Genomic DNA, 55080 nt, shown 5'->3' with positions numbered 1-55080 from the left:
TGGGCCAAAGTTTATTCATGAACAGTGACTTTCGTCACAGAAATTTGAGATTGTTTATTGGAGATTTACTAAGGTGAAAACGAGGCGGCATGGAAGCGATGAAAAGAATTCAGCTTTTAGCAGTAGGCTTGTGCATAAGCCTTCCGGCTCTTGCAGATACGAACAGCGAGATCACCGTCGCAGACTATCAAAAGTTGATACGTGGCCGTGGTGATGTTGTCTCACTAGGACCGGATCTATTTGGAGATCGCACAAGTCTATATATGGGCGATCTGGAATTCGTCCAAACAGATATCTCCCTTCCTGGGAACAATGATCTCCCAGTATCGATTGCCCGTCGCTTTGTCGTGAACTCAAGCAACTTGGTCGTCCGTCTATTCAATGACTGGGAGCTTGATATACCAAAGATCCACGGGGTTTTTGCGTACAAATCCGCTCCTAATACACTGGGCTGGGCGCCTGATCGATGCTCTAATCCGTGGGCGCCCGAGGGAGTCTCTGGTTCCGAGGGATCTTTTTTCCCTGCCGATTCCCTTTGGCATGGGACATATGTCTACGTGCCCGGTTTGGGCGACATGGAACTGCTTCGCAGAGGCGGCGACGTAAAGCCTCAGGATGGTCGAAGCTATCCATTGGTCACGAAAGACAACACCCTGTTTCGTTGCGTCGCGTCGCTCGACGCATCAAGTGTCACCACAGGTGAAGGGTTTGAGATGGTTAGGCCGGATGGAACTGTCTACCGGCTGGATCACATGATTCAGCACGCCGAGACGAGCTTCATGGATCCCATGGACAAGCCCATCAAGCGCAATGATCTGATCATTTTGCCGACTAAGGTAACAGATCGATTCGGGAATACAGTGACTTATACCTGGTCTGGTGAGCGACTGGTAAGCATCGTGGCCAGCGATGGACGGGCCCTTTATCTGACTGGCTTCCCTGTCACAAGTATTACGGATGGAACGCGAACTTGGACTTATCAGTACGCGAATATGGGAGGGTATGGAAATAACCTCTCGGTAGTGGGCCTGCCGGACGGTTCGAGTTGGAGCTTTTCTATGAGGGGCTTGTACGGGGAAGCCCCGGTGACGGTGGACACAACATGTGACAGCGTTAACGCACCTGACCCCTCGGCCAGCAGTGTGCTCACTGATCGCCGTGTCGGCGCAATGACCCATCCCAGCGGCGCTGTGGGTGAGTTCACGGTTGCCGGTGGCTTTGCGGGACGATCCTGGGTTCCTGGCGAATGTCGATCGCCGTTCAACGACGATGCCGGCAAGACTGCAGTTGACCCGCGGGTTATTCCTATATGGAGAGTATTTAAGAAGAAAATCTCCGGTCCTGGTATAGGCTCGAGCGGTCTTGTCTGGAGCTACAATTTTGGGCCAGCAAATTATTGCTGGAGTGGCGCGGATACGGCCAGTTTCTACCCGCTCCAGCCGAGCAAGTTCTGTACTTCAAGTTCGCCTACGACCCGAGAGGTTCAGGTGTCAGCCCCTGACGGCGCTGTGACTCGATATGTGTATGGAAATCGGTTTAGAGTGAATGAGGGCAAATTGTTGCGTGTAGATGATGGATGGAATGGGGGCGCTGCAATCCGTACAACCTACTACTCCTACAGGTCTTCTGACGCAGGCCCATACTTGAAGTCGAATGGAGACAGCTTGCAGAAGAGGGGTGATTATCTCGTGACAAATAGCAACATGCCGCAAGAATCGGTACTAATTGATGAGGGAGGGGTTAGGTACTCATCACAGGTGAATGAGTTCGATTCGTTCGCAAGGCCAATAAGGGTCACGAAGAGCTCAAGCCCCTAGCTGCGATAATAATGGTGGGTTGCAGGGATGATGACCAGTCAGGGAACAGTGATGAAGAGTTCGCGTAGGTGGTTGATCGCATTGCCGATAGTGACTGTCATGGCGTCACTGTCTTGTGGCGTTCATGCCGATACTAGAGTTGAGGTAATCAGCTATGCGGACAACTTGCAGAAATGGATATTGGGACCTGTTTCGCAGTTCACGGTTAACGGTTCCGTCGTGACACAGCGGAGCTTTAATGCCGCTTCGCAGCCCGTCGAGGTGAAAAGTTTTGGTTTGGTAGTTGGCAGTTATACCTATAACGCCGATGGGACAATGTCTTCCTCCAAGGACGGCAACGGGCATGCAACGACATATACCAGTTGGAAGCGAGGAATTCCGCAGGCGATCACCTATGCGGATGGGAAGAGCCAGGCTGCAACAGTGAACGATCAAGGCTGGGCCACCGCAGAGGTGGATCAGAACGGCTACCGGACCGAATATGCGTACGATTCTCTGGGTCGGATCACGTTGATCAAGCCACCGGCGGAGGACTCCGGGACTTGGAATAACACTTCGCATATATTCGAGCGGATCGCCACGGATGAGTTTGGTGTCGCCAGTGGGCACTGGCGCAAATCCACGAATATAGGCAACTTGCGGAAGATCGTCGTCTATGACGCCTTTTGGCGTCCAGTCGTCACGCAGGAGTACGACGCCGCAAATCAGGCCGCAACCCAGCGTTTCCAGCGCTTCGCTTATGACGCGGAGGGTAGGCAGGTTTTCATATCGTACCCAAGCAGCTCGAGTAGCGTTACAAGCGGAATCTGGAAAAGCTATGACGCGCTTGGCAGGCTCAAGTCCTCTTCGCAGGACGGCGAGGGCGGAACGCTGACGACGCTGACGGAGTATCTGACTGGCAACATGACGCGGACAACTGATCCGCTGGGTCATAAAGTGGTGACGAGTTTCCAGGCGTTTGACACACCGAGCTACGAAACTCCGGTCGTCGTCGAAGCGCAGGAGGGGGCGAAGACGACGATCGCTCGTGATGTCTTTGGCAAGCCGACAAGTATCAGCAGGACCAAGCCCGGCAGCTAAACGCCGTCAAGCCTTTCTAGTCGCGATCGGACATTCAAAAGGCCCAATAGAGGGATCTGGGGATATGAACTTTGTGAAGCAGGGCTCGCGAGACGTTCGCGGCCACGTGTGTGCTGTTGCCGTGTGTCTTCTGCTCGCGCTCCATGCAGCCCCCGCATGGGCCGCGAGAAAGTGCCCCGACGGTTCGACTGCAGGCTCCGGCAACATCTGCCCAGACGATCCGCCCGCGGACAACACCCCTCCGCGCGATGCGGCTTTCGTGTCGCAGAGCGTGCCAACGACCATGGTGGTGGGGCAGACTTATGGTGCGTCGTTGGCGTTCAAGAATACGGGCACGATGACATGGACTTCGGGTTCCGCATTCAACCTCGGCTCCCAGAACCCTGGCGATAACAGCACATGGGGCACGGGCCGAGTAGGGCTGCCGGGCGCCACGGCCACTGGCCAGACGGCGACCTTCAACTTCAATGCGACCGCGCCAAGGACGCCGGGCACCTACAACTTCCAGTGGAAGATGGTCCAGGACGGCGTGGCGTGGTTCGGCAGTTCTTCGACCAATGTGTCGATCCAGGTACTTGAGTCGGTCATCAAAGGCAATATCGACGGGATCGGCGGCGGCAGCATCAATGGTTGGGCGTGCTCCACGCGCCTGAACACCTCGATCGACGTGCATCTGTATGTCGGTGGTCCCGCCGGCGGCGGAGGTACGATGCTTGGCGGGTTCAGGGCGAGCAACGCAAGTGAGACTGGTGTGGCCAGCGCCTGCCAAGCGGGTGGATCCGCCTATCGCTTCAGTATTCCTATCACCAACGCGATGGTGACGCAGTATGGCGGACAGACCATCTATGTCCATGGCATCTCACCCGTAGGCGCTTCAAACTCGGCGATCGCGGGCTCGGGCAACTTTCGGATCCCCGTGAACGCGGTGCCGACGGCGCAGCTGACCGCGCCGGGCGGTGGGGCGATCATCGCGGAGGGTGGAACGTTCTCGCTGGCCGCGAACGCCTCGGATGCTGACGACGGCGTGGCCTCGGTTGCCTTCCTGGGCGATGGAAACGTACTGTCGAGCACCAGCAGTTCGCCTTATCAGGGCACATGGTCGTCCGTAGCAGAGGGCGCTCATTCGCTCGCTGCACGTGCGACCGATACGCGTGGCGCCAGCACGACAAGTTCTGCGGTGACCGTCTACGCATCGCGCGTGATCGGCGACATCGGTCAGCCGGACAGCTATCGGATCTGGGGGTGGGCCTGCTCCACCTACTTGGCGAGTTCGATCCAGGTCCATCTTTACGTCGGGGGTCCTTATGGGACCGGGACTTACGCTGGCGAGTATTCAGCGAACAAGGCGTCTGGGACGGATGTCGCCGCTGCGTGCAGGACGCAGGGCTCCGCGTACATGTTCGAGATACCTCTTACCGATGATCTTGTCCGGCAGCACGCGGGCAAGAGCATCTACATCCATGGCATTTCTCCACTTGGCGGCAGCCACAATCTTATCGGGCACTCGGGCTCGTACACGGTCCCTCAGAACCAGGCCCCAATCGCACAACTGACCGCACCAAGCGGCGGCGCGATCATTGCCGAGGGCGGCTCCTTCAGTCTCGCAGCAAACGCCTCGGATCCGGACGGCCCCGTGGCCTCGGTTGCGTTTATTGGCGACGGAAACGTCGTTGCGACCGACAGCAGTGCGCCCTATCAGGGGACATGGTCTTCGATCGCCGAGGGCGCCCACACCGTGGCAGCACGGGCCACCGATACCCGCGGCGCAAGCACGACGAGCGGTGCCGTGACCGTCTACGCGTCCCGGGTGATCGGTGACATGGCCCAGCCAGACAATCACCACGTCTGGGGCTGGGCCTGTTCGACGTATGTTGCCGCGTCGATCACCGTGCACATGTATGTTGGTGGAGCAGCGGGAACTGGCGCCTTTGCTGGGGAGTACGTCGCCAACCGCGCGTCTGGCCAGGACGTGGCGGGAATCTGCAAGACGCAGGGGACCGCGTATGCCTTCGACATCCCGTTCTCCGACGATCTGATCCGGCAGCAGGCGGGCAAGAGTATCTACATCCACGGGTTGTCTCCGCTCGGTGGCGGCAACAACCTCATCAGCCACTCTGGATCCTTCGCTGTCCCGCAGAACCAATTGCCCAGCATCACCTTGACGGCCCCGACGGGGTCCCCCCGCATGGCCGCGCCCGGTTCGATCCAGATGTCGGCCACCGCCAGCGACGCGGACGATGCGGTGGTCAAGGTCGAGTTTCTGTCCAACGATCAGGTGGTGGGCTCCTCCACATCCGCCCCCTATCAGTACACCCTGACCGGTCTGGCTGCAGGGACCTACAACCTGCGCGCCGTCGCCACGGACCGGCGCGGCGGCCAGACCACGACGGCGACCGTGACTGCGCAGGTCATCGGGCCAGCCTCACCTGCCTCGGTGACCCGCTCCTACGTCTACGACCAGTACCAGCGTCTGTGCAAGACGATCGAGCCCGAATCGGGCACGACCGTGGTGGACTATGACGCCGTCGGCAACGTGATCTGGAGTGCGAGTGGCCTGTCGCTTCCTTCGACCACCAGCTGCGATCGCGACCAGGTGCCCGCTTCGGCCAAAGTGGTACGCACCTACACCGTGCGCAACCAGGTCGAAAGCGTGTCTTTCCCCGACGGCATCGGCAACCAGGTGCTGACCTATACCCCCGATGGACTGGTTGAGGCGATCGCCACCAACAACAGCAACGGGGGCGGGACGGTTACCAACAGCTACCTCTACAACCACCGGCGCCTCATGACGCTAGAGCGGCTGGACGCCGCCGGCACGGCGACCGACTACGCCTACGGTTACGACAGCAACGGCAGTCTGGCCAGCAACACCTGGCACGGCATGACCGTAGACTACGCGCCCAACGCGTTGGGGCAGCCGACCAAGGCAGGCTCCTTCGCCACGGACGTCAGCTACTGGCCGAACGGCGCGATCAAGCAGTTAACCTACGGCAACGGCATCGTCCACACGATGCAGCAGAACGCCAGGCAGCTGCCCGAGCGTTCGACCGATGCGCTGGGCGACGTGCGGCCGCTGGACTCCGGCTACGCCTACGACGCCAACGGCAACGTCAAGCAGATCACCGACTACAGTGCTGGCGGCCGACGCAGCGTCTCCATGTCCTACGACGGTCTGGACCGTCTGACCTATGCCTCGTCGCCCATGTTCGGCACCGCGGCCTACGGCTACGACGCGCTGGACAACCTCATCAGCGCACAGATCACTGGTGGCAACAGCGCCCGCAACTACTGGTACATCTACAACGCGCAAAACCGACTGGCCAGCATCACCGACGGGCCCGGCGGCGCAACCGTCGTCGGCCTGGACTACGACGCCCGCGGCAACCTGAGCAACAAGAACGGCGTGCTGTATAGCTTCGACACCGGCAACAGGCTGCGTAGCGTGTCTGGTAACAAGGGCGCTTACCAGTACGATGGTAAGGGGCTGCGGGTGCTTGACACTGTCAACGGCGTCGCCAAGCGAAGTCAGTACAGCAGCAGCGGAGAGTTGGTCTACGCCAGCGATGCGCGCACCAATACTGTGTTCGATTACATCTACCTTGGCGGCAGCCTAGTGTCCATCCGCGAGCAGAGTACCGGAGGCGGCGCATTCAAGACCAAGTATCAGCACACCGACGCGCTTGGCTCACCGGTAGCCGTGACGGATCAAAGCCGGGCGTTGGTCGAAACGAGTGAGTACGAGCCCTACGGTAAATTGGTCAACCGGCCTGAGAAGGATGGTCCCGGCTTCACTGGACATACCCAGGATGCCGCGACAAGCATGACCTACATGCAGCAGCGCTATTATGATGCACAGGTGGGCAGATTTCTCTCTACCGACCCACTGATGCCGCTGCAGAACCCTATCACGGGTTTCGGTAGGTATGCGTACGCCCAAGGAAATCCGCTGCGATATACCGATCCCGACGGCCGTCAAAGCCGTGAAATGGGAAGATTGATTAGGGCATATATAAACTCCAAAGGAGATGAGAAGAAGGCCAGGGAGGAGATGGATAGGCTGCATGAAGCAGATAAAACTATGGCTAATGGCGTTATTAGTCTTACTCCCGCTGGCACCATTAAGGATGGCATTGAGATTACTGTAGATGTTTACAATGGGAAAAAACCTGTTGGCAAGGCGTCAGGCGTCGTGACAGGTGAAGTGGCAGGGCAAGTGACAGAAAAAGTGCTGGATGGAAAAATTGGCGGGCCGGCTGCTGAGGTTGTTGGCGCGGTGGTAGGTAAAATAGTTGGAGACGTGACCGAGTCGGGTGTGGATAAAGCAACTCAAACAGATCCGAATAGCAAACCCAAAGGGTTGCCTGTTCCACAAGATCAGGGTCCGCCGCCGCAACCTCCGGTTCAGCGGCCAGAGCCGTACAATCACAGAAGGCCGGATTAAAGAGTTTAAATCATGAAGAAGGTTAATTATACGAAAGCGCTTGCTTGCTCACTCGCTTTGGTGGTTTCTGACGTGATAATAAGCGCAATAACATCCGTGGATCCCGCAAATGTCTCTAGTAAAACCTTCTTAATCGCGTACCTTGGAGATCTTTTGGTATCATTATCTTCGACCGCACTCATCCTATTTATATTCGCGAGAGGGTTGCTTGACGGAATTATTAAAAACTCAATCGCTGTAGCTTGCTTTTACATCGCCATCTCAATTGCGGCGAGCTATGCCGTGCTGGGATACTTTCATCTTTCATTAATATATTTCATAGATTTGGGCGTCACGGTTCTAGGGGCACTAACTGGAATAGTTCTTGGGAGGTTAATCCCCAGGAAAATAAGGGGCGCGGAGTCTTTGCCTTCCGGCGATTAAGACTGGTGCTCGAAATGTGAAATAATGTGCTATCCAATTTTTTTCTCCATCCAAAGAAATGGGGTCAGAATGCACTTTCGGCGCCTGACCTTTGGAGGCTTCCCTCCCCGCGCCTCGGGTTCTGCGCATCGTCCGACCTATCGTTCGATGGCAGCGCGAAGCGAGCATTCCCCGGCGCGCGCTGGCGCCGCAGGTTGAAGCGGATAGTGGCCCTATTCTGAATCAGACCCAAGGCCGTCCAGGGGTCTGCAACATGGGTGGGAGAGGCCTCCGAACGCCAAGGGGGGCGGAAGCAGAGACTAAAACATTGGTCAGATCATACTTTCGGGGCGTGGGGCCCTGATCGCAGCAGTTAATCAGCGCTGGCCCTTTGGCCGCTCCTTGAACTCGGCAATCAGCTGCGCGAGGTCGTCGTCTTCGGCATAGAAGTAGGCGACGGGAAGCCCGAGGACGGCGGCGAGCCGCTGCAGGGTCTGCAGGTCGGGCTGGTGGACGCCGGTCTCGTAGCGGTTCACGCGGGTGCTGGCGACGAATTCGTCCAGGCCGGCGGCGATGCCGAGGGCGCGCTGCGAGATCGCATGCGTCTCGCGCGCCTGGCGAAGCCTGCGGCTGTAGACGGGGAGCGACGGCTTGTCAGCCACGGGCGCGTACTCGTGTGCCTTCCATGCAGGAAAGCTTCCGGTCGCCCGGGCTGCCTCGATACTACGATTTACGTAGCCTAGCGAGCGCGGCGATGAAGTTGCGCAAGTAGAACGCGGCGTGCAGCCAAGTTTGTCTTGGTCGGCCGCGGTGCGGCTGCACGTGCCGAGACGCATGTCGTGGCCTGGTGCGTGCTGACTCTGCTAAAGAACTGCTTCAGCGCTTCTTTGGTCAGCGGTTGCCTGATGGCTTCGACGTGGCCGTCGAGTCCGCGTCGTCAGACCTTTCCCATGACCAACTTCCTCGAAGATCAGGCCTGCCCCAGCTGGCGCATGACCCTGGCCAGGGAGCGGATGGGCTCCTCACTCCGATGCGCGTCCAGGACGCTCAGCGCTTCCGCGTCATCCTCGATGTAGAAGAAGCTGATCGGCAGCGCCAGCACGTCGGCGAACAGCTTCTGCAGCCCCAGCTTGGGCTGATGGACGCCGGTTTCATAGCGACTGATCCGCGCACTGGCGCCGGACTCATCCAGGCGCGCGGCGACCGCCAGATGGATCTGGGAGAACCCGTAGAAATCCCGCGCCTCGCGCAGGCGTCGGCCGTAGACATTGCCTGGCGGCTTCCGCGTCATGCGTGCATATCAGTCCTCGATATGCGGAAGCTTCAGAAACGGCGCTTGACATCGATACTACGTAAAACGTAGTGTTCACGGTGCTACGTATATCGTAGTCATGGGACCTTTCGCCTTGAGAGCTGGCGCGTGCGGCCGCCGCTCGGCGTGGGCGTGGGGAAAGCAAGTCAACAGACGGGAATACGCCTTCGTTTGCGGCTGTCCGACAGCCGCAACGCTCAGGTCGTGCCTGTCGGATGCCAACGGGGAAGACGCATCATGGATTCGCGGCAATCACGACATGTCGTTCGCAGCATGCTGTTCTGGATCGCCGTCGCGCTGAGCGGCGCGGTCGACGCACAGGAAGTCACACGCAAGACCGATAGCGACAAGCAGCCCACGGACTCAGGGCAGGACGACCCGTCGACCCCGTCCGCCGTCCAACTCGACACCGTCCAGGTCACCGGCACCCGCATCAAAGGCGGCACCACGCCTTCGCCGGTGATTACCATCGACAGCACGCGCATCCGCGAGGAAGGCTTCACCGACCTGGGTGAGTTGATCCGCAGCCTGCCGCAGAACTTTGGCGGCGGGCAGAATCCGGGTGTGGCCACCGGCGCGGCGGCGGGCGGCCCGGCCAACCAGAACATCACCGGGGGATCGAGCCTCAACCTGCGCGGCCTGGGCCCGGATGCCAGTCTGACCCTGCTCAACGGCCGCCGCCTGGCGTACAGCGGATTCGCGCAGGCAGTCGACCTCGGCGCGATTCCGCTGGATGCGGTCGATCGGCTTGAGATCGTGCCCGACGGGGCCTCCGCGGTGTACGGCTCCGACGCGGTCGGCGGTGTCGCCAACGTCATCCTCAAGCGTGACTTCGAGGGGATCACGCTCGGCGCACGCTATGGCGGCGCGACCGATGGCGGCCTGGCCACGCATGAGGCCACCGCGACCGCCGGCACCACCTGGGCAGGCGGTGGACTGGTGGCGGCGTGGAAACAGGGCTCGAACGACCCCATCCGTTCCGATCAACGGGACTACACGGGTGCCATGCTGCGCCCCTCCACGCTGTGGCCCGATGGCGAACTGCGCAGCGGCGTGCTGAGCCTGCACCAAGCACTGGGAGAGACGCTCGAGCTGCGGCTGGACGGCCTGCGCAGCGCGAGGGAAACGCAGACCTCCCAGTCCTACGGAAGCGTCTATTACCCCTATCGGGCCAAAACCCATACCACGCTGGTGGCACCGAGCCTGCTATGGCGCCTGAGCGACGACTGGACCCTGCAGCTGGACGCAGCGCTCGGCAAGGACAAGACCGCGTTCGCCCAGCCGGCGATCCTGGCCGCGACAGGACAGTCGCTGAGCAGCGGCACCGGCGCCTACAGCAACGCCAGCCACAGTTATGAGCTTGGCGTGGAGGGCGCGCTCCTTTCCCTGCCTGCCGGTGATGCGCGGCTGGCGGCTGGCGCGGGATACCGTTCTAACGATTTTCTCTACCAGCGATATGCCGACGGCGCCCAGGCCAGCCGCTTCGCCTATGCGGAGGTCAGCGTCCCACTCATCGATGCCGCGCAGGGCGCTGGTGGGGTGGACCGTCTCGAACTGACCGGCGCGGTCCGCACCGAGGATGGCGATTACGGCAGGGTCAACACGCCCAAGCTGGGGCTGATTTATTCGCCGAGCTCCGGAATCACGTTCAAGGCGGCGTGGGGTCGGTCATTCAAGGCCCCCACGTTGATGCAGCGATTCTCCGGGCAGACCGGTATCTATTACCTCGCTTCGACGTTCGGCGCGACGGGCCTTCCGGCGGATGCCACCGCGCTCTGGCTCTCCGGCGGAAACCGCGATCTGCGACCGGAACGTGCGCGGACCTGGAGCGCGTCGCTGGCCTTGCATCCCGAGGCCCTGCCGGGGCTGGAGACCGAGCTGACCTGGTTCGACATCGATTACACCCAGCGCATCCTGCAGCCCATCACCTCCTACGATGTGTTCGGCAACGCCACCTATGCGGATTTCGTGACGCTGGCGCCGACGGCCGGCGAGCAGTCCGCGGCACTGGCCGGGGTGAGCGATTTCTACAACTACGCCGGCTCGCCCTATGACTCGAACAAGGTGGTGGCAATCATCGATGGCCGCTATGTCAATGCGTCGCGCCAGCGGATCAAAGGGGTCGATCTTTCCGGCGCCTATCGCTTCGGGGCCGGCGAGGGCGACCTGACGGTCCGCGGTGCGGCCAGTTGGCTCGACAGCAAGCAGTCCATCGCGGCGGATCAGGCACCCGTTGCGCTGGCAGGCACGCTCTTTCATCCGGTTCGCATCAACGCCCGGCTGGGAATGGTGTGGGACCGGCGGGGCATGACGGCGAGTGTGTTCGGCAATTACAGGGAAGGCGTCAGGGATGCGACGCGCGATATCCGCGGCGCCTCCTTCACCACCCTGGACGCCACGCTCCGCTACGAGACCGGCCCCGGCAGCGGCCCCTGGCATGAGCTTGCGTTCGAGCTTGCGGGACAGAACCTGCTTGATCGCGCGCCGCCCTCCTATCTCGCGCCCTCGCCGAGCTACGCACCTTACGACTCGACGAACTACTCGGCCGTCGGGCGCTTCCTCAGCATGTCCATCTCCAAGCACTGGTGATGGCGATGCGACGGCTGATGTTGCTGACCCTGCTGGTGCCCGGATACGCGGCCGCCATGACCGCGGTCCAGCCACGGGATCTTGTGGAAGTCGCGGATTTCGGGGTGCCGGTGATTTCGCCCGATGGCCGCTCGGTGGCTTATCGGGTCGAACAGGCCTCGGTGGAGCGCAATACTTACGACGCCTTCTGGTACGTGCAGTCGCTGGAGCCGGGCGCCTTCCCCAGGCGGGTCGCCGACGGGGGTGTGGTGCTGCGCGATTCGGCCGGCACGCCCTTGCCCGCCACGGTGCTCTGGTCTGGCGATGGGCGATGGCTCTACTACCGCGCCTTGATTGACGGCAGGCTCGATGTCTGGCGTGCCTCGGCCGATGGGCGCGGGGCGCGGCCCGTCACACAGGACTCGGCGGATGTGCGGGCATTCTCGCTCTCGCGGGATGGTCGGAGCCTGCGTTACAGCGTTGGCGCCAAGCGCGAAGCGGTCGTGGCCGCGGAGCAGGCCGAGTACGACCAGGGCGTGCGGATCGACGGCACGGTGCCCATCGGCCAGGGGCTTGTGCGCTCTGGCGCCGTCGACGGGAGGCTGGCGACCCAGCGCTACGCTGGCGTCTGGTTCGATCGTGCCTCTTTGCTGGCCGATGTGCCGGACCGCTGGAAGACCTTGGATCTCGGGACCGGAGCGCTCGTAGAGGCCGGGCAGGCGTCGGAGGGCGACAGCCCGGAAGAAGCGCGCATCGTCCGTCGTTTCCCGGATGCGTGGAAGACCGCCGGGTCCTCCGACGGTCGCTGGGTCGCTTTGCTGACCCGCTTCGGCGAAAAGGCCGGTCTGCAGTCGCCGCCCAACGTCAGGCTGTCGGCGGCCACGCTCGATGACCGCCGCCCGCCCGTCGTATGCACGCATGCGCTGTGTACGGGTCAGGCGATCTCGGCCATCCAGTGGCGGCCGGGACGCGACGAGGTCCTGTTCACCGTGACCGATCGTCTGGCCGGCGGCGCGCAGTCCATCTTTCGATGGAATGTGCGGACGGGCGAGGTCCACGCGGTGGCCAGGTCGGCTGGGCTGCTCAACGGCGGCCGCGAGATCGGCAGCCGATGCGGGGCATCCGCCCACACGCTGGTGTGTGTCCGCGCCAGCGCGAATCAGCCGCCACGTCTGGAAGCCATCGACATCGATCGGGGAACCACGCACGTGTTGTACGATCCCAACGCCGCCCTGGGTCATGCGCTCGCCGTTTCGACGCCCGCCGTCGCCCTGCGCTGGAGCGACGCGCGCGGGCAGGTCTTCACCGGCCAGTTCTATGCCGCCAGGTTATCGCCTGGGCAGCCGGCGCCGCCCTTGTTCGTCAACTACTACCTGTGCTCGGGCTTCGTCCGCGGCGGGGTGGGCGATGAGTGGCCCTTCGCCAGCCTCGCGGCGAACGGGATCTCCGCACTGTGCATCAACGACACGCCGTATCGGCTGGATCCGCTGTCGCGCTATCAGGATGCGCGCTCGGCTGTGGAGAGCGCGGTTAGGCAGCTTGCCGGCGAGCATCGCATCGACCCGCACCGAGTCGGCATGGGCGGCCTGAGCTTTGGCAGCGAGGTGACGCTGTGGGTCGCCATGCAAACCGATCTGCTCTCGGCGGCGTCGGTCAGTTCGCCCTCGGTCTCTTCCACCTACTATCTTTTCGGATCGTTGAAAGGCGATATGTTCGCGGCCGGGCTGAAGGAACTCTGGGGCTTGGGTGCTCCCGACCAGACGCCCAAGCGCTGGAAATTGCTGTCGCCGGAATTCAATGTGAACCGCATCCAGGCGCCGATCCTGTTCCAGATGCCGGAGCAGGAATACCTTCCGGCGTTGGACTATGCGGCGGAGCTGATACGACGGGGGAGGGCGGATCTCTACGTGTTCCCGAACGAGCCGCATCAGAAGTTCCAGCCCCGGCACAAGCTGGCGGTCTATGAGCGCAACCTGGACTGGTTCAGGTTCTGGCTGCAGGGCGTCGAAGACCCGTCCCCGAACAAAGAGGCCCAATACGTGCACTGGCGTGAGATGCGCAGGCAAGGCAATGCCATGCCCGGCGAGAGTTCCGCACCGTCGCGTCAGCGTTGATGACGCACCCAGTTCTCGATCATGCAGAGATCGAAGAGGCGCATGAAAGTGTCGTCCCGCGCGACCGGGGGTTGTGTCAGATAGCACTCGAGCGCCGCTCGATCCAGCAGGCCGTGGGACTGAAGGCTACCCTCCAGCAGGAAGCTGGCGATGGCCTGCCTGCGCCTGCGGTACACGCCGGCGGTGTAGTTCATGAAGGTGCCCTTGCTGCGTCGGTTGAGGATGGCTTTGGGCAGATCCCCGCAGAACGCATCCCGTGCGATGGCACGGTTCCGTCCGCCGTCAATCCACATCCAGCTGGGGACGCGCAGACAGGCCTCCACCACGGGCTGGGCGAGCAGGGGCATACGGACGCGACGCCCGCCGCCCCGCGGCGCTGCGTCGCCGAAGAGTTGGGTGCCGATCAGCCCCCCAGCGAGCGCGTTCCGAGGCGCTTCGAACCAAGGATGGAGTTTCAAGGAAGGCAATTGCCAGCTCGCGCTGAGAAACCGTGTGTCCGGTGCAGGCGGGTAGTGGGGTCGCCGATAGAGCTTGCGCAGGGTCAGCCATGCGGCCTTGGCCAAGGTGCAGCCGTGCAGTCGGCTGAGGTTGCCGATTGCCTTGAATCCCTCCGTCAATCCGCATGCCCGGAACGCGTCCGCCGCTGGCGAGGCCGTGCTCAGGTAAGCGAACACCGTGTCTCCGCCACCGCCGGAGAACATTGCGCTCACCGCCGCCTTTTCGGCCGCCTCATCCATGATCCGGCCGACACTACGACCTAGGACCCATACGGCCGGGCGCAGCGACGACGCTGGCACCGGGAAGTCGATCTGTGCATCATCGAAGTCCAGGGTGCATGCGTGAAGTTCCACATCCAGTAGCTCGGCGATCAGCGCGGCATAGCGGCGCTCGTCCGCCCCGCGCAGCGGCGTGACCGCGGTGCAGCACGACACTCGCGCGGACGTCTTGGCCAGGCATGCGCCGACGATGGAGGAATCCAGCCCGCCAGAAAGCTCGAGCAATAGGCCGTCATCCTCGCTGGCCAGGGTATCGACCACCTTAGTTACCGCCTCACGTACCGCGTCGGCCGCTGCCTCAGGATCGCGCTGGTGCTGCGTTCTTCCCATGAATTGCCACGGGGTCCACATCGCTTGGACGTCCGCGTGGCCTCGCGCGGTCAGGGTCACGGTGTTGCCGGGAAGCAGCTCCTGGATGCCGCCCAGCCCGGTACGTTCCAGCTTGAGGTGAGGGTAGGCCACACAGTGTTGGATGAACACCCAGTCGATCACGTTGCGATACAGCCCAACAGCGGCGGCGATGGCGACGCTCGAGGTCAGGAAGCAGCAAGACTCACGCGCCTGAAAGGCGCAACTCACGGCGCCGGAAGGATCACGCAATACCGAGATGGCCTCGCTCTGGTCGTCGTCAGGAAGCAGCAGCACATATTGGCCCCAGAAGTGCTCGAGCAGCCATCTGAATATGATTCCTTTCTCCGTCCGCTGCGGAAGGATTGATGTGAGCTCAGCCTCACGCCCGCGACTGTCGTAGAGCTTTCCCACGCATAGACCGCCGCCGGGCAGCTTTGCCACAGGCGTCGTGTACGGCGCGAAGAGCGTCACCCGGCCAACCTGGCCGCGAGGCCGCATCCCTAGGCGGGTAAGCTCATCGAGGACGCTTGCGCGTTCTGCATCTTCTGCGAATAGCCCGATGTAGTCGTAGGGCATCAGATCACCCGGATCGGCACATGGGACTCCGCGGAGCCCAGCGTGTCGTTCAGTACGCAACAGCCGCTTTGTACCCACGCGTGCGCGGAGAACGGATCGCACGCGAGGCCAATCACCAACTGTGCGTCATGTCCATGCTCCTGCAGGAAGCGAATCAGGGCCAGAGAGTCGATCAGGCAGCGCATCTGGATGGGGACGTAGGGCCGGACGATGTTGAAGCTGGCGGCCAGCAGGAGCAGTTCGTCGCTCGGCGCTGTGCGATCAGAGGTCGTGCCGTGTGTCCGGTTCCTGCTCAGCGCTCTGGCGACCTCTCCAAGGGTGCGTGTCCCGAGCCAACGTCGCGCCCCGATCACAGCGCGAAAGACATCGATGATCACTCGAAACGGAATCGCCCTCTGCGTCCAACTCGCCTCCACTGCGCTCCACTCCGGAGTTTCAAGAGGCGCGAGCGGATTGGCGAAATCTGTTGGCGGCTCCTGTTGCAGAATCCTGTGCGCGACGAGGCGTTCGATATCCGGGTCTTGCGGATTGTGAGTCTCGCGGTAGCGGCGAAAGCTGCGCTCGAGCTCCTCGGAAAGCGAAAAGTACCGGTCCTTTTCGATATCCAGAAAGACGAGCCGGCCATCCAGCTCGCAGAACGAGAGATCAGGATTCAACTGGATGCTCATGCGGCCCCCGGGAAAGAGGCGCGCCTTTCGGCGCGCCCCCTGCCTCACTCCTCGGAAATCCCCGGGCCGGGGTGACCCCCTATCGGCTCATTGGTACCGACACTCCCGCGGGTTTCCACACTGGCCACGCCCAGCTCGATGATGTCCGTGGACGCGGTGTCGCGTGCCTTCTCGTTGGTGTCCATCGCTCTCTCCTTGGGTTGTGTCATGGCGGATCCATGACAGGGCCAGCCTGGAACGGCGATGCGGTGTTCTCAAGTAATTTCTGTTGTGTACTCGAAGAATTCTTTTGGATGCTCAGTGCAGCCGGTCGCGGCGTTCGGCCAGCAGAGCGACGATCTGCGGGACCAGTTGCTTGCGGTGGGCGTGATAGTCACGCAGCGCCTGTTCGAGGCGTTGGAAGTCATGGGCGACGAAGAGCTGCTGGAGCCGATCCAGCTCTTCCGGCACGTCGATCTTCAACTCCGGCGTGGCGCGGCGGATCGGCGCCAAGCGGTCGTTGTGCCGGCGCACGGCCTGATGCAGCGACCACTGTCCGCTGCTGCGCGCAATCGCGTCGAACAGTTTCCACGTCCGCTTCGGCAGGTCGTCGTCGACGGCGGCCAGCACATTGAAGTGCGCCGATTCCTTGCGTACAGGCGAGGCGCAGGCCATGACCAGCAGTTGCTCCATCCAGTCGTACTGGTCGCGCAGACCCAGCTCGGTAGGCAGCGGCACCTGGAAGCCGTGGCGGGGGTGGTCGACGATCACGCCTTCGCCCGCGAGACGATACAGCGCGCATCGCACGGGTGTCGGGCTCATATGAAACTCGTGGGCGAGCGATGCCGGGTCGATGCGTTCGCCCGGGACATAGCGACCGGACTGAAGGGCGCGCCTGACCGTGCTGTACAGCAGTGCCGTCTTGGAGCGTACTGGATCCATCCTGCGTGTCCCCATCCGTGTCGCGCCGCCTCCCCGCGCCCGATCGTACACGCATCGCCAGGAAGTTTTGGAAGCGGATATTGCGAAGATGCGTGCCTCAACAATGGTCGGCGGTAACCCTGGGTATCGACGTGACCGCAAGGCACGGGGCGCGTGTCGTCGACGAGCGTTTTCGTACGTGCCCCTCTTTGCTCAAGCCCGCCCGGAGCTGGGACATGCATCACCCGCCGTGCCTGGCGTAGGATCCGCCGATGGCCTCCCTCCAGCGGCTCCCCGTCCCTGCGCTGCGCGGCCTGGTGGCATCGGTCTGGGCGCACGAACCCGCTGCGCCAAGGACGGATGCGCCGGCCACGATGCGCGAACATGTGCTGCCGACCGGTGCCACGCACCTGGCGGTGCGCATCGGCGGCGCGCCATTGCGGGTGTTCGATCATGCTTCGGATCGGTGTGGTCATCTTCTGGGCCACGCGGTGGTAGGAGGCGTGCGCACGGCTTACCACGTGCGCGATGTCGCGCAGCCGTCCATCTCGGTCGGTGCGATGTTGCGCCCGGGTGCCACCGCGGCACTGTTCGGCGCGCCCGAATCCGCCCTCGCCGGGCATCACACCCCGCTGGAGCTGCTGCTTCCCGCTGGCGAGGTCGACGCACTGCTTGCGCTGTTGCATGCCTGCGGCGACGGGTCGACGCGACTGGCGGCGTTCGAGGGCTGGCTGATCCGGCGCGCCGGCGGCCAGCGGCCGATCTTGCATCCGGCACTGGCTGTGGTGCTGCGGCGGCCTTGGTGCGCGGATCTGCGCGTCGAGGACATGGTGCGCGCCAGCGGGCTCAGCCATCGCCACTGCATCGCCATGTTCCGGCAGGCGACCGGTTTGGCGCCTAGCCAATGGCTACGGCTGCAGCGCTTCTCCCATGCGATAGACCTGGCGTGCGGGCAGGCTTCGAGCTGGGCCGAGATCGCCGCCTTGTGCGGATTCGCTGACCAGGCGCATCTGGCCAATACCTTTCGCGATGTGGCCGGGCTGACACCCTCTGCCTGGCGGCGGCTGGCCGATCCTGCGGCGCCAAGGCACGTGCCGCGCTGAGCCGCGCCCAGGTCAATTCCTTGCAAGACCATGCAAGGGCGGCGTCACAGAATAGGGACCCAACCCAGACGAGGAATGCGCATGGCAATCCAAGAACTCTATGCCTACCTGTGCGTGCGCGATGCCGCCGCAGCGATGGATTTCTACGCCCGCGCGTTCGGGGCACGCGAGCTGTTCCGCCTTACCGAACCGGACGGTCGCATCGGCCATGCCGAGGTGGATCTGGATGGGCATACGCTGATGCTGTCGGAGGAGTATCCCGACATGGGGGTTCGCAGCCCCGAGCACCTTGGTGCCACGCCGGTCACGCTGCATCTGCACGTGGACGATGCCGATGCGCTGGTGGCCCGTGCTGTGGCGGCGGGCGGGACGCTGGAGCGTGCGATGCAGGACCATTTCTACGGCGAGCGCTCCGGAACCGTGCGCGATCCCTTCGGACATCGCTGGCTGATCGGCCATGCGATTGAGTCGGTCACCCCGGAAGAGATGCAGCGACGCTACACCGCCCTGTTCGCAGCCGAGCGATAGGTCCCACGACGACCAGGCTCGATCCGTCGGTGCGGGAACCGGTGACGACCGCAGCTTGGACATCCTCGGGCGACCGTGGGCCCGGGCCGGGCATCCGTCAGCAGGCGCCCCGACGTGTTCGGTCGACACAGTGCTCTGGCAGGCGGTCAGACGCTCGGCCGCGCGCGCGGCCTCATCAGCATCATGGCGGCCAGCCCCGGCAGACCGACGAATCCGCAGAACACGATCCAGGCGAGGCGGACTCGTCCTGCAAGAGCTCTGCGGTGCGCGTAGTAGGCGGCGCACGCGGCGGAAGCCAACAAGAGGCACCCTGCGAACGCCATGATCGGCATGGGCAGGGGCGCGGGCGTCGCAGCGGACAATGGCGAGGTGGGCGCGAACACGGCGCGCGCCTGCTCCAGCGCAGCGTGCAGCGCCGGCGAGGGCCACCAGCTTCGGTAGCGGTGCAGGGCGGGGTAGTCGAAGGACAGGGACGTGGAATGCAGCACGGGGGGGCGCCCGTCATCGAAGCCGCGCAGCAGGAACAGTGAGGGTCGCGTGCCGTCCTCGGTATGCGCCAGTTCCGAGTCCACCAGGCAGACCAGGACACCGTCGCTCAGGGCGATCATGTCGAGGCTGCTCAGTCGTGCGGTGGCAGCAGGTAACGCGATGCGCGTCAGGAGTTTCGGCGAAGCCGCCTCAGCCAGGGCCGCATCGGCACGGAAGAAGTACAGTGCCTTGTCGCTCATCAGGGCCCATCGCCCACCGATGCGGCCGACGCCTGCGATGGTTTCGTCGTTGGGCACACCGAGCCAGCGCGTGATGGTCCGGTCGGCGCTGTCGTACCGGTACAAGGTGTCGCGTGCAAGCAGCGCCGTGTCGTCATCGGGCAGGCCGGGCAGGTGACCGATCGGCACGGCGACGTACGGAAACGCCTCGCGCTGCGGCCCGATGCCCAACGTGCCGACGGCGCGCCCGTTGAGCAGGTTCTCGCCCTGCAGGCGCATCCGGTCATGGCTGAAGGTCCAGCGGACGTGGCGCTCCGGATCGTCGAACTGCAGGGATGTGAGGTTGCTCAATGCGTTGCGCTGGGGCAGCTGCCGGAATCGAACAGTCAGGCCCTGCGGCTTGCCCGCCGCGACCGCAGCCTGCAGTCGCTCCAGATCGGCAGGCCGCGCGTCGTGCAGGGCCCTCAGCATGCGCGCGCGCGGCTCCATCTTCTCCGCCTCCGTGTGGCCGCCGGGCGGCGGCACGGCGGTGTTGAGGGGATGCGAGCCCTGCGCGATCCACAGGAACTCCGCGCCGAACAGCATCAGCAGCACGACCAGATATGCGCCCGCGCTCAGCGGAAGCGCCAGCAGCGCGCTCGCCCACGGGCCACGCGGCGTGGCCTCGACATCGGGCCTGAAGGCGCACAGCACCAAGGCGAGCAGCCAGGCGGCGACCAGCAGCTCGACCGCCAGCATCGCGATGCCGGTCGCATCGGCGAACGCGAGCCAGGCCAGCAGCGCCACGGCCGCCAGCGCGGTCCGCGGCCCGCGCAAAGCCCAGAAGGCACCCGCCAGATAGCCCGCCATCGCGCTCAGCCATGCGGCGCCGGGCAGCAGCCAATGACGCAGATCGACCACGCGCGCGGTCGTGCCCTGCTGCCAGGCGGCAAGCAGCAAGGTCGGCAGCAGCACCGCGACCAGCAGAACCACGCCTGCCGCGCCGCATAGCGTGAGCGCGATGCGCGTCGGCGGCACAGGGCGATGCAGCAGCGTGACCCAGTGACTGCCGCGGCGATAGCCGCCTATCTGATACAGCCCCAGCAGCGCACCGGCCAGCGCGTAGACGCCGCCGATGGCGCGATGGATGGGCAGAGTCTGCTGCGCCAGATCCATCAGGCGGGTGCCGAAGCCCAGCGCGCACAGGTGCACGAGCGCGGCGATGACGGCCCAGGTGCGGAAGCGCACGCATTCGACCTTGAACAGGCTCCACATGATGTGTCTCCAGGACTGGCGTCAGTGGACGGGCGGGGCCGCGTGGCGCATCGACAGGAAGGCGTTGACCGCGCGGTCCAGGCTGACCGGCATGGCGTCGATCGAGCGGGCGCCCGCGGCGCGCAGGAAGTCGGCGAAGGTCTCGTCCTGATCCAGCACCAGATAGTGATGCAGGCCGTCGAGCCGGCGCGCTTCCATCAGGCCGGGAATTGTCTCGTGCGGCGGACCCTTGAACGGGATATCCGCGATCCAGTAGGTGACCCGCTCGCAGAAGCCTTCCGGCGCCGACATATGCCTGAGCCTGCCATCCTCGAGCAGGATGAGGTTGTCGGCGACGCGCTCGATCTCTTCCATCTGATGCGAGCAATAGATCACCGTGCGGTCTTCCATGACGTTGCCGTGCAGCAGCGATTCGAGGAAGGCGCGCTTGGCGACCACGTCCAGTCCCAGGGTGGGCTCGTCCAGGATCAGCAGTTCCGGGCACTGCGCCAGGCTCAGGGCCAGGTTGAAGCCGGCGCGTTCGCCGCGCGAGAGCTGGGCGATCTTCTGCGTGGGCAGCAGCCGGTAGTGGCCGATGACCTCATCGAAGATCGGCTGCCGCCACTGCGGATACTGGCGGCGCTGCATCGCGGTGATCTCCTCGACCCGCATCCAGCCCGGCAGCGTGTGTTCTTCGTTGACGAAGCCGATGCGGGCGCGGTCGGCGGGCGTCAGCCGCTGGCTGTCGCGGCCCAGGATGCGCGCCTGTCCGCCGCTGGGCGAGAGGAAACCGAGCAGGATGCGGAACAGCGTGGACTTGCCTGCGCCGTTGGCGCCCACCATGGCGTGGATCTGGCCGCGCTGGATGCGCAAATCCAGCCCGTCCAGTGCGAACTTGTCGCCGTAGCGCTTGCTCAGCCGCACGGTTTCGATCGCCAGATCGTGCGCGCCGTCCCTGGCGCCGAACGTGTCGGAAGTCTCCATCACGCACGCTTGCGCGGAAGCGCGCGCTCGAACGCGTCGGCGATGCGCTGCTGCACGGTCTTGGCCGGCAGTCCGAGCGGGACGACGTCGTTGACGAACGTGGCGACCGCTTCATCCAGCCGGCGCTCGCGCTCGGCATCGGAGAGCCGTTGCCGCGGCGGCGCGACGTAGAAGCCCATGCCCTGCCGCGAATCGAGCCAGCCTTCGGACACCAGCTCGGCATAGGCCTTGGCCACGGTGTTGGGATTGATCGTCAGCTGCTGCGCCAGCCCGCGCACGCTGGGCAGCTGCTGCCCGTGGGTCAGGTCGCCGGTCGCGATCCGCATGCGGATCGCATCGGTGATCTGCCGCACGATGGGGCGTGGATCGCCGGTGGCGATCTGGATCATCAGCGCTGCGGTACGGGCCACCTCGTCGCTCCTGTTGATGTGTACTAATACAAATAGTACAGTTGCCTTCGACGGCTGTCCAGCACGGTTGGCCGATCGCCACGGCGCCTGCATCGGCAGGCGTCTTTTTTTATCCGATCTGTACTAATTGTAGTAGTACAGACAAACAGAGGAAACTCCGATGGATGCTCTACGCAAGCTGGCTCAGCGCATGCCGCGCCTGGCCGTTGTCGCACTGTCCTGTGCGGTCCTGCCCGTGTTCGCGCGCGTGCCCGACGCGGGCCCCGCTCGGTTCGCCGAGGTCGCGCGCTATTTCGAGAACTGCCATGCCGTGAGGGTCTGCAATGGCAGCTTCCTGGTCACGCAGCACGGCAAGGTCGTCTATCAGGGCGCCCTGGGAGAGGCCGACGCCAGCGCGCAGGTCGCGCTGACGGTGGGGGATGCCTTCGACATCGGCTCGGTCAGCAAGCAGTTCGCGGCCGCGGCCGTGCTGCGTCTGGCCGAGCGGGGCCAGCTGGCCCTGGACGACCCGGCTGCCAGGTACCTGCCGCAGCTGCCCTATGCCGACATCACGCTGCGCCAGCTGCTCACCCACACCTCGGGCGTGCCCGATGTCTTCCCGCTTTACACGCAGCTCCTCAAGCGGGGCGAGGTCGCCACGGCGATGCGCGGCGACGAGGCGGTCGCGCTGCTGGCGCAGCACAAGGCGCCGCCGCTGTTCGCGCCCGGTTCGGCCTTCGAGTACAGCAACACCGGCTACATCCTGCTCGCGCAGATCGTCGGCCGCGTCTCGGGCATGGACTACGCCGAGTACCTGCAGCGGGAGTTCTTCAAGCCGCTGGGAATGATGCACACGCGCGTGCGCCTGCCGGACAACGATGCGCTGATCCAGCCGCGCGCATGGGGTTTCATCGTCCGCCCGGACGGCAGCCGCAAGCCGTTCGACCAGATTCCGAACTTCTATCCCGTCGGTCCCGGCGGCATCTATTCCACCACGCACGATCTGCAGCTGTGGGCCGATGCGCTCCAGCAGGGCCGGGCGATGTCCAAGGCCAACTGGGCGCTGGCCACGACGTCGGCCACGCTGTCAGATGGCAGCAAGGTGCCGTACGGCTTCGGCTTCAAGTTGGTGGACTCCGCGCTCGGCCGGCGCATGGTCACCCATGGCGGCGATTGGCGGGGCTTCAAATCGGATCTGACCCTGTTGCCCGAGCAGGGCATCCAGATCGTGATGCTGACCAACAATGCGCAGGACGACAGCGTCGAGGCGGCGCGCGACGCCGTGGAAGCCATCCTGGCGGGCAAGCCGCGCCCGATGCTGCGCATGTCAGTGCACTGGGACCTGTACAAGCAGGTCGACAGCCTGGATGCGGCGCAGATCACGCGCTGGCTCGATCGGCAGTGGAAGGCGGTCCCGCAGCGTTACGACTTTCCGGGTCAGCCGCTGGAACAGGTCGCCGGCGAGCTGCTCAAGCGCAAGGCGGCGGACAAGGCCGTGGCCGTGCTGGAGTTCAACGCCCGCATCCATCCCAAGTCGCTGGACGCGTTGGATGGTCTGGTCGATGTCTATCGCGAAACGGGAAACCGCCAGGCGGCCATCGAACAGCTGCAGAAGATGATCGCGCTCAAGCCCGAGTCCAGGCGCCTGCGCCAGCGTCTTGCGCAGCTGCAGGGGGAGTGAGCGGCCGGCCACCCGCCATTACCCCACCATCCCGGGACATCGCACCGCCATTCACGCGAAGGCGGGAATCCAGGAACTCCGCAGGGAAGCATCGAGGCGCTGGGTTCGCGCCTACGCGGGAACGACGGTTTGCAGGGGTGCGCGGGCTCCGACTGCAGCCTGTGATCCAGGCAAGCTCCGCACGGAGCTCGCAGCCGCGGCTACCTATTTCCTCCACTCACGCCTTCGACCGCAACAGCGAAAGCGATGAGCGCAACGTCCATGGATTCCCGCTTTCGCGGGAATGACGGCATGTAGGTGCAGCTTCGGCGTTACGGTTCCTGCGCGGCTTAGTCGCGCTTGCCCCGCAGCCGCTCCAGCACGCCTTCCAGCGTGTCCAGGTCGGTGTAGTGGATCACCAGCTTGCCGCGGCCGTTGCGGCCGTGCGCGATGGCCACGGTCGTGCCCAGCGTCTCGGACAACTCGTTCTGCAGCGACGCGATATCCGCCTGCGGCACGGCCCGGGCCGGCTTCTTCTTGCCGCTGACCGGCACGCGGCCGGCGGCGAACTGCGAGGCGCGGTGTTCGACCTCGCGCACCGACCAGCCTTCGTCGGCGGCCTCGGCGGCCAGCTTGCTGGCCAGCTCCGGCGACAGGGTGAGCAGCGCGCGGGCGTGGCCCATTTCCAGCCGGCGCGCCTCGAGCAGCGCGCGGATCGCCGGCGGCAGCTCCAGCAGGCGCAGCAGGTTGGACACTGCCGCGCGCGAACGGCCGACGGCCTCGGCGGCCTGGCCGTGGGTCAGCGAGAATTCGTTGATCAGCCGCTGCAGCGACTGCGCCTCTTCCAGCGGATTGAGGTCCTCGCGCTGGATGTTCTCGATCAGCGCCATGGCGATGACGGTGCGATCGTCCAGCTCGCGCACCACCACCGGCACCTCGGCCAGGCCGGCCTGCTGCGAGGCGCGCCAGCGGCGCTCGCCGGCGACGATCTCGTAGCGGCCATCGTCCTGCTGGCGCACGACGATGGGCTGGATCACGCCCTGGGCCTTGATCGAGTCGGCCAGTTCGTCCAGCTTGGCCGGGTCCATCGCCATGCGCGGCTGGTAGCGGCCCGGCTGCAGCTGCCCCACGGGCACGTTGCGCAGGACTTCGCCAGGCTGGGCCTCGGCCGGTGCGGTCTCGGCGGCCTTGGGGCCGAGCAGCGCTTCCAGGCCGCGGCCCAGGCCGCGCTTCTTCGGGGCGGCGGACATCAATAGGTCTCCATGGGGGATTGCTGCGCACGCGTACGCTCCTGCTGGCGACGGATCAGTTCACCGGCCAGGCCAAGATACGCCACGCCACCGCGCGAGGTCCGGTCGTAGCCGACGATGCTCTGGCCGTGGCTGGGCGCCTCGGCCACGCGCACGTTGCGCGGCACGATGGTGCGGAACACCTTGTCGCCGAAGTGTTCGGTGAGTTCGGCCGAGACCGCGTTGGCCAGGTTGTTGCGTACGTCGAACATGGTGCGCAGCACGCCTTCGATCTCGAGCTTCGGATTGAGCCGGCCGCGGATGGCGCTGATGGTGTCCATCAGCGCAGACAGGCCTTCCAGCGCGTAGTACTCGCACTGCATCGGCACCAGCACCGCATCGGCGGCGGTCAGCGCGTTGAGCGTCATCAGCGACAGCGCCGGCGGGCAGTCGATCAGGATCCAGTCGTAGTCGGCGCGCAGCGGCTCCAGCGCCGACTTCAGGCGCTGCTCGCGCTCGGGCTGGTCCATCAGCTGGATCTCGGCGGCGGTCAGGTCGATGTTGGCCGGCAGCAGGTCGAAGTCCTCGGCCGTGCGCACGATCGCCGCGCGCGCCTCGCATTCGCGCAGCAGCACCTCGAAGGCCGAGGCCTCGATCTGGCGCTTGTCCACGCCGCTGCCCATGGTCGCGTTGCCCTGGGCATCCAAATCCACCAGCAGCACGCGCTGCGGCGTGCGGGCCAGGCCGGCGGCGAGGTTCACGGCGGTGGTGGTCTTGCCCACGCCACCCTTCTGGTTGGCGATGGCGACGATGCGGGCCATGCGAGGGCGTGTCCTGGGGGAATGGGAAAGGAACGGGGGATTATGCGGGTTTCGGTCAGGCGCGTCCCACCGTGACCAGGTGACGCTCGCCGTCCTGGCCGGGCACGGTCAGCGGCGTGGCCTCCACCAGCCGCCAGCCGGCGGGCAGGGCGGCGATCTCGGCGTGCGGCATCACGCCCTTCATCGCCAGCAGCAGGCCATCGGGCTTGAGCAGGTGGCCGCCGACCTCGACGATGCCGGCCAGCGTGTCCAGCGCGCGGGCGGTGAGGCGATCGAACGCGCCCGGGCGATCCAGCGCCTCGGCGCGGCTCTCGGCCACGCTGGCGTTGGTCAGCCCCAGCTGGCGCACGGCTTCGCGCAGGAAGCGCGCCTTCTTGCCGTTGCTCTCCACTAGGGTCACCTGCAGGCGCGGATGGGCGATGGCCAGCGGGATGCCGGGCAGGCCGGGGCCGGTGCCTAGGTCGGCCAGCGTGCCCTCGGAGACGAAACGGTGCATCGCCAGCGAATCGAGCAGGTGGCGGGTGACCATCTGCCGCGGGTCGCGCACGGCGGTGAGGTTGTAGGTGCCGTTCCAGCGCACCAGCAGGGCCAGATAGGCCAGCAGCGGCGAGGCCAGCGCGGTGGACAGGCCGAGTTCGGCCAGCCCGTCGCGCAGCGGCGCGTCCAGGCCGGCGGGGAGGGAATCGTGGGTCATCGCCGGCGATTTTATCGCAGGCCCGGGGCCGCGCCGTCCGGCGCCGCGCGCCAGGCCACCGCGGCCAGGTAGTGCGGATGCGGCTGCCACTGGTGCAGGGTCCAGTCCGAGGGTGCGCCCAGGCGCGGATCGCAGGCGACCAACTGCAGCGGCGTGGCGTCCAGCGCGTCCAGGCCGCCGACGGGCGCGAACGTCAGCCGCTCCAGTCCGAACGAGATGCCATGCCCGTGCGCCTTCAGCAGCGCCTCCTTGGCGCACCACAGGCGCAAGAACGCGCTGGTGCGTTCCTGCTCGGGTAGCGCGCGCAGTGCCTGCGTCTCGGCAGGGGCGAAGAAGCGCTCGGCCAGCTCCAGCGCGCGTGGACGCGGACGCAGGCGCTCGACGTCCACGCCCAGCTGCACCTGCGGCCCGGTCGCCAGCAGCAGCGCGTCGCCGCTATGGCTCCAGCCCACATCGTGCGCGGCCAGCGCGCCTTCCAGCCGCGGGCGCCCGCGCGGATCGCGCCGCAGCGGCAGCGCCTCGGGCGCGGTGTCGAACCACGCCGCCAGCAGCGGACGCGCGACCGGCTCGCCCGAACCGCGCGCAGGATGCGAGGTCCACCACACCTGCAGCGGCCCGATGTGGTGCTGCGCAAAGAACGTTTCGCTCGGTTCAGCCATGTGCATGCGACAGGCCGCGCGATGGAAATTCGTCGGAGAACCAGCCCTGCGTTTGTGAAGGCCGCCGCACGCAGCGGCCCGCGCGGCCCTGATTTTCAAGGGGTTTGGCGCGTGCGGTGTGTCCTTCGTATACGACGGTTTCACGCCTGCGGCCGCCAAATCGTCCCACCCCCGCGACGGGGCTTTTCACCCTACGAATCGAGGAGAGCATCATGGGCATCATCATTTGGCTGATTGTGGGCGGCGTCGTTGGCTGGCTCGCCAGCATCATCATGCGTCGTGACGCCCAGCAGGGCATCATCCTGAACATCGTCGTCGGCATCGTCGGTGCCGCCATCGCCGGTTTCCTGGGCGGCGGCAGCATCAACCAGGCCATCACCGTCGGCACCTTTCTGTGGTCGCTGCTCGGCGCGGTGATCCTGCTTGCGATCGTGAACCTGTTCACCCGCAAGAGCGTGCGCTAAGCGCAGCTGGGTTGGCGCGCAACGCGCGCCAGCCAGGAAGCGAGAAGACCCGGGCCCTGCCCGGGTTTTTTCTTGGGCGCTGTGTCGCCATGGCGCCTGTCAGGCGATCTCCACCCAGGCCGGGGCATGGTCGCTGGGGCGCTCTAACTTGCGCGGGGCGCGGTCGATGCCGGCCGCTGTCACGCGCGGCTTGAGCGCGTCGGAAACCAGGGTCAGGTCGATGCGCAGCCCCAGGTTGCGGCGGAACGCGGCCATCCGGTAGTCCCACCAGCTGAAGACGCCGGCTTCCTCGCTGTGCAGGCGGAAGGCATCGTGCAGCCCGAGGCCGAGCAGCGCCTGCAGTGCCTCGCGCTCGGCGGCCGAGGTGAGGATATGGGTCTCGTTCCAGACCTCCGGGTCGTGCACATCGCGCGCGTCGGGGGCGATGTTGAAGTCGCCCAGCACCACCAGCTGCGGGTGCACGGCCAGCTCGGCCTTGATCCATTCGCGCACCGCCTCCAGCCAGCGCAGCTTGTAGCCGTACTTGTCGGTGCCCACGTCCTGGCCATTGACCACATAGAGGTTGATCACGCGCACGTCCCCGACGGTGCCGGCGATCACGCGCTTCTGCTCGTCCTCGAAGCCGGGGATCCCGATCTGCACGTCCTCGATCGCCCCGCGCGCCAGCAGCGCCACGCCGTTGTAGGTCTTCTGCCCGGCGAACACACTGCGGTAGCCGGCCGCGGCCAGCGCCGCATCGGGGAACTTGTGGTCCTCCAGCTTGGTTTCCTGGATGCCGACCACATCCGGCCCGAACTCGGCCAGCCATTGTTCCAGGTGCGGCAGGCGCACGTTGAGCGAGTTGACGTTCCAGCTGGCGATCTTCATAAGGGAAATAACTATTGATCCGTTGTCTTTTCTTCAGGGCCGTTGGTGCCTAACCCCCAGCAATACCCCACAGCGTTTCCTGGTCGAAGCCGTCGATGGCTTGACTGCCAAGTGCAGTGGAACCTCATTTCACCACATGACCCCGTTGGGGCATTGGTGGACGTGGCCCGTGTCTGGAGACTCGAGTGGCTCCGGACTTATGCGTCAGAATCGATATTCTGCATTTATTTAACCTGGCGCATAAGGGCAAATTATGCGTCAATCTTCATATTGACCGTTTATCGGAAATAACGCATATTCGGCGGCGAGGAGATCGCCATGCACGCCCTTGCCCGTACACCCAAGCAGATCGGCGCCACCATCCGTCTAAATCGGAAGCGCCTCGGCATCAGCCAGCGTGAGCTGGGTGATCGCGCTGGCTTGCGACAGGAAACGATCTCGTTGATCGAGAACGGCAATTCGGCGACCCGGCTCGATACGATGCTGGCGGTGCTGGCGGCACTCGATCTGGAATTCCAGATCGCCGCCCGCAGCCGCGGTGCCGATCTCCAGGACCTGATCTGATCATGGCCAGGACGCGTCGACATCCGCCGCTGCGCGTGTACCAGAACGATCGATTGGTTGGACATCTGCTGAAAGATCCCAGCGGCGCGATCGAGTTCCGTTACGACCGCCAATGGCTGGATCGCGGCAAGGCCTTCCCGGTATCGCTGTCGCTGCCGCTGCGCGAGGAGCCCTGGCGGGGCGAGCGAGTCGTCGCGGTCTTCGAAAACCTGTTGCCGGACTCGGAAGAAATGCGAAGGCGCGTGGCCGAGAGAGTCGGTGCGGCCGGCGCTGACGCCTACAGCTTGTTGGCAGCGATCGGCAGGGACTGCATCGGCGCCCTGCAATTCCTCGTCGGCGATGCGGCGCCGGAAGGTGCGGCGAAGATTTCCGGGGAGCCAGTCGACGAGGAGGCCATCGAACGGCTGCTCAAATCGCTGGCCCAAGCGCCTCTTGGTCTGAGCCGGGACGAGGACTTCAGGATCTCGGTCGCGGGCGCGCAGGAAAAGACCGCATTGCTCTGGCTGGACGGCCAATGGCTCAAGCCGCATGGCACGACGCCGACCACGCATCTGTTCAAGACGCAGATCGGCAGGTTGCCGAACGGCGTCGACCTCTCCAACAGCGTCCAGAACGAGTTCTACTGCCTGCGGTTGCTGAGACGCCTCGGCTTACCGGTCAACCATGCCGAGATCGCGATGTTCGGTCAAACCATGGCGCTCGTGGTCGAGCGCTTCGACCGCGCATGGGGCGATGGCCGTCTGATCCGCCTTCCGCAAGAGGATTGCTGCCAGGCGTTGTCGGTCCCGCCGGCGCGCAAGTACCAGAGCCACGGTGGCCCCGGCATCGTGGCGATCGCGGAGCTTCTCAAGGGCGCCGACTCGCCCGCGGACGATCACCGCACGTTGCTGCAGGCACAGCTGGTCTTCTGGCTGATCGGCGCGACCGATGGGCACGCCAAGAACTTCAGCATCTTCCTGCACCCAGGTGGAGGTTACGCACTGACACCGCTGTACGACGTCCTGACTGCGCAGCCCAGCCTCGATGCGCGACAGATCGAACGCAAGCAGATGAAGCTCGCCATGTCGGTCGGCAACGGCAACCACTATCGCTTCGATGAGATCCAGGCCAGACACTTCTTCCAGACGGGGGAGGCGGCGGGTCTCTCATCCTCGTTTGTCCGGAAGGCCTTCGAAGACATCGCCGATCGAATGGAATCCGCTCTGGGGTCGCTCGAAAGCGAACTGCCGCCCGACTTTCCGCCGACGCTGCATGATGCTGTCAGTGCGGGCGTCAAACGCCGGATGCGGGGGCTGCAGGCGGCGCTGGAGGCATGAGATCCCAGGCCGCCGCTACACTGCGCCGATGAGCAACCTGCGCCCCTTCCTGGACAAGCGCCCCGTGCTGGGGCAGCGCGTGTACGTCGACCCGGCATGCACGGTGATCGGCGATGTCGAGCTGGGCGACGATGTGTCGGTCTGGCCGGGCACGGTGATCCGCGGCGACGTCAATCACGTGCGCATCGGCGCGCGTACCAACGTGCAGGACGGCACCATCGTCCACGTCAGCCACCACAGCCCGTACAACAAGGGCGGCTATCCGACCCTGATCGGCGAGGACGTCACCGTCGGCCACGGCACCATCATCCACGCCTGCACCATCGGCGATGCCTGCCTGATCGGCATGGGCGCCTGCGTGCTCGATGGCGCGATCGTCGAGCATCACGCCTTCATCGGCGCCGGCGCGGTGGTCGGACCGGGCAAGCGGGTGGGCAGCGGCGAGCTGTGGGTCGGCAATCCGGCGCGCCCGGTGCGGCAGCTGTCGGACAAGGACATCGAAGGCCTGCTGTATTCGGCCCAGCACTACGTGCGGCTCAAGGACCAGTACCTGGGGCAGGACAACGGCTGACCGGGTTGTCAGCCAGCCGTGCCTCGGGCGACACTCGGCGCCCCGGGCATGGGGATGCCCACATGGACGAAGGGGAAAGACGATGCGGACGACGCTTCGCGGCCTGGCGGTCGCGTGCCTGATGGGGCTGGCCCTGCCGGTGCTGGCCGAGAACGGGCAACAGGCCCAGCAGCTGATCGACAGCCTGCACTTCCGCAGTGGCCAGATCGAGGTCGGCCCGGCCCACGCGCACTTCAACCTGGGCACGCAGTTCCGCTATCTGGACAAGGCCGACGCCCGCAAGGTGCTCGAGCAGCTGTGGGGCAATCCGCAGGACGACACCGTGCTGGGCATGGTGGTGCCCACCCATCCGGGGCTGGACGAGCAGGACAGCTGGGCGGTGGTGGTGACCTACGACGACGAGGGCTACGTCTCCGACGCCGATGCGTCCAAGATCGACTACGACGAACTGCTCAAGAACATGCAGGCAGGCACGCGCGAGGCCAACGCCGAGCGCGAGAAGGCCGGCTATGGCCGCGTCGACCTGGTGGGCTGGGCGGTGCCGCCGCGCTACGACGCCGGATCCAAGAAGCTGTACTGGGCCAAGGAGCTGGCCTTCAACGGCCAGCCCAGCCACACGCTCAACTACGACATTCGCGTGCTCGGCCGCCACGGTTACCTGAGCCTCAACGCGGTCTCGGCGATGGACGAGCTGCCGAAGGTGCAGGCCGGCATGCAGCAGCTGCTGCCGATGACCGAGTTCGACGCCGGCGCGCGCTATGCCGACCACAACCCGTCCACCGACAAGGTCGCCGCCTACGGCGTGGCCGCGCTGATCGGCGGCGGCCTGGCGGCCAAGACCGGCCTGCTGGCCAAGCTGGGCCTGGTCCTGGCCAAGTTCGGCAAGCTGCTGTTCCTGGGCGTGGTCGCGGCGGCCGCGGCGGTGAGGAAGTTCTTCGCCTCGCGCAAGGCCAAGGCCTCGGCGACGGTGCGCTGAGCTCAGGGCCGGGTGGCCGCTTCCAGCGCGGTGAGGAAGCTCATCGCCTCGCCGCGCGAGGCGCCGCACATCGACGGCTGCGGGCGCAGGCTGGCGCAGACGGCCGGACGCTCGGGCCGGCCGAAGAGCCGGCAGCGCAGCGCCTCGTCCAGCTGCACGCAGGGCACGCCGGCCGGCTTGCCCTGCGGCATGCCGGGGATCGGCGAGCTGATCGACGGCGCGATGCAGCAGGCGGCGCAGCCGCTGCGGCAGGGGACGGAGGTGGACATCGGCGCAGTGTAGGCCTTCCGGGCAGGCCAACCGGCAGGGTGGGCAAGTCGCGCGGCGCTCGTTACAGTCTGGCCGGGGCAGGGATGACGGCAGGCATGGACAGGCAGGCGCGGGTGCTTCAACGGGACATTCGATGACGGCCATCGCGCAGGGGGCCGCGCCGGCCGTGGTGCTCGATACGGTGCGCGAGGTGGTCACGCCCGAGGGCGTGTCGCTGCAGTTGCCTGCGGCAGGGCCGGTGCCGCGCGCGGTGGCCTGGGGCGTGGACCTGGTGGTGCGCGTGGGGATGATGTTCGCCGCCGTCATGGTGCTGGGCACGTTGGGCAAGTTCGGCGGTGGCCTGAGCCTGGTCGCCGCCTTCCTGCTGCAATGGGGCTACATGATCGTGCTCGAGGCGCTGTGGCACGGGCAGACGCTGGGCAAGCGCGCGATGCGCCTGCGCGTGGTGCTGGCCAACGGTGCGCCGATCGGCTGGCCGGCCGCGATCACCCGCAACCTGCTGCGCGTGGTGGACATGCTGCCCTTCGGCTACGCCGCCGGGCTGGTGGTGAGCCTGATCGATCCGTCCGCGCGCCGGCTGGGCGATCTGGCCGCCGGCACGCTGGTCATCCACGCCGAGCACGCCGAACCACCGGCCTCGGCACCGGTCAACGCGGTGGTGGTGCCACGCGCCACGCTGCGTCCGGTCGAGCAGGCCGCCATCGTCGCCTTCGGCGAACGCGCGCCGCAGCTCACGCCCGAGCGCCAGGTCGAACTGGCCGACCTGCTCGAACCGCTCACCGGCGCGCGCGGCCCGGCCGGCGTGCTGCGCCTGTTCGGCATGGCCAACTGGCTGCTGGGGCGGCGATGAGGCAGGAACAGTTCGTCGCGCGCCACCAGCGCGAGTGGCAGGAGCTGGAGGACTGGCTGCGCACGCGCGCCGATGCGCGCCGGGCGCAGGACACGCGCAACACCGGCGCGCTGGGCGATGAGGCCATGCCGCAGCGCTACCGGCGCATCGCCCAGCAGCTGTCGCTGGCGCGACGGCGCGGCTACAGCGCGCAGGTCACCGGCCGCCTGCAGACGCTGATGGAACAGGGCCACCAGGTGCTCTACCGCACCCCGCCGCTGCGCTGGCGCACGGCGCTGGAGTTCCTGATGGCCGGCTTCCCGCGGCTGGTGCGCAGCCAGGCGCGCTGCATGTGGGTGGCGCTGGCGCTGTTCGGCGTGCCGCTGGTGGGCATGACCGTGCTGCTGCAGTTCCGGCCCGAGCTGATCCATGCGCTGATGGACCCGCGGATGGTGGCGGCGATGGAGCGCATGTACGACCCGTCCAACCCGCGCATCGGCCGCGACAGCGGCAGCGACTGGATGATGTTCGGCGTCTATATCCGCAACAACATCGGCATCGGCCTGCAGACCTTCGCCAGCGGGCTGGTGGTAGGCGTGGGCAGCCTGGTGGTGCTGGTGAGCAACGGGCTGACCATCGGCGCGCTGTTCGGTCATCTCACGCGCATCGGGTCGGGTGGGCCGCTGTGGAGCTTCGTGTGCGGGCACGGCGCGTTCGAGCTGACCGCCCTGGTGATCGCCGGCGGCGCCGGCCTGCAGCTGGGCTTGAGCTGGCTGGCGCCGGGCCGGCGCACGCGCGGGCAGGCCCTGGTGCAGGCCGGCGCGATCGGCGCGCGGCTGTGCCTGGGCGTGGCCTTCATGCTGCTGGTGGCGGCCTTCATCGAGGCGTTCTGGTCCTCGGTGGCCAGCATTCCGCATCCGGTGAAGTACGCGGTGGCCGCGGTGCTGTGGACCGGGGTCATCGTGTGGCTGTGGCGCGGTGGTCGCGGCGGCGCGGAGCCGGATCGCGATGCGCGCTGAGCAGCTCACCGTCGAGCTGCGCGCGCGCTCGCCGTGGGAGGCGGTCGAGCTGGGCACCGCGCTGGTGCGTCGGCATGCGGGCGCGATCTGGAAGCCGTGGCTGTGGCTGGCCCTGCCGGTGTTCGCCCTGGTCAACGCCGGCGCGTGGGCGTTGTCCTCGCCGCTGGCCTCGTGCCTGGTGCTGTGGTGGATCAAGCCGCTGTTCGACCGCGTGCCGCTGTATGTGATCTCGCGCGGCGTGTTCGGGCAGGTGCCGACCACGCGCCAGACTCTGGCCGCGCAGCTGCGCTGGGGCTGGCGGCCGATGCTGGGCTATCTGACCTGGCGGCGCTTCAGCGGCGCGCGCAGCCTGTTCCTGCCGATCGAGACGCTGGAGGGCGAACACGGCGCGCGCCTGCGTGCGCGTCGCCGCGTGCTGGGCGCCACGCTCTACGGCAACGCGCTGGTGCTGACGCTGGTGTTCCTGGGGTTCCAGCTGGCACTGACTTTGGCCTGCGTGGCGATGGTGGCCGTGTTCGTGCCGATCGACTACCTGCCGCAGGCCGCGCGCGCCGGGCTGGCGATGCTGTCCGATCCGCCGCTGTGGGCGCAGCTGGGGTTCAACGCGTTCTTCTGGATCGCGATCGGCGCGGTAGAGCCGTTCTTCGTCGGCGCCGGCTTCGGCCTGTACCTCAACCGGCGCACGCAGATCGAGGCCTGGGACGTGGAGATCGCCTTCCGCCGGCTGCGCCAGCGCCTGCTGGCCGCCGCCGCGCCGCTGGTGCTGCTGCTGGCGCTGGTCGAGGTGGCGCCGTTGCGCGCGCAGCAGTCGGCGCCGGCCAGCGAGGCGCCGCCACCGCCCGGTGTGGAGCAGGTGTTCGAAGGCCAGCGCGTGGACGATGCGCGCTTCCGCCGCGCGGTGGTGCAGGCCTATCGGGACCCGCTGATCGATCGTCACCGCACCGACCACACCTGGCAGCGCCGCCGGCCGCCCGAGATCGCCGAGCCGCCCAAGCTGGACATGAGCTGGCTGGAACGCTTGCAGCGCGTGCTGGCCTTCATCGGCGAGTGGGGGCTGTGGATCGTGCTTGGGCTGCTGCTGGTGTTCCTGCTCGCCAGCGCGCGCCACTGGTGGCCGTGGATGCGCGGCGTGCGCACGCCGCGGCCGGTGCCGGCGCCCGTCACCACCGGCGTGGTCGAGCTGCCGCAGGTCCTGCCGCCGGACATCGCCGCCAGCGCGCGCCGGCTGTGGGCACAGGGACAACCGCGCCATGCGCTGGCCCTGCTGTATCGCGCCAGCGTCGAGGCGATGGCCGAGCGTGCCGGCGTGGTGCTGCCGCCGGGTGCGACCGAGGCGCAGTGCCTGCGCGCGGCGCAGCGCCAGCCTGAGGAGGCCGACCGCGGCCTGTTCGCGCGCATGGTGCGCGTGTGGCAGTACGCGGCCTATGCGCAGCGCCTGCCGCAGGCCGAGGAGTTCGAGGCGCTCATCGCTGCCCTGCAGACGCGCTACCGGTGGCCGGCATGAGCCAGAGCACGCGCGGCGCCAAGCCCGGCCTGATCGCGCTCGCCAGCGGCACGGTGCTGTTCGTGCTGGTGGCGTGGTTCGTGCACACCTACGAACGGGTGGCGTACCGGGTCGACCTGCCGCCGGCCGGCGAGGCGGCGTGGAATCCGCTCTACGTCCTCAAGCAGGCGCTGCGCGCCGATGGGGTGAGCGTCGATGCGCGGCCGCGCTTCGATCTGGAGATCGCCCAGCTGGGCCGGCGCGACACGCTGGTGCTGCTGGACGACCCGCGCTACCTCGATGCCGCGCGTGCGAGTGCGCTGCTGGACTGGGTGGCGCGCGGCGGCCACCTGGTGGTGCGCACGCCGCCGGGCCCGGCCTTCGGGCTGCACGAATCGATGCCGTTGCTGGAGGCGCTGCGGCTGACGCCGATGGCGGTCGGCGACTGCGCGCCCTTCCAGGTGCGGGGACAGCCGCCGCATGTGGAGTTCTGCGGCGCGCGACGCTTCAGCTTCCAGGGCGCGCAGCCGGTGCTGGCCTGGGGCAACCTGCGCGACGGCTATGTCTACGCGCGCCTGGCGCGCGGCCAGGGCTATGTGGACGTGCTGGCCGACGTGGACTTCCTGCAGAACGGTGGGCCGGCGCGGCGTGGCGACGATGGCAGCGGCCTGCGCGCGCCCACGCATCAGGCGCTGGCGCGGCAGGTGCTGGCGCCCAACTACGGCCACGGCACCATGCACCTGGTCTACGCCACGCGGATGCCCTCGCTGTGGCGCACCGTGCTCGAGCGCGGCTGGCCGGTGTGGGCGCCGCTGCTGCTGGCGCTGCTGGCCTGGATGATGCTGCGGGCGCAGCGCTTCGGGCCGCTGCTGCCGCCGCCGGCGCCCGCGCGCCGCTCGCTGCTCGAACACGTGCGCGCCAGCGGCGAGCACCTCTATCGCTATCGGCGCGGCGTGCTGCTGCATGCCGCCGCGCGCAAGGCCTTCCTCACCCGGCTGCGCCGCCGCGATCCGGTGGCCGCCGCGCTGACCGGCGCGGCCCAGGCCGACGCGCTGGCGCGCCGCTTCGACCTGCCGGCCGCGCGCGTGGCGCGTGCCCTGCAATCGCCCACGGACCGCGAGCGTCGCGAGTTCGCCGACCGCATTTCCCTGCTGATGTTCATGAGGCAACGACTATGAGCGAGTTTCCCCAGGCCGCGCCGCCGGCCTTCGACGGCATCGCCGAACGCGTGGCCGCGGTGCGCGCCGAGGTGGCACGGGCCTTCATCGGCCAGCCGCAGCCGCTGGACCAGATCCTGATCGCGCTGCTGGCCGGCGGCCATGTGCTGATCGAAGGCGTGCCGGGCCTGGGCAAGACTCTGCTGGTGCGCGCGCTCTCGCAGGCGCTGTCGCTGGATTTCGCCCGGGTGCAGTTCACCCCGGACCTGATGCCCAGCGACGTCTCGGGGCATGCGGTGTTCGACCCGGGTACGCAGCGCTTCGAGATCCGCCGCGGGCCGGTGTTCACCCACCTGCTGCTGGCCGACGAGATCAACCGCGCGCCGGCCAAGACCCAGTCGGCGCTGCTGGAGGCGATGCAGGAAGGGCAGGTGACCATCGAGGGCCAGTCCTTCCCGCTGGCGCCGCCCTTCCTCACCCTGGCCACGCAGAACCCGGTCGAGCAGGAGGGCACCTATCCGCTGCCCGAGGCGCAGCTGGACCGCTTCCTGCTGAAGGTGCTGATCGACTACCCCGCGCTGGAGGACGAGAAGCGCATGGTCGATGCGATCACCACCGGCCGCACCGCCGCCGACTTCGACCTGAGCCAGGTGCGCTGCGTGGCCTCTGCCAGCGATGTGGTCGCGCTGCAGCGCGCCACCGCGCAGGTGCAGGTGGACGCGCAGGTGATCGACTACGCCGTGCGCCTGGCCGCCGCCACGCGCACCTGGCCGGGTATCGCGCTGGGCGCCGGGCCGCGCGGCAGCATCGCGCTGGTACGCGCGGCGCGCGCGCAGGCGGTGCTGGGCGGGCGCGACTTCGTGATTCCCGACGACGTGCGCGAGGTCGCGCTGCCGGCGCTGCGCCATCGCATCGCGCTGGCGCCGGAGCTGCAGATCGAAGGCCAGTCGCCGGACGACGTGCTGACCGCGCTGCTCGCCAAGGTCGAGGCGCCGCGCAAGTGAGGGTGACCCCGCACCATCGTGGGAGCACCTGTCTGTCCCACTCACCTCGCCGCCTCCTTGTAGAGCGGTGCTTGCTCCGCCGCGTTTCGGCCGGATCATCGGGACAGCCCCAGCGGAGCAAGCTCCGCTCTACAGGTGGGAGCCGCCATGGCGGCGAGGGGCTTTACCGGGAAAGCCTCATCGCCGCCATGGCGGCTCCCACCGAGCGGGCGCTCATGGCGGCACGGTTGCGATGAGGCCAGCCGCGCCACTGATCGCACTGCTGTGCGCCTGGGGTCTGTCCGGGCTGGCCGTGCTGTTCGCCGGGCTGCCGCTGACGGCCTGGAAGGGCATCGGGATGGCGATCGCCGGCCTGGCGCTGCTCGATGCGCTGGCGCTGTGGCGCCGGCCCGCGCCGCAGGTGCGGCGCCGCGTGCCCGAAGCGCTGGCGCTGGACCTGCCGCGCGAGGTGCAGCTGACGCTGGCGTCCCCGGGGCGGACGCAGCGCGTGGAAGTGTTCGACCTGCATCCGGGCGCATGGCCCTCGCAGGGTCTGCCGCGTGCGCTGCGCCTGGCGCGTGACGCCACCGCCACCTTCGCCTACACGCTGCGCCCCATCGCACGCGGCGATGCCTGGTTCGCCGGCGTGCAGCTGCGCCTGGCCTCGCCGCTGCGGCTGTGGAAGCAGGCGCGCGTGGTCGGCGCGCCGCAGGCGGTGCGGGTGTATCCGGATTTCGCGCCGCTGGCCAGGCTGGCCTTGTTCAGCGCCGACCAGGCCTCGCGGCTGGTCGGGGCCCATCTCAAGCGCCGCCGGGGCGAAGGCACCGACTTCAACCAGATGCGCGAGTACCGCGTCGGCGACAGCCTGCGCCAGATCGACTGGAAGGCCACCTCGCGCGCAGGCAAGCTCATCTCGCGCGAATACCAGGACGAGAAGAACCAGCAGCTGGTGCTGGTGCTGGACACCGGCCGGCGCATGCTGGCGCGCGAGGACGGGCTGGCGCATTTCGACCATGCGCTCAACGCCGCGCTGGTGGTGGCCTACCTCGCCTTGCGCCAGGGCGATGCGGCCGGCCTGCTGTCCACCGGCGAGCAGCCACGGTGGGTGCCGCCGCGGCGCGGCATGGCCGGCATCGACACCCTGCTGCGCGCCGCCTACGACCTGCAGCCCTCGGCCACCGCCTGCGACTATCTGGCCATGGCCAGCGAATTGTCCGCGCGCCAGCGCCGCCGCGCGCTGGTGATGCTGGTGACCAACGTGCGCGACGAGGACATCGAAGACCTGCTGGCCGCCGTGCACCTGCTGCGTCGCCGGCATCTGGTGTGCGTGGCCAGCCTGCGCGAGGCCGAACTGGATCGAGCGCTGGAGGCCGAGGTCACCGACCTGTCCGGCGCCATCCAGGCCGGCGCGGTGGCCCGCTACCTCGACCAGCGCGCCGCCGCCCACGACGCCCTGCGCGGCCACGGCGTGATGGTGCTGGACGTGACCACCGCACAGCTGCCTGGTGCGCTGGTCGAGCGCTACCTGGCGGTCAAGCGCGAGGGGTTGCTTTGAGGCGGAAGTGAGTAGAGCGGAGCTTGCTCCGCTGGGGCTTTCCGATGATCCGGCCGAAACGCAGCGGAGCAAGCTCCGCTCTACAGGTGGGAGCCGCCATGGCGGCGATGAGGCTTTCCCGGGCAAGCCCATCGCCGCCCTGGCGGCTCCCACAAAGAGCGGGTGGTTGCATCGCTCTTACCCCGTGCGCCTTATTGAAGATCGCACCCGCCCGTCGCGACCAAGTGCTTCGTTACACCGGCGGCAAAGGCGGTGGCTGGTTCCTGCGCGCACGCAGCAGCGGAAATGCAGCCGAGGCGGCCAGCAGCAGGAAGCTCACTTCCCAGACGTAGAAGCCTTCGCCGAAGGCCTGGCGCATGACGTTCATTCCGCCTTCGTCCAGCGGAAAGCGGTCCACGCGTACCGTGTCCAGTCCGACCCCGAATGCGAGCAGACTCAGGACGAGGACTACGCGCGTGCGGCGCATGAGATAGGCGATCAGCGCCGCGGCGTACAAGCCATTCGCCAGCCAGGCGAAACAGGAGGAATCGGCCAGCGGAAGCGCGCCGAAGATCAGCAGCACCAGCCCGACCAGGTACGAGCCGCCGCCGTACAGGGCGGGCAGGAACAGCGAAACGCCGTACAGCAACACACTCGCGATCAATAGCGCATGGGATTTCAGGAATCGCATCAGGCCTCGTTTTGTATCGCCTTCCAACCCGCTCAGTCTGCCGCCGCGCTCAGGCGTAGAACACTCCGGGCGCCTCATCGATGATCGCGTGCGGCACGAAGCGCGCGCTGTCGCGGGTGATGCGGGTGTCGTCCTCGCGGATGCCGATGCCGCAGGCGTTATCGCCGATCACCCAGCTGCCGATCAGCGGATAGCGGCCGTCGAAGGCGGTCAGCGGATGGGCGGCCTGGACGATGCACGGTCCGGCATAGGGGCCGTCGCTTTCCTGCCAGCCGCCGTCGGCCAGGTGCAGGGCGACGTTGGCGCCCTCGCGCGAATGCAGCGGCTTGCGCACCCAGCCCGCGCGCAGCGGCGCGCCATCGTCGAAATGCGCCTTCAGCAGATTGGGATGGCCGCGGTGGCGCTGCCATAGCAGCGGCAGCAGGCCCTTGTTGCTCAGCACCGCCTTCCACGCCGGTTCCAGCAGCTGCAGGCCCGAGGCCGGCAGGGCGCGGCCGAATTCCTCGGCCAGCAGGTCCTCCAGCGGATAGAGCTTGAACAGCGTGCCGATCACCCCGTCGTCCAGGTCGGTGAAGCGGCCGTCCTCGGACAGGCCGATGTCCTCGATGGCGACGAACTCGCTCTCCAGCCCCGCCTGGGCCGCGCAGTCGCGCAGATAGGCCACCGTGCCGCGGTCCTCGGTGGAATCGCGCACGGCGGCAAAGCGCAGCGGGCCGGGCAGGGCAGGGGCGATCTGCCCGAAGCGCGCCACCAGCGCCTCGTGCAGCGAGTTGAACTGGTCGGCCTGCGCCGGCAGCCGCTGCGCGGCGCGCTGGTCCTCCAGCCACTGCCACTGGAAGAACGCGGCCTCGAACAGGGACGTGGGCGTGTCGTAGTTCAGTTCGTACAGCTTGGCCGGCCCGCGTCCGTCGTAGGCCAGGTCCAACCGGCCGTACAGATGCGGCTGGCGCTGCTGCCAGCTCTCGGCGATCCAGGACCAGGCGAACTGCGGGATCGCCAGGCGTTCGAGCAGCTGCGCGTCGCGCACGATGTCGTCCACCAGGTCCAGCGCCATGGCGTGCAGCTCGGCGCTGGGATCCTCCAGGTCGTCCTCGATCTGGCGCAGGGTGAAGGCGTAGTACGCGCTTTCGTCCCAGTACGGCGCGCCGTCGATGGTGTGGAAGTCGAAGCCGCACTCGGCCGCCTGCGCGCGCCAGTCGCCGCGCGGGGTGATGGCGACGCGGCGCATGTCAGCCGCCGAAGCTGGCGCGGCCGCTGCTGCGCGCGCCGAAGCCGCCGCGGCTGACGGTCACGGCGCGGTTGGGCGTGGCGTTGATCGGGGTCATGCCGGGGGTGCCGGTGCGGAACGCGCCGGAGGTGTCCGGCCGCGCGCCCGGGGTGGGCCGCAGCCAGCCGTTGTCGCGGTTCTGGTAGGCCGGCGCGGCGTTGAAGCCGGCGCGGTTGTTCAGCATCTGCGACATGAAGAAGCCGGCCATCAGCGGGCCGATAAACGAGTGCCCCTGGCTGTCGCGCTGCTCGGCGCAGCGGTCCTCGCCCCAGTCCACCTTGCACTGCTCTCGCGTGGCGTAGCGCGGCGCCTGGTCGGCAGACTGCTTCTGGGCGCTGTCGAAGGCCTGTTTGCAGCTGGCCGCGTCGCCGGTCTCGCGGGTGCAGGCCTCGACCGTGGTGTACAGGCCCTGGCGGACCTCCGGCTCGTTCTGACAGGCGGTGAACAGCAGGGGCGCGGCGCCCATCAGCAGCAGGCGCGTGGTGGTGGAGCGTTTCATCGGGGTCCGGTCAGGGCGGGCGATGGCCCATGATGCCTGCAGTGCCGGGCGCCTGGTCTTACATGGCTGAACGGTCAGTTGCAGCAGCAACGGAGCAAACGGGGGAAAATGCCGGCTTTCCGCCGCACGCCAGCCTTCTCGCTCGCTCAAGACCGACCGCCATGCCCGAGTACCGCTCCAGGACCTCCACCCACGGCCGCAACATGGCCGGCGCCCGCGCGCTGTGGCGCGCCACCGGCATGCAGGACGCCGACTTCCACAAGCCGATCATCGCCATCGCCAACTCCTTCACCCAGTTCGTGCCCGGCCACGTGCACCTGAAGGACCTGGGCCAGCTGGTGGCGCGCGAGATCGAGCGCGTGGGCGGGGTGGCCAAGGAGTTCGACACCATCGCGGTGGACGACGGCATCGCCATGGGCCACGACGGCATGCTCTATTCGCTGCCCAGCCGCGAGATCATCGCCGACTCGGTCGAGTACATGGTCAATGCGCACTGCGCCGACGCGCTGGTGTGCATCTCCAACTGCGACAAGATCACCCCGGGCATGCTGATGGCTGCATTGCGCCTCAACATCCCGACCGTGTTCGTCTCCGGCGGGCCGATGGAAGCCGGCAAGACCCGGCTGGCCGACCACAAGCTGGACCTGATCGATGCGATGGTGATGGCGGCCGATCCGAACGCGACGGACGAGCAGGTCGCCGCGGTCGAGCGCAGCGCCTGCCCGACCTGCGGCTCGTGCAGCGGCATGTTCACCGCCAATTCGATGAACTGCCTGACCGAGGCCCTGGGCCTGTCGCTGCCGGGCAACGGCACCGTGGTGGCCACCCATGCCGACCGCGAGGCGCTGTTCAAGCGCGCCGGCGTGGCCGCGGTCGAGCTGTGCCACCGCTGGTACGGTGCCGAAGATCCCACCGCGCTGCCGCGCGGCATCGCCACCTTCGAGGCCTTCGAGAACGCGATGACGCTGGACATCGCCATGGGCGGGTCGACCAACACCATCCTGCATCTGCTCGCCGCCGCGCAGGAGGGCGAGGTGCCCTTCGACATGCGCGACATCGACCGCCTCTCGCGCCGGGTGCCGCAGCTGTGCAAGGTCGCGCCGAACACGCAGAAGTACCACATCGAGGACGTGCACCGCGCCGGCGGGATCATGGCGATCCTGGGCGAACTGGCGCGCGGCGGGCTGCTGCACACCGACGTGCCCACCGTGCATGCGCGGACGCTGGCCGATGCCATCGCCAAGTGGGACGTGACCACCGCGCAGGACGAGGCCGTGCAGACCTTCTACAAGGCAGGCCCGGCCGGTATCCCGACCCAGATCGCCTTCAGCCAGGCCACGCGCTGGCCGTCGCTGGACGTGGACCGCGCGCAGGGCTGCATCCGCAGCGTCGAGCACGCCTATTCAGCCGAAGGCGGCCTGGCCGTGCTCTACGGCAACATCGCCCGCGACGGCTGCGTGGTGAAGACCGCCGGCGTGGACGAATCCATCCACGTGTTCGAAGGCACGGCCAAGGTGTTCGAGAGCCAGGACGCGGCGGTCAAGGGCATCCTCGGCGACGAGGTCAAGGCCGGCGACGTGGTGGTGATCCGCTACGAAGGCCCCAAGGGCGGCCCCGGCATGCAGGAAATGCTCTACCCCACCTCGTATCTGAAATCCAAGGGCCTGGGCAAGCAGTGCGCGCTGCTCACCGACGGCCGCTTCTCCGGCGGCACCTCCGGCCTGTCCATCGGCCACGCCTCGCCCGAGGCCGCCGCCGGCGGCGCCATCGGCCTGGTGCGCGACGGCGACCGCATCCTGATCGACATCCCCAACCGCGGCATCAACCTGCTGGTGTCCGACGATGAACTCGCCGCCCGCCGCGCCGAGCAGGACGCCAAGGGCTGGAAGCCGGCCCAGCCGCGCCCGCGCAAGGTCAGCACCGCGCTGAAGGCCTACGCCCTGCTCGCCACCAGCGCCGACAAGGGCGCCGTGCGCGATAAGGCCCTGCTGGACGGGTGAGAAAGACGCGGTGCTGCCCATCTACCTCGTGACTGGGCGCTGGCGTCGTCACCTGTCGGCGTTGCGGGTCAGCCCTTGATTCAGGTGTTTGGTTGACCCAGCATGATGCAAGATTTCGCCACATGTATCACGTTTGGCCGGTTCCCATCGCGAGGAGACGCCGTGCAGATGTTGGAACACTTCTTCGAAGGGCTGCGGCGACATCGAAAGGGACTGTTTACCTGCGCTGGCGTTGGCCTTTTGGCTTGTCTGGCAATCGTCTTTCTGATCCCGTCACAGCTGGGTTTCGCGCTTATCGGTCCGCTCGCGTTTGGGCCATGGTTTCTTGCCTGCGCCTCCTTGGCAAAGTCCAGGATCGCCTCATATCCCTTCATCGCTTTCGCTGCCCTGACACTTCTGTGGCCAGTCATTTATCTCCAGCCATAGCGCCGCCATAAGACCAGAGCCAAGCTGCTGGTGGTCCGCCTCACCACACACAGGGCACCCTCGTGGAATTCATCGGCCGCTTCCATGACGTTGAAAAGCTCGCCGAGCTTCGGCATCTGCTCAGGTCAAAGGGCATTCCCACCCTCCAAACCCAGGTGGAAGGAAGCCGCATGGGGAAGCAATGGGTGCTGTTCGTATGCATCAACGAACAGGCAGACGATGCCCGTCGGATCCTCCATGATTCCAGGCACATGCCGGTGGTGTCGGTGGACGCGGCGGGGTTCGAGCGTGCGCTGGATAATCCGGATCTGCGATTGATCACCAAGTGGGTGACGATCGTGCTTGTTGCGGTCATCGCCGTGTTTCGCGGCGCTGGTGTATTTGGGCTCACGCTTCAACTCGAACGTCGGATAATGGAGCAGCATTGAGGTCCGGAACCGTAGCCCCCCGGCGCACGCGCCAGTCCTGGCGAATCAGGGGAGCCGTGTAGAGCGGAGCTTGCTCCGCTGCATTTCGATCGGATCTCGGGAAAGCTCCAGCGGAGCAAGCTCCGCTCTACAGGGGGGCGCCCCCGTGGCTTCTATGGCGAGGGCTCGCCGCTGCTTCAAGGTGTCGCCGGCGGCAGCGGGCTGAACTCCGCCGGCACCCAGGCGAAGGCCTGACCTTCGCTGCGGATATGGCCCAGGCCGGGGAAGGGCAGGTGGGCGCCGGCGACCCACCAGCCGGCGTCGGTGGCCTGGCGCATCAGGCGCCGGCGTGCGGCGATGGCGGCGGCGCGATCGCTGTCGGCTTCGAACGAGGCCTGCGGCTGGGCGAACTGCACGGCGTGGTAGTGGACGATGTCGCCCCACACCAGCAGCCGCTGCCCGGCGCCGCCGTCGAACAGATAGGACACATGGCCGACCGTATGGCCGTGCGAATCGAGGGCCTGCACCTGGCCCGGCAGCGCATCGCCCGGCGCGAACAGGCGCAGGCGCCCCTGGGCTTGATAGGGCGCCACGGCCTTGCGGGCCAGCGGGAAGGCGAAGCGCAGCGGCTGCGGCGCCTTGGCCTCGGACGCGGGATCGAGCCAGTAGGCCGCATCGGCACGGGTCAGCCACAGCGTGGCGTTGGGATAGGCCACCTGGCCCTGCGCATCGAGCACGCCACAAAGATGGTCCGGGTGGGCATGGGTGAGCAGGACGTCGTCCACCTGCGCCGGGTCCACGCCGGCCGCGCGCAGATTGCTCAGCACCTGGCCCAGGCCGGGGCCGAAGCAGTTGGCGGTGCCGGTGTCCACCAGGGTGAGATGGGTGCCGTCCTGCACCAGGTAGGCGTTGACCGCGGTCTGCAGGCCCTTGCCGTCCTCGGGCACGTAGCGGCCGTCCAGCAGGCGGCTGATGTTGCCAGCGTCGATGCCGAGCAGCTGCTGGCGCGGCAAGGCCACGGTGCCGTCGAACAACGCGGTCACCCGCAGCCTGCCGATTTGCAGGCGGTAATAGCCGGGTACCTGCGCGGTGGGCGTATCGCTTGCGGCGGCATGCGCGGCACCGGCGCAGGCGCCGCCCGCGCTCAGCAGGGCAGCGGCGAGCAGCAAACGTGGCGAGAACAGGGTCATGCGGAATCTCCAGGGATGCGCGCCGGCTGGCGCCCTGGACACATGCTGGGAGAGGAGGCGCGCGCGAATCGCTCAACCCGCTGCGCGCAACGCTCAGCACGTGTTCCGCGCGCTATCGCGAGCGCAGCGGCATGGCCTGCGAGCGCGGCGGACGCGCTGCCTTGCGCATCGCGGCCAGCGCATGCGCGCCGGGCAGCCGCAGCCCTCGCATGGACGGCCACGCAGGCGAACGCCGTGGCGGCACTCAGTCCGGCAACTGGTTGCCGATGCGCGCCGGGTCCAGCCCATAGCGCTGCTGGAAGCGCTGGCTGAAGCTGCGTGCCGAACGGTAGCCCACGCGGGCGGCGACGGTCTTCAGCGGCCAGCGCGTGGTGTAGAGCAGTTCCATCGCACGCGCCAGGCGCGCCTCGACGATGAGCTGGCGCAGGGAGGTCCGTTCGGCGGCCAGGCGGCGGCGCAGGGTGGCCCCGCTGAGCGACAGCGCCTGCTCGACATCGCGCGACTGCCAGTCGCGCTCCGGTTGGTCGGCCACCAGCGCCTGCACCTGCGCGGCCAGGGTCGGCTCGGGTGGCAGCAGCAGGCTGCCGTGTCCGCGCCGGCACAGCGCCACCACCATGCCCGCCAGCACCAGCCGGGCTTCGGCGTAGCGTCCCTCGGCCAGCGCCTGGCGCCACTGCGGCAGCGCCGTGGCGAAGTCCTCGATGGGCAATCGCGCCAGGGCCTGGCCGGGCTGGGGCAGGGGTTCGGCCCAGAGCAGACGCGCGGCCTCCAGCACCTCGGCGCACAGCGGAATCACCGCGGTCAGGTACAGGCCGCTGGCGGCATCGGGCGTGTTGATCACATCGATGCGGCAGGCCCGGGTGGTCAGCAACAGATCGCCCGGCTCGAACGCGAGCAGTTGCGTCGCGGTGCTGACCCGCTTGCGGCCCTGCAGCAGGATCGCCAGCTGCGGCCCGGGGATGTCCACCGACTGGGCGCCATGTTCGCGGCGCGCGGCGATGCAGGCGAAACCTTCGGCCCGCGCGCAGTCGGCCAGCGTGGCCAGGTCGGCCAGCAGGGTCTGTCGCGCGGGCAGGGCATGGTTCATGGCCCCGGCATGGTACGCGCGGCGTGTGGCTCGAATGTGCGCCGCCGAGCGGGCAGGATGTCCACGACGCCCACGCCCACGGAGCCCCCCATGCCGCGCCTGCCCTGCCTGCTGATCGCCTGCCTGATCGCTGCCGCTCCGCCGGCGCGCGCCGACGACACCCGCCTCTGGGACGTCTACGCCCAGCAGCTCAAGGGCGTGAAGTACGTGTCGCTCTCGCATGTGATCGCGCCGGACATCCCGGTGTGGCACGGCTTCGGACCCTCGACATTCGAACCGGCCCGCGACCCGGCCGATGGTCACGCCTACACCTATGCCAAGGACGGTTTCGAGGCCACGCGCTACACGCTGGCCACCGACCAGCTCGGCACCCAGCTCGATCCGCCCGCGCACTGGGCGCCGGAATATCCGGCCATCGACGAACTGCCGGCCAGCTACACGCTGCGCCCACTGGTGGTGATCTCCATCGTCGAGCAGGTCAAGCGCGACCCCGGCTATGCGCTGAGCGTGGCCGACATCGAGGCCTTCGAGCGGCGCCATGGCCGCATTCCGGAAGGGGCGGTGGTCTTCGTGCGCTCGGACTGGTCCAGGCGCTGGCCGGATCCGGGGCTGGCCAAACTGGAGCGCTTCCCGGGCGTGTCGCTGCCGGCGCTGAAGTTCCTGCACGAACAGCGCCACATCCTGCTGCACGGGCACGAGCCGCTGGACACCGACGACAGCCCCAAGCTGGAAGGCGAGGCCTGGCTGATGCACCACGGCTACGTCCAGGCCGAAGGCGTGGCGCACCTGGACCAGGTGCCGGAAGTCGGCGCGCTGGTGGCGATCGGCTTCCCAAGGTTCAAGGGCGGCACCGGCGGCTACGCCAGCTTCACCGCGATCTGCCCACCCGACTGGCCGCACGGCGTGGCCGCCGATCCGCGCCGCGATGCGCCGCTGCCGCGCTCGGACAAGCCGTTGCACTGGGATGCGGCCAAGGGCGTGCGCGTGCGTTGAGGCGCGCTTGCTTCAGTCCCGCCTGTGCCCAAGAATCCGCCATCACCCACACAGGCAGCGCCATGAAGCGAGTCACGGGCATCGGCGGCATCTTCTTCAAGGCACGCGATCCGGCCGCGCTGGCCGCCTGGTATCGCGATCACCTCGGTCTGGAGGTGGCCGACTGGAACGGCGCCATCTTCAACTGGGGCGGCGAGGGCAGCGCGCCGGGCATGACGCTATGGAGTCCGTTCGCGGCCGACACGACCTACATGTCGCCTGGCACCGCGTCCTTCATGGTCAACTTCCGCGTCGCCGATCTCGACGCGCTGCTGGTCGCGCTGCGCGGCGAGGGCTGCCACGTGTCCGACGAAACGCAGTCTTCCGAGCAGGGCAAGTTCGGCTGGGTCATCGATCCGGAAGGCAACAAGGTCGAGCTGTGGGAGCCGCCGGCGGGTCAGTGACCGCCGTGTACCTCACCACATCAGGTCGTCCGGCACCTTGAAGCGGTCCTGGTCGTAGAAGTCGTCGCCGGCGGGCGCGTTGTCCTCCGCCGCGGCCGATGCCTCGCCCTCCTTGCGGCCATGGTCGAGCAGTACGAACGATGCATCGCGTTCGTACACCTTCTGCGCGGCGGCGCGCGGGATCAGTTCCACGCCCTCGCCATGGCGCACGATCACCAGCGCGCCATTGGCCAGCTGGGCGCGCAGCGCGGTGTCGACCAGCACGGTGCGGATCGCCTTGCCGTCGTTGAAGCGGTACTCGACCTCGCCGCCGCGCTTGACCTTGTGCGTGTCCACGATCTGGCGGATCTGCGCCTGCAGCTCCTGGCGCTTGGCCTGCGCATTGCGCTCGGCGGCCAGGGCGCGGTCGCGCTCGGCGCGTTCGGCCTGCAGCCGGGCCGCATCGACCCGGTCCGCATCGGCAGGCGGCTTGGCCTGGCCCTTGGCCAGCCGCGCCTTGACCTGGTCGCGGGCGATCTGGTCGGCCTTGCCCTTCTTGACTAGGCCGGCCTTGAGCAGCTGTTCCTGCAGGGGATTGCGCATGGGTGGAGCGTGTCGTGGCAACGTCGGGCGCGCAGTGTAGCGCTGGGTTGTGTGCGGCATCGCGGGCGTGCCGCGCCGCGGCGCTTTCGCGAAAGGCTCACTGTGCGCCTAGCGCGCGCTGTGCCAGATCACAGGCCACCCAACTACCGTCATCCCCGCGAACGCCGGGATCCATGGACTTCCGTGCAGGTCGAGCAACGTCCATGGGTTCCCGCGTTCGCGGGAACGACAAATCTTTGGGTTCTTCCCCAGCTTAAGTCCTTCCCTCAAGGACAAAAGCCGTGCCTGATGACGGGCAATCTGCGGGCCGTCGATGCCTCGGCGAACGCCAGACCCGGCATCGCCACCCGTCAAGGCGCCGCCTGCACGCAATATCGGTTGGACGAGGCGATGCCCGAGGCGTCCTCGGCGGTGAATTCGATCCTGGCCGGCTCGGTCTTGCCGCGCTTGCCCTGCTTGGCCGGCAGCAGCTCGGTGCGGTAGAGGCCGGTCAGGTGGCAGACGCCGTCGATCTCCTGGGTGTTGCCGCGCACGCCGATCCGCAGCGCCTCTTCCGGCGCGCCGCTCGAGGCCACGGTGAACAGGTTGCTGTCCTTGTCGTTGCACTTGGGCTCGTGCAGCGACTCCAGGTCGAGCACGACCACCTGATGGTCTTCCTGCGGCGGCGCGCTGCCGACGACGTTGTCCGGCGTGACCGAGGGCTTCCACACCGGGATCGGCGTGCGGCCATCGCCGGCCTTGCAGGTCGGCACGCCCGGCACCAGGTCGCCGACCGAGGCCATCGCCGGTGGCCCGGCCTGCGAGGGCACGGGCTGGGGCACGTTGTCCTGCGGCGGCAGGGTCGGGGCCGAAGCGCCCGGCGCGCCTGGCGCGATCGGGTTGGCGCCGGCACTGGAGGCGGTGCAGTTGCCGTTGCTGCAGATCTCGCCCTGCTCGCAATCGGCGTTGGCCTTGCACTCGGCGGGCGCCGGCTCGGACACCGGCGGCGGTGCGGTCGGTTCGGGCGTGGCAGCGGGTTTGCAGGCGGCGCACAGCAGCACCAGGGCGGACGCGGCGATTCGTAACTTCATCACTTCCCTCCACGGCGCGATGCCGCGAGCAAGCGCGCATCATGACCGGGAACGGGATTAAAAAGTTGTTGTGCGGTTGTCTGTAGATGGCAAAACCGGGCACGACGCGGCGAGCGGATCAGCGCGACCGGTTGCGCTGCTCCAGGTAGTGGCGCAATAGCTGGCGCAGTTCGTCCAGCGCGGCCTGGCTGCCGGGCTGTAAGGCCAGGCTGCCGGCCGCCTTGATCAGCAGGACGACCGCTTCGGCCGCGGCCGAAGCCTGGGCCGCAGGCACGGTGCCGGCCTGGCGCAGGATGTCGGCCACGCCCTGGCGCATGTCCTCGCGCAGCCGCGCGCGCAAGGCCTCGTCGCCGGTGATCTCCACCAGGACCAGCGCGGCGGTGCGTTCGGCCTTGCGGTCCAGGGCCAAGCCGAGCAGCGCATCGGCCAGCGCGTCGGGCGCCAGCGTGGCGGCGCGTGCCTCGAGTTCGGTCAGCGCCCGGTGCAGGTCCTCGGTGTAACGCTCCAGCAGCGTGGCCACCAGCGCATCGCGGGTGGGGAAGAACCGGTATAGCGATCCGATCGCCGTGCCCGAGCGGGCCGCGATCTCGGTCATGGTGACCGCCGCGCCCTGGTCGATGAACAGCTGGGTGGCCGCTTCCAGGATCGCCGCGACGCGATCGCGGCCGCGCTGGCGCTTGGGGGCGATGGCCTGGGTTGACTTTTGCGAGGGCATCCTCACAATTCTCATATGCGAGTCGATCCTCGCATTTTAGCCCACCCACTTCGTGTTGTGTTTCTTGTCCCCTGGAGATCCCCATGTTGACGCTGTCCCCGCGCCGTACGGCGCTTGTGTTGATCGATCTGCAGCACGGCATCACCGCCATGCCGCTGCAGCCCATCAGTGGCGAGGAAGTCGCGGCCCGCGGCCGCGCCGCCGCGGCCCGCTTCCGCCAGGCCGGCGCGCAGGTCGTGCTGCTCAATGTCGATTTCGGCGCGGACATGGTCGATGCGCCGCGCCAGCCGGTCGACCGGCCGCTCGGCGGCGGCCCGCTGCCGGCCGACTGGTCGCAGCTGCACGACGGCCTGGTCCAGCCCGGCGACCTGCGCGTGACCAAGCGTCAGTGGGGCGCCTTCACCGGGACCAGCCTGGAGCAGCAGCTGCGCCGCCGCGGCATCGACACCATCGTGCTGGGCGGCATCGCCACCAACTTCGGTGTCGAGTCCACCGCGCGCCACGCCTGGGAGCTGGGCTTCGCCGTGGTCGTCGCGCCGGATCTGTGCGCCAGCGTCTCGGAGGAGCTGCACCGGATGACGCTCGAACACGTGCTGCCGCGCGTGGCGCGCATCGTCCCCAGCGACGCGCTGCAGCTGCAGGCGTAGCGGCATCGCGAGCACTGCCCCATGGGGAGCCGCGCTGGGGAACGCGGCGCCCCATGGCAAGCCTGGATGAGGCGCGTTGCGGCGTGTCCAACCGAGGGCCAAGACTGATCACGGTTCGCAGCGGAATCGCAGCAGCCGGACGTTCCTCCTGGCGGGACGTTCCGGCTCGGCATCGCTGGGCGAGGCCGACGGCCAGGCGCAGGATGTGCGGCATCTTCCGGTGAGCGAGCGCGTGCGATGACCGATCCCCTGGCCTTGGTGGCGCCCGGCGCCATGGGTGCGGCGCTTGGCGCGCGCCTGGTGGCACACGGCGTGCCGGTGCTCACCGCGCTGGAGGGCCGCAGCGCGTCCAGCCGGGCGCGTGCCGAAGCCGCCGGCCTGCGCGTGGTGGCCACCGGCGAGCTGATGCAGGCGCGCTGGTTCCTGTCGGTGGTGCCGCCGGCGCAGGCGATGACCCTGGCGCGGGAGTTCGCGGGCTGGTGCCAGGGCGTGGCGCGGCCGCCGGTGTTCGTCGACCTCAACGCGATCAACCCCGACACCGCAGTGCAGGTGCAGGCGGTGATCGAGGCGGCGGGTGCGCGCTTCGTCGACGGCTGCATCCTCGGCTTTCCGCCCAAGGGCGAGGCGCCCGGCCCGACCATTTACCTGTCCGAAGACGCGGCCGAGCTGGCCACCCTGCTGGAGGCCCATGGCCTGCAGGCACGCACGCTGCGCGGTGGCGTCGGCGCGGCCAGCGCGCTGAAGATGGCCTACGCCGGCATCAACAAGGGCGTGGCGCTGCTGGGCGCCGCCATGGCCCTGGCGGCGCAGCGCCACGACGCGGGCGAGGCCCTGCGCGCGGCGCTGGGGCAGACCCATCCCGCGCTGCTGGCGCAGCTGGACCATGCGCTGCCGGACCTGCTGCCCAAGGCGCGGCGCTGGGCGCCGGAGATGGAGGAGATCGCCGCCTTCATCGGCCCGGAACGGCCCGAGGCCGGGATCTACACCGCGCTGGCCGCGCACTGCCGCGCGCTGGCCGACGATCTGGATGGCGCAGGCGAGGCGGCCGCGGTGCTGCGCGCCTTCCCCGCCACCTGAAGCGCGTGCCTACAGCAGCGCCCACACCATCTGCAGGATCGCCCACAGCGACACCACCCAGATGATCGAGCGCAGGTAGGGAATCCCGATCACGTACACCGGCAGATAGGCCAGCCGCGCCCAGAAGTACAGCTGCGCGGCCAGCGCCGTGTGCGGGCTGGTGCGGCCCAGGGCGACCACGGCGAGCACGCCGGCGGCGAAGAACGGGAAGGTCTCCAGGAAGTTGGCGCTGGCCCGCTGCGCCCGCGCGGGCGGGCCGCGCAGCGGTTCGACAGGGGCATCGCGGTTGCCGGCGTTCCAGGCCACGCCGCGCTTGGCGGTGACCAGGGCGGCGGCCAGCAGCACATAAGCCAGGCCCAGCAGGATGGACCAGGCCAGCAGCTTCAGTTCGATCGGCATGGGGTGGCTCGGCTTGCTCGGAGAGGGAGCGCAGTGTCCCGCATCGGCGCGTGAAGGGGCCGGGCGCTCAGGCGGCGACCGGCTCGGTCAGTTCCAGCAGCGCGCAGACGTGGTTGGCGATGGCCAGCGCGGAGGTCAGGCCCGGCGATTCGATGCCGAACAGGTTCACCAGCCCGGCGATGCCGTGGTGCGCGGGTCCGTCGATGCGGAAGTCCGCATTGGCCTGGCCCGGGCCGCTGATCTTGGGCCGGATGCCGGTATAGGCCGGCTGCAGCGCGCCGTCGGCCAGGCCGGGCCAGTAGCGGCGGATCGCGGCGTAGAAGCGCTCGCCGCGGCGCGGGTCCAGCGTGTAGTCGAGCGTGTCGACCCATTCCACGTCCGGGCCGAAGCGCGCGCGCCCGGCCAGGTCCAGGGTCAGGTGCGTGCCCAGGCCACCGGGCTCGGGCAGCGGATAGACCAGATGCGTGAACGGCGTGCGCCCGGCCAGGCTGAAGTAACTGCCCTTGGCGAACCACGCCTGCGGCACATGCGCCGGGGCCAGCCCGCGCATGGCGGCGGCCAGCACCGGCGCACCGTGGCCGGCGCTGTTCACCAGCAGGTCGGCGTGCAGCCGCATCGGGCTGTCGCCGCCGACCTCGATCGCAAAGCCCTGGTCTTCGCAGGCGATGGCGTTCACCGGCGCGCGCAGGGCCAGCAGCGCGCCCTGCGCCTCGGCCTCGCCCTGCAGGGCCAGCATTAGGCCGTGGCTGTCGATGATGCCGGTGCTGGGCGAGAGCAGCGCGGCCACGGCGTGCAGGTCCGGCTCCAGCGCGCGCACCTGGTCCGCATCGAGCTCGCGCAGGTCGCTCACGCCATTGGCCAGCGCATCCTGGCGGATCTGCGCCAGCCCTTCGCGCTGGGCGTCGTCCACCGCGACGATCAGCTTGCCGCAGCGGCGATGCGCCACGCCGGTGCGCTGGCAGAAAGCGTACAGCTGCTGGCGGCCCTGCACGCATAGCCGCGCCTTGAGCGAACCGTGCGGGTAGTACAGGCCGGCATGGATGACCTCGCTGTTGCGCGCACTGGTGCCCGTGCCGATCGCCGACTCGGCCTCCAGCACCAGCACCTCGCGCCCGGCCAGCGCCAGCGCCCGCGCCACCGCCAGGCCGACCACGCCGGCGCCGATCACCACGCTGTCCACGCGTTCCATACCGCCACTCCAGATTGATTCGATGCCGTGCGCGCAGGGCGTGCACCTCCCACCACACGGCAATTACGGCCCAGTCGGGACGCGGCCTGGGTTCGGTGCGGTTGCCGTAGTGTGGGGTGTCGCCTCTCCGCCGGACTTCCCGCATGACGCCATCGCCGCTCGGCACTGCCTTGAACTGGATGGGCGACAGCCGGTTGCTGGTCCCGGTCATGCTGGTCCTGGGCGGGCTGTGGTGGGGGCGCAATCCGCGCCTGGCCGTGGCATGGGCTGCCACGCTGGTGGCGCTGGGCGGCGCGATCGTGGTGTCCAAGCTGGCCTACAAGGCCTTCGGCGTGGACTGGCGCAGCGTCGGCTTCTTCACCATCAGCGGCCACAGCGCGCTGGCGGCGATGCTGTATCCGGTGCTGGGCTATCTGCTGGCCGCGCATGCCGCGCCGACGACGCGCCTGCTGTCCACCCTGATCGGCGTGGCGCTGGCGGTGGCCGTGGCGGTGGCGCGGGTGCTCAGCTTCCGCCACACGCCGGCGGAGATCGTGGTCGGCCTGGGGCTGGGCCTGGCCGCCTCGGGCTGGATGCTGGGGCGCTGGCGCGCCCAGTTGGCCTTGCCGCCGCATGCGGCGCCGTGGGTCGTGGGCACGGCGATGGTCGCCGGTTTCGCGGTGTGGCTGGTGCCCAACGTGCCGGCCGAGCGCGTGCTGTCGCATATCGCCTGGCGGATTCGGGGGTAGGCGCTGTCGGGGGCTTCGAGGCGGGAGCGGGCGACGGATGGCGTCGCTCCCGCCAGGTTGGGAACCCGATGGCATCGAGGCGGTGTGCGAAAGCCGCTGGGTTCCCGCCTTCGCGGGAACGACGGTAGTGGGTGAGCGGGTGTTTCGAGATGCGGAGCCGCCGGGGGCAAGGTGTGCGCGCAGGAGCGACGTTGCGCATGCACGCCCTGCAAGTGCTTCGCCCTCATCTCGATGCCCGTGACGCGCGCATGGGCACGTGCATGGCAGCATGCGCGCCATGCCGCCGCGCCGCCTCGACACGCTCCACATCGCCTCAGGGCTGCTCTGCCTGCTGCTGGCCGGCTGCGCGACCCAGCCCAAGGCGCCGCAGCGCAACCCCGATGCGGTGCGCGCCGACATCGTGCGCAAGCTGCCGGCCACGCTGTCCAACGCGCAAGGCTGGGCCGACGACGTCTACGTGGCGCTGACCGCGCAGGGCATCGACCCCAGCCCCGAACACGTCTGCGCGGTGCTGGCGGTGACCGAGCAGGAGTCCACCTATCAGGCCGATCCGCCGGTGCCCGGCCTGCCGGCGATCGCTCGCGGCGAGATCGACCGCCGCGCGGCGGCGCTGCATGTGCCGGGC

General features: G+C 67.5%; 53 protein-coding genes (1 of these 53 running past the window's edge). 28 read left to right on the top strand and 25 right to left on the bottom strand.

From position 1 onward, the window contains the following. The first annotated feature begins 89 nt into the window (after positions 1–89). From MWN52_RS18035 to MWN52_RS18020, 4 genes are all read left to right on the top strand, one after another. Positions 90–1817 carry a hypothetical protein gene (locus tag MWN52_RS18035; protein WP_286575771.1) on the top strand — a complete coding sequence of 576 codons (1728 nt, stop codon included), beginning with the start codon at positions 90–92 and terminating at the stop codon, positions 1815–1817. A gap of 51 nt (positions 1818–1868) precedes the next feature. After that, entirely contained in the window at positions 1869–2897 is a 1029-nt protein-coding gene (locus MWN52_RS18030) for an RHS repeat protein (protein ID WP_286575770.1), read from the top strand. 64 nt (positions 2898–2961) lie between these two features. Further along, a complete protein-coding gene (locus MWN52_RS18025) occupies positions 2962–7338 on the top strand; it encodes an Ig-like domain-containing protein (protein WP_286575769.1) in 4377 nt (1458 codons plus the stop codon). Between the two features lie 12 nt (positions 7339–7350). After that, the gene (locus tag MWN52_RS18020) at positions 7351–7761 is read left to right on the top strand and encodes a hypothetical protein (protein WP_286575768.1); all 411 of its coding nucleotides are present in this window, start codon (positions 7351–7353) and stop codon (positions 7759–7761) included. A 356-nt stretch (positions 7762–8117) separates the two neighbouring features. Here the strand turns inward: MWN52_RS18020 and MWN52_RS18015 are convergent, their stop codons facing one another. Both MWN52_RS18015 and MWN52_RS18010 read right to left on the bottom strand, forming a co-directional pair. Continuing rightward, on the bottom strand, positions 8118–8402 hold the full coding sequence (locus tag MWN52_RS18015; protein ID WP_286575767.1) for a helix-turn-helix domain-containing protein: 285 nt from the start codon (positions 8400–8402) through the stop codon (positions 8118–8120). Positions 8403–8710: 308 nt separating this feature from the next. Next, positions 8711–9031 (bottom strand): helix-turn-helix domain-containing protein, encoded by a 321-nt coding sequence (locus tag MWN52_RS18010; RefSeq protein WP_286575766.1) that lies wholly within the window; start codon positions 9029–9031, stop codon positions 8711–8713. Positions 9032–9325: 294 nt separating this feature from the next. Between MWN52_RS18010 and MWN52_RS18005 the strand changes: the two genes are divergently transcribed. Beyond that, positions 9326–11641, top strand: a complete 2316-nt coding sequence (locus MWN52_RS18005; protein WP_286575765.1) for a TonB-dependent receptor plug domain-containing protein — start codon at positions 9326–9328, stop codon at positions 11639–11641. Positions 11642–11658: 17 nt separating this feature from the next. Beyond that, positions 11659–13734, top strand: a complete 2076-nt coding sequence (locus tag MWN52_RS18000) for an Atxe2 family lasso peptide isopeptidase (RefSeq protein WP_286575764.1) — start codon at positions 11659–11661, stop codon at positions 13732–13734. Here MWN52_RS18000 and MWN52_RS17995 read toward each other — a convergent pair. From MWN52_RS17995 to MWN52_RS17980, 4 genes are all read right to left on the bottom strand, one after another. Beyond that, the gene (locus tag MWN52_RS17995; RefSeq protein WP_286575763.1) at positions 13725–15437 is read right to left on the bottom strand and encodes an asparagine synthase-related protein; all 1713 of its coding nucleotides are present in this window, start codon (positions 15435–15437) and stop codon (positions 13725–13727) included. The genes MWN52_RS18000 and MWN52_RS17995 overlap by 10 nt on opposite strands. Then, complete coding sequence (locus tag MWN52_RS17990; protein WP_286575762.1) at positions 15437–16105, bottom strand: lasso peptide biosynthesis B2 protein; 669 nt, start codon at positions 16103–16105, stop codon at positions 15437–15439. Before MWN52_RS17990 ends, MWN52_RS17995 begins: the two co-directional genes overlap by 1 nt. A 44-nt stretch (positions 16106–16149) precedes the next feature. Next, entirely contained in the window at positions 16150–16290 is a 141-nt protein-coding gene (locus tag MWN52_RS17985; RefSeq protein ID WP_286575761.1) for a benenodin family lasso peptide, read from the bottom strand. A 112-nt stretch (positions 16291–16402) separates the two neighbouring features. Next, positions 16403–17026, bottom strand: coding sequence for a GntR family transcriptional regulator (locus MWN52_RS17980; protein WP_286575760.1), 624 nt, complete (start codon positions 17024–17026; stop codon positions 16403–16405). 251 nt (positions 17027–17277) lie between these two features. Here MWN52_RS17980 and MWN52_RS17975 point away from each other — a divergent pair, with 251 nt between their 5' ends. Both MWN52_RS17975 and MWN52_RS17970 read left to right on the top strand, forming a co-directional pair. Further along, positions 17278–18108 carry a helix-turn-helix domain-containing protein gene (locus tag MWN52_RS17975; protein WP_286575759.1) on the top strand — a complete coding sequence of 277 codons (831 nt, stop codon included), beginning with the start codon at positions 17278–17280 and terminating at the stop codon, positions 18106–18108. A gap of 81 nt (positions 18109–18189) precedes the next feature. Then, positions 18190–18636: a VOC family protein gene (locus tag MWN52_RS17970; RefSeq protein ID WP_286575758.1), complete on the top strand. Its 447-nt coding sequence runs from the start codon at positions 18190–18192 to the stop codon at positions 18634–18636. Positions 18637–18782: 146 nt separating this feature from the next. On the opposite strand, the gene MWN52_RS17965 is transcribed toward MWN52_RS17970, so the two are convergent. Genes MWN52_RS17965 through MWN52_RS17955 form a run of 3 tightly spaced genes read right to left on the bottom strand, consistent with a single transcriptional unit; the run spans position 18783 to position 21970 of the window. Then, a complete protein-coding gene (locus MWN52_RS17965; protein ID WP_286575757.1) occupies positions 18783–20597 on the bottom strand; it encodes a hypothetical protein in 1815 nt (604 codons plus the stop codon). 21 nt (positions 20598–20618) lie between these two features. Next, positions 20619–21560: an ABC transporter ATP-binding protein gene (locus MWN52_RS17960; protein ID WP_286575756.1), complete on the bottom strand. Its 942-nt coding sequence runs from the start codon at positions 21558–21560 to the stop codon at positions 20619–20621. Next, positions 21560–21970: a GntR family transcriptional regulator gene (locus tag MWN52_RS17955; RefSeq protein WP_286575755.1), complete on the bottom strand. Its 411-nt coding sequence runs from the start codon at positions 21968–21970 to the stop codon at positions 21560–21562. The genes MWN52_RS17960 and MWN52_RS17955 overlap by 1 nt, the downstream gene beginning before the upstream one ends. Positions 21971–22130: 160 nt before the next feature. On the opposite strand from MWN52_RS17955, the gene MWN52_RS17950 reads away from it, so the two are divergent. After that, the gene (locus MWN52_RS17950) at positions 22131–23630 is read left to right on the top strand and encodes a serine hydrolase domain-containing protein (RefSeq protein ID WP_286575754.1); all 1500 of its coding nucleotides are present in this window, start codon (positions 22131–22133) and stop codon (positions 23628–23630) included. A gap of 329 nt (positions 23631–23959) precedes the next feature. Here the strand turns inward: MWN52_RS17950 and MWN52_RS17945 are convergent, their stop codons facing one another. The 4 genes from MWN52_RS17945 to MWN52_RS17930 are packed head-to-tail and all read right to left on the bottom strand — an operon-like array spanning position 23960 to position 27012. Next, positions 23960–24859 (bottom strand): ParB/RepB/Spo0J family partition protein, encoded by a 900-nt coding sequence (locus MWN52_RS17945; protein WP_130521603.1) that lies wholly within the window; start codon positions 24857–24859, stop codon positions 23960–23962. After that, complete coding sequence (locus MWN52_RS17940) at positions 24859–25659, bottom strand: ParA family protein (protein ID WP_286575753.1); 801 nt, start codon at positions 25657–25659, stop codon at positions 24859–24861. The genes MWN52_RS17945 and MWN52_RS17940 overlap by 1 nt, the downstream gene beginning before the upstream one ends. 55 nt (positions 25660–25714) lie before the next feature. Beyond that, the gene (rsmG, locus tag MWN52_RS17935; RefSeq protein WP_130521607.1) at positions 25715–26353 is read right to left on the bottom strand and encodes a 16S rRNA (guanine(527)-N(7))-methyltransferase RsmG; all 639 of its coding nucleotides are present in this window, start codon (positions 26351–26353) and stop codon (positions 25715–25717) included. Positions 26354–26364: 11 nt separating this feature from the next. Further along, entirely contained in the window at positions 26365–27012 is a 648-nt protein-coding gene (locus tag MWN52_RS17930; protein WP_286575752.1) for a 4'-phosphopantetheinyl transferase family protein, read from the bottom strand. 212 nt (positions 27013–27224) lie between these two features. Between MWN52_RS17930 and MWN52_RS17925 the strand changes: the two genes are divergently transcribed. Continuing rightward, positions 27225–27476 (top strand): GlsB/YeaQ/YmgE family stress response membrane protein, encoded by a 252-nt coding sequence (locus tag MWN52_RS17925; RefSeq protein WP_130521611.1) that lies wholly within the window; start codon positions 27225–27227, stop codon positions 27474–27476. Between the two features lie 99 nt (positions 27477–27575). On the opposite strand, the gene xth is transcribed toward MWN52_RS17925, so the two are convergent. Beyond that, positions 27576–28343: an exodeoxyribonuclease III gene (xth, locus tag MWN52_RS17920; RefSeq protein WP_286575751.1), complete on the bottom strand. Its 768-nt coding sequence runs from the start codon at positions 28341–28343 to the stop codon at positions 27576–27578. A gap of 318 nt (positions 28344–28661) precedes the next feature. On the opposite strand from xth, the gene MWN52_RS17915 reads away from it, so the two are divergent. The 4 genes from MWN52_RS17915 to MWN52_RS17900 all read left to right on the top strand — a co-directional run bounded on the left by MWN52_RS17915 (position 28662) and on the right by MWN52_RS17900 (position 31770). Next, positions 28662–28907 (top strand): helix-turn-helix domain-containing protein, encoded by a 246-nt coding sequence (locus MWN52_RS17915; RefSeq protein ID WP_286575750.1) that lies wholly within the window; start codon positions 28662–28664, stop codon positions 28905–28907. Positions 28908–28909: 2 nt separating this feature from the next. Next, positions 28910–30223 carry a type II toxin-antitoxin system HipA family toxin gene (locus tag MWN52_RS17910; protein WP_286575749.1) on the top strand — a complete coding sequence of 438 codons (1314 nt, stop codon included), beginning with the start codon at positions 28910–28912 and terminating at the stop codon, positions 30221–30223. Positions 30224–30251: 28 nt separating this feature from the next. After that, entirely contained in the window at positions 30252–30794 is a 543-nt protein-coding gene (locus MWN52_RS17905) for a gamma carbonic anhydrase family protein (protein WP_130521615.1), read from the top strand. Between the two features lie 82 nt (positions 30795–30876). Next, entirely contained in the window at positions 30877–31770 is an 894-nt protein-coding gene (locus tag MWN52_RS17900; RefSeq protein ID WP_286575748.1) for a DUF2167 domain-containing protein, read from the top strand. Between the two features lie 2 nt (positions 31771–31772). Here MWN52_RS17900 and MWN52_RS17895 read toward each other — a convergent pair whose 3' ends face one another. Then, positions 31773–32039: a YkgJ family cysteine cluster protein gene (locus tag MWN52_RS17895; protein WP_286575747.1), complete on the bottom strand. Its 267-nt coding sequence runs from the start codon at positions 32037–32039 to the stop codon at positions 31773–31775. Positions 32040–32173: 134 nt separating this feature from the next. Between MWN52_RS17895 and MWN52_RS17890 the strand changes: the two genes are divergently transcribed. From MWN52_RS17890 to MWN52_RS17865, 6 genes are all read left to right on the top strand, one after another. Then, the gene (locus tag MWN52_RS17890) at positions 32174–32890 is read left to right on the top strand and encodes an RDD family protein (protein WP_286575746.1); all 717 of its coding nucleotides are present in this window, start codon (positions 32174–32176) and stop codon (positions 32888–32890) included. After that, positions 32887–33888, top strand: a complete 1002-nt coding sequence (locus MWN52_RS17885; protein WP_286575745.1) for a stage II sporulation protein M — start codon at positions 32887–32889, stop codon at positions 33886–33888. The genes MWN52_RS17890 and MWN52_RS17885 overlap by 4 nt, the downstream gene beginning before the upstream one ends. Then, the gene (locus MWN52_RS17880; RefSeq protein ID WP_286575744.1) at positions 33878–35392 is read left to right on the top strand and encodes a DUF4129 domain-containing protein; all 1515 of its coding nucleotides are present in this window, start codon (positions 33878–33880) and stop codon (positions 35390–35392) included. The genes MWN52_RS17885 and MWN52_RS17880 overlap by 11 nt, the downstream gene beginning before the upstream one ends. Then, positions 35389–36549, top strand: coding sequence for a DUF4350 domain-containing protein (locus MWN52_RS17875; protein WP_286575743.1), 1161 nt, complete (start codon positions 35389–35391; stop codon positions 36547–36549). The genes MWN52_RS17880 and MWN52_RS17875 overlap by 4 nt, the downstream gene beginning before the upstream one ends. Beyond that, positions 36546–37532, top strand: a complete 987-nt coding sequence (locus MWN52_RS17870) for an AAA family ATPase (RefSeq protein WP_286575742.1) — start codon at positions 36546–36548, stop codon at positions 37530–37532. Before MWN52_RS17875 ends, MWN52_RS17870 begins: the two co-directional genes overlap by 4 nt. 232 nt (positions 37533–37764) lie before the next feature. Then, complete coding sequence (locus MWN52_RS17865; RefSeq protein ID WP_286575741.1) at positions 37765–39066, top strand: DUF58 domain-containing protein; 1302 nt, start codon at positions 37765–37767, stop codon at positions 39064–39066. 232 nt (positions 39067–39298) lie between these two features. Here MWN52_RS17865 and MWN52_RS17860 read toward each other — a convergent pair whose 3' ends face one another. From MWN52_RS17860 to MWN52_RS17850, 3 genes are read right to left on the bottom strand one after another with little or no spacing between them, the layout of a single operon-like run. Next, complete coding sequence (locus MWN52_RS17860; protein WP_286575740.1) at positions 39299–39763, bottom strand: hypothetical protein; 465 nt, start codon at positions 39761–39763, stop codon at positions 39299–39301. Between the two features lie 22 nt (positions 39764–39785). After that, complete coding sequence (locus MWN52_RS17855) at positions 39786–40964, bottom strand: glutathionylspermidine synthase family protein (RefSeq protein ID WP_286575739.1); 1179 nt, start codon at positions 40962–40964, stop codon at positions 39786–39788. 1 nt (position 40965) lies between these two features. After that, positions 40966–41502 carry a DUF1190 domain-containing protein gene (locus MWN52_RS17850; RefSeq protein ID WP_130521638.1) on the bottom strand — a complete coding sequence of 179 codons (537 nt, stop codon included), beginning with the start codon at positions 41500–41502 and terminating at the stop codon, positions 40966–40968. 161 nt (positions 41503–41663) lie between these two features. Here MWN52_RS17850 and ilvD point away from each other — a divergent pair, with 161 nt between their 5' ends. After that, complete coding sequence (gene ilvD / locus MWN52_RS17845; protein WP_286575738.1) at positions 41664–43502, top strand: dihydroxy-acid dehydratase; 1839 nt, start codon at positions 41664–41666, stop codon at positions 43500–43502. 488 nt (positions 43503–43990) lie between these two features. Then, on the top strand, positions 43991–44356 hold the full coding sequence (locus tag MWN52_RS17840) for a hypothetical protein (RefSeq protein ID WP_286575737.1): 366 nt from the start codon (positions 43991–43993) through the stop codon (positions 44354–44356). A 176-nt stretch (positions 44357–44532) separates the two neighbouring features. Here MWN52_RS17840 and MWN52_RS17835 read toward each other — a convergent pair whose 3' ends face one another. Together MWN52_RS17835 and MWN52_RS17830 are read right to left on the bottom strand one after the other, a co-directional pair. Beyond that, positions 44533–45525, bottom strand: a complete 993-nt coding sequence (locus tag MWN52_RS17835) for an MBL fold metallo-hydrolase (protein WP_286575736.1) — start codon at positions 45523–45525, stop codon at positions 44533–44535. 244 nt (positions 45526–45769) lie between these two features. Then, positions 45770–46612 (bottom strand): helix-turn-helix transcriptional regulator, encoded by an 843-nt coding sequence (locus MWN52_RS17830; protein WP_286575735.1) that lies wholly within the window; start codon positions 46610–46612, stop codon positions 45770–45772. A 90-nt stretch (positions 46613–46702) separates the two neighbouring features. On the opposite strand from MWN52_RS17830, the gene MWN52_RS17825 reads away from it, so the two are divergent. Together MWN52_RS17825 and MWN52_RS17820 are read left to right on the top strand one after the other, a co-directional pair. Further along, complete coding sequence (locus MWN52_RS17825; RefSeq protein ID WP_286575734.1) at positions 46703–47605, top strand: cyclase family protein; 903 nt, start codon at positions 46703–46705, stop codon at positions 47603–47605. Between the two features lie 62 nt (positions 47606–47667). Beyond that, positions 47668–48048: a VOC family protein gene (locus MWN52_RS17820; protein ID WP_130521643.1), complete on the top strand. Its 381-nt coding sequence runs from the start codon at positions 47668–47670 to the stop codon at positions 48046–48048. A 12-nt stretch (positions 48049–48060) separates the two neighbouring features. On the opposite strand, the gene MWN52_RS17815 is transcribed toward MWN52_RS17820, so the two are convergent. The 3 genes from MWN52_RS17815 to MWN52_RS17805 all read right to left on the bottom strand — a co-directional run bounded on the left by MWN52_RS17815 (position 48061) and on the right by MWN52_RS17805 (position 50415). Next, entirely contained in the window at positions 48061–48630 is a 570-nt protein-coding gene (locus MWN52_RS17815; RefSeq protein WP_286575733.1) for a DUF2058 domain-containing protein, read from the bottom strand. Between the two features lie 350 nt (positions 48631–48980). Then, the gene (locus MWN52_RS17810) at positions 48981–49700 is read right to left on the bottom strand and encodes a hypothetical protein (RefSeq protein ID WP_286575732.1); all 720 of its coding nucleotides are present in this window, start codon (positions 49698–49700) and stop codon (positions 48981–48983) included. 118 nt (positions 49701–49818) lie between these two features. Beyond that, the gene (locus MWN52_RS17805; protein ID WP_165424419.1) at positions 49819–50415 is read right to left on the bottom strand and encodes a TetR/AcrR family transcriptional regulator; all 597 of its coding nucleotides are present in this window, start codon (positions 50413–50415) and stop codon (positions 49819–49821) included. A gap of 83 nt (positions 50416–50498) precedes the next feature. On the opposite strand from MWN52_RS17805, the gene MWN52_RS17800 reads away from it, so the two are divergent. Together MWN52_RS17800 and MWN52_RS17795 are read left to right on the top strand one after the other, a co-directional pair. Beyond that, positions 50499–51062 (top strand): hydrolase, encoded by a 564-nt coding sequence (locus MWN52_RS17800; protein WP_286575731.1) that lies wholly within the window; start codon positions 50499–50501, stop codon positions 51060–51062. Positions 51063–51299: 237 nt separating this feature from the next. Continuing rightward, on the top strand, positions 51300–52139 hold the full coding sequence (locus tag MWN52_RS17795; RefSeq protein ID WP_286575730.1) for an NAD(P)-dependent oxidoreductase: 840 nt from the start codon (positions 51300–51302) through the stop codon (positions 52137–52139). A 9-nt stretch (positions 52140–52148) separates the two neighbouring features. Here the strand turns inward: MWN52_RS17795 and MWN52_RS17790 are convergent, their stop codons facing one another. Continuing rightward, a complete protein-coding gene (locus MWN52_RS17790) occupies positions 52149–52538 on the bottom strand; it encodes an MAPEG family protein (protein ID WP_130521649.1) in 390 nt (129 codons plus the stop codon). A gap of 67 nt (positions 52539–52605) precedes the next feature. Beyond that, positions 52606–53727, bottom strand: a complete 1122-nt coding sequence (locus MWN52_RS17785) for an NAD(P)/FAD-dependent oxidoreductase (protein ID WP_286575729.1) — start codon at positions 53725–53727, stop codon at positions 52606–52608. A gap of 143 nt (positions 53728–53870) precedes the next feature. On the opposite strand from MWN52_RS17785, the gene MWN52_RS17780 reads away from it, so the two are divergent. Further along, positions 53871–54455 carry a phosphatase PAP2 family protein gene (locus tag MWN52_RS17780; protein ID WP_286575728.1) on the top strand — a complete coding sequence of 195 codons (585 nt, stop codon included), beginning with the start codon at positions 53871–53873 and terminating at the stop codon, positions 54453–54455. 268 nt (positions 54456–54723) lie between these two features. Beyond that, on the top strand, positions 54724–55080 hold the 5' portion of the coding sequence (locus MWN52_RS17775) for a DUF1615 domain-containing protein (RefSeq protein WP_425608054.1). Its footprint extends 750 nt past the window's final position; 357 of the gene's 1107 nt are visible here — the first part of the coding sequence; its start codon is at positions 54724–54726; the stop codon falls past the right edge of the window.

The sequence above is a fragment of the Pseudoxanthomonas winnipegensis genome (assembly GCF_030322905.1).
GTDB classification, from domain to species: domain Bacteria; phylum Pseudomonadota; class Gammaproteobacteria; order Xanthomonadales; family Xanthomonadaceae; genus Pseudoxanthomonas_A; species Pseudoxanthomonas_A winnipegensis.
Note: the sequence above shows the minus strand (reverse complement) of the source record. Positions and strands in the feature narration are given on the sequence as shown.

What these genes read in the sequence shown, in the direction of transcription:
- MWN52_RS18020 (WP_286575768.1), top strand. Translation starts at nt 7,351, where the DNA reads ATGAAGAAGGTTAATTATACGAAAGCGCTTGCTTGCTCACTCGCTTTG.
- MWN52_RS17965 (WP_286575757.1), bottom strand. Translation starts at nt 20,597, where the DNA reads ATGTGGAGCCTGTTCAAGGTCGAATGCGTGCGCTTCCGCACCTGGGCC.
- MWN52_RS17980 (WP_286575760.1), bottom strand. Translation starts at nt 17,026, where the DNA reads ATGGATCCAGTACGCTCCAAGACGGCACTGCTGTACAGCACGGTCAGG.
- MWN52_RS17795 (WP_286575730.1), top strand. Translation starts at nt 51,300, where the DNA reads ATGACCGATCCCCTGGCCTTGGTGGCGCCCGGCGCCATGGGTGCGGCG.
- MWN52_RS18035 (WP_286575771.1), top strand. Translation starts at nt 90, where the DNA reads ATGGAAGCGATGAAAAGAATTCAGCTTTTAGCAGTAGGCTTGTGCATA.
- MWN52_RS18030 (WP_286575770.1), top strand. Translation starts at nt 1,869, where the DNA reads ATGAAGAGTTCGCGTAGGTGGTTGATCGCATTGCCGATAGTGACTGTC.
- MWN52_RS17910 (WP_286575749.1), top strand. Translation starts at nt 28,910, where the DNA reads ATGGCCAGGACGCGTCGACATCCGCCGCTGCGCGTGTACCAGAACGAT.
- MWN52_RS17805 (WP_165424419.1), bottom strand. Translation starts at nt 50,415, where the DNA reads ATGCCCTCGCAAAAGTCAACCCAGGCCATCGCCCCCAAGCGCCAGCGC.
- MWN52_RS17940 (WP_286575753.1), bottom strand. Translation starts at nt 25,659, where the DNA reads ATGGCCCGCATCGTCGCCATCGCCAACCAGAAGGGTGGCGTGGGCAAG.
- xth (WP_286575751.1), bottom strand. Translation starts at nt 28,343, where the DNA reads ATGAAGATCGCCAGCTGGAACGTCAACTCGCTCAACGTGCGCCTGCCG.
- MWN52_RS17885 (WP_286575745.1), top strand. Translation starts at nt 32,887, where the DNA reads ATGAGGCAGGAACAGTTCGTCGCGCGCCACCAGCGCGAGTGGCAGGAG.
- ilvD (WP_286575738.1), top strand. Translation starts at nt 41,664, where the DNA reads ATGCCCGAGTACCGCTCCAGGACCTCCACCCACGGCCGCAACATGGCC.
- MWN52_RS17865 (WP_286575741.1), top strand. Translation starts at nt 37,765, where the DNA reads ATGAGGCCAGCCGCGCCACTGATCGCACTGCTGTGCGCCTGGGGTCTG.
- MWN52_RS17830 (WP_286575735.1), bottom strand. Translation starts at nt 46,612, where the DNA reads ATGAACCATGCCCTGCCCGCGCGACAGACCCTGCTGGCCGACCTGGCC.
- MWN52_RS17835 (WP_286575736.1), bottom strand. Translation starts at nt 45,525, where the DNA reads ATGACCCTGTTCTCGCCACGTTTGCTGCTCGCCGCTGCCCTGCTGAGC.
- MWN52_RS18000 (WP_286575764.1), top strand. Translation starts at nt 11,659, where the DNA reads ATGTTGCTGACCCTGCTGGTGCCCGGATACGCGGCCGCCATGACCGCG.
- MWN52_RS17820 (WP_130521643.1), top strand. Translation starts at nt 47,668, where the DNA reads ATGAAGCGAGTCACGGGCATCGGCGGCATCTTCTTCAAGGCACGCGAT.
- MWN52_RS17905 (WP_130521615.1), top strand. Translation starts at nt 30,252, where the DNA reads ATGAGCAACCTGCGCCCCTTCCTGGACAAGCGCCCCGTGCTGGGGCAG.
- MWN52_RS17915 (WP_286575750.1), top strand. Translation starts at nt 28,662, where the DNA reads ATGCACGCCCTTGCCCGTACACCCAAGCAGATCGGCGCCACCATCCGT.
- MWN52_RS17990 (WP_286575762.1), bottom strand. Translation starts at nt 16,105, where the DNA reads ATGAGCATCCAGTTGAATCCTGATCTCTCGTTCTGCGAGCTGGATGGC.
- MWN52_RS17930 (WP_286575752.1), bottom strand. Translation starts at nt 27,012, where the DNA reads ATGGCTGAACCGAGCGAAACGTTCTTTGCGCAGCACCACATCGGGCCG.
- MWN52_RS17970 (WP_286575758.1), top strand. Translation starts at nt 18,190, where the DNA reads ATGGCAATCCAAGAACTCTATGCCTACCTGTGCGTGCGCGATGCCGCC.
- MWN52_RS17975 (WP_286575759.1), top strand. Translation starts at nt 17,278, where the DNA reads ATGGCCTCCCTCCAGCGGCTCCCCGTCCCTGCGCTGCGCGGCCTGGTG.
- MWN52_RS17995 (WP_286575763.1), bottom strand. Translation starts at nt 15,437, where the DNA reads ATGCCCTACGACTACATCGGGCTATTCGCAGAAGATGCAGAACGCGCA.
- MWN52_RS17780 (WP_286575728.1), top strand. Translation starts at nt 53,871, where the DNA reads ATGACGCCATCGCCGCTCGGCACTGCCTTGAACTGGATGGGCGACAGC.
- MWN52_RS17960 (WP_286575756.1), bottom strand. Translation starts at nt 21,560, where the DNA reads ATGGAGACTTCCGACACGTTCGGCGCCAGGGACGGCGCGCACGATCTG.
- MWN52_RS18025 (WP_286575769.1), top strand. Translation starts at nt 2,962, where the DNA reads ATGAACTTTGTGAAGCAGGGCTCGCGAGACGTTCGCGGCCACGTGTGT.
- MWN52_RS17880 (WP_286575744.1), top strand. Translation starts at nt 33,878, where the DNA reads ATGCGCGCTGAGCAGCTCACCGTCGAGCTGCGCGCGCGCTCGCCGTGG.
- MWN52_RS17815 (WP_286575733.1), bottom strand. Translation starts at nt 48,630, where the DNA reads ATGCGCAATCCCCTGCAGGAACAGCTGCTCAAGGCCGGCCTAGTCAAG.
- MWN52_RS17895 (WP_286575747.1), bottom strand. Translation starts at nt 32,039, where the DNA reads ATGTCCACCTCCGTCCCCTGCCGCAGCGGCTGCGCCGCCTGCTGCATC.
- MWN52_RS17890 (WP_286575746.1), top strand. Translation starts at nt 32,174, where the DNA reads ATGACGGCCATCGCGCAGGGGGCCGCGCCGGCCGTGGTGCTCGATACG.
- MWN52_RS17925 (WP_130521611.1), top strand. Translation starts at nt 27,225, where the DNA reads ATGGGCATCATCATTTGGCTGATTGTGGGCGGCGTCGTTGGCTGGCTC.
- MWN52_RS17900 (WP_286575748.1), top strand. Translation starts at nt 30,877, where the DNA reads ATGCGGACGACGCTTCGCGGCCTGGCGGTCGCGTGCCTGATGGGGCTG.
- MWN52_RS17850 (WP_130521638.1), bottom strand. Translation starts at nt 41,502, where the DNA reads ATGAAACGCTCCACCACCACGCGCCTGCTGCTGATGGGCGCCGCGCCC.
- MWN52_RS18010 (WP_286575766.1), bottom strand. Translation starts at nt 9,031, where the DNA reads ATGACGCGGAAGCCGCCAGGCAATGTCTACGGCCGACGCCTGCGCGAG.
- MWN52_RS17945 (WP_130521603.1), bottom strand. Translation starts at nt 24,859, where the DNA reads ATGTCCGCCGCCCCGAAGAAGCGCGGCCTGGGCCGCGGCCTGGAAGCG.
- MWN52_RS17950 (WP_286575754.1), top strand. Translation starts at nt 22,131, where the DNA reads ATGGATGCTCTACGCAAGCTGGCTCAGCGCATGCCGCGCCTGGCCGTT.
- MWN52_RS18005 (WP_286575765.1), top strand. Translation starts at nt 9,326, where the DNA reads ATGCTGTTCTGGATCGCCGTCGCGCTGAGCGGCGCGGTCGACGCACAG.
- MWN52_RS17785 (WP_286575729.1), bottom strand. Translation starts at nt 53,727, where the DNA reads ATGGAACGCGTGGACAGCGTGGTGATCGGCGCCGGCGTGGTCGGCCTG.
- MWN52_RS17810 (WP_286575732.1), bottom strand. Translation starts at nt 49,700, where the DNA reads ATGAAGTTACGAATCGCCGCGTCCGCCCTGGTGCTGCTGTGCGCCGCC.
- MWN52_RS17790 (WP_130521649.1), bottom strand. Translation starts at nt 52,538, where the DNA reads ATGCCGATCGAACTGAAGCTGCTGGCCTGGTCCATCCTGCTGGGCCTG.
- MWN52_RS17870 (WP_286575742.1), top strand. Translation starts at nt 36,546, where the DNA reads ATGAGCGAGTTTCCCCAGGCCGCGCCGCCGGCCTTCGACGGCATCGCC.
- rsmG (WP_130521607.1), bottom strand. Translation starts at nt 26,353, where the DNA reads ATGACCCACGATTCCCTCCCCGCCGGCCTGGACGCGCCGCTGCGCGAC.
- MWN52_RS17825 (WP_286575734.1), top strand. Translation starts at nt 46,703, where the DNA reads ATGCCGCGCCTGCCCTGCCTGCTGATCGCCTGCCTGATCGCTGCCGCT.
- MWN52_RS17800 (WP_286575731.1), top strand. Translation starts at nt 50,499, where the DNA reads ATGTTGACGCTGTCCCCGCGCCGTACGGCGCTTGTGTTGATCGATCTG.
- MWN52_RS17855 (WP_286575739.1), bottom strand. Translation starts at nt 40,964, where the DNA reads ATGCGCCGCGTCGCCATCACCCCGCGCGGCGACTGGCGCGCGCAGGCG.
- MWN52_RS17985 (WP_286575761.1), bottom strand. Translation starts at nt 16,290, where the DNA reads ATGGACACCAACGAGAAGGCACGCGACACCGCGTCCACGGACATCATC.
- MWN52_RS17875 (WP_286575743.1), top strand. Translation starts at nt 35,389, where the DNA reads ATGAGCCAGAGCACGCGCGGCGCCAAGCCCGGCCTGATCGCGCTCGCC.